Origin of the sequence: Streptomyces sp. NPDC001315, from assembly GCF_042896175.1 — a bacterium.
Classification (GTDB): domain Bacteria; phylum Actinomycetota; class Actinomycetes; order Streptomycetales; family Streptomycetaceae; genus Streptomyces.
Window position 1 is genome coordinate 783320 of record NZ_JBIAWZ010000001.1, and the last position, 42943, is coordinate 826262.

The following is a 42943-nucleotide window of genomic DNA, read 5'->3' on the forward strand; positions in this document are numbered from 1 at the left end:
GCGTGCGCCGCGAGCTGCCCTCGGGGCGCGAAGTGCCCTGGCAGGGGCGCCTGTACGCGGAGCGTGCCGTGATCGCGCGTCCCGCGCGGCGCCCGCTCCTGGTTCACGACACGCTCTGCGTCAACAAGCTCTACCGCACCGCCTTCCTGAACTCCCACGGCATCCGTTTCCCCGAAGGCCGCTTCCACTACGAGGACTTCGTCTTCACCGCGCGCGTGCTCGCCGCCGCCCCACGCATCGCGCTCGTCCCTGAACGGGTGTACGTATGGCAGGTGCGCCGGTCCGCCGAGCGGCTGTCGATCTCCCTGGACCGCGCGGGCATCGACAACTGGAAAGCGCGCACGGACGCGAGCCGGATGGCCTACGAGATCCTGCTGGGCGCCGGGCAGAAGGGGCTCGCACGGGCGGCACGCGCCAAGTTCCTCGACCACGAACTGCGCCTGTACGCGCGCGAGCTGGGGCTGCGCGACGAGAGTTACCAGCGCGCGTGGTGGACGCACACGCGGGCATACCTCGCGGAGTACGACGCCGCCGACTGGACGCCCGACCCGACCGCACCCGGCCGTCTCCTCGCGCGGGTCGTCCTCGCCTCCGCCGAGCCGCGTGACCTGCCCCGGCTCAGGGAGCTGGCGGCCCGCCCGGCGCGCCTGCTCCCGCCCTACGCGCGCGCCACGGACGGCACACCCGTCTGGTCCGCCGACCTCCCCCAGGTCACCCTGGAGTCCCTGCTGACCCGCCCCGTCCGCCTCCTCCCCTTCACGGTCGACGCACAACTGCGCCCCCGCGCGCGTGGCACCCTCCTGCGGCTTCGCCTGCACGAGCTGTACGGCCGGATGGAGGAGGCGGGCCCCCAGGCGGTGGAGGTGGAGTGGCGGATGCGCGACGGCGAGGGAAGGGGGTGCGTGCGCCCGGCCGGCGCCGGGGCCGTCGCACTCGCCCGCGCCTCGGACGGCACCTGGACGGCCGATACGACCGTGGACCTGGCAGCGCTCGGGGCGTGCGGCGCGAGCACCTGGGACCTGCGCCTGCTCGTGCTGTTCGCGGACAGCACGAGCCGCGAGGTGACGGCGCACGCCGTCACGGACCCCGGTCGGCTGCGCCGCCGCGCCGTGGTGAACGCCCGCCACGCCGTCGTGCTCGTGCAGCCGTACGCCACACACTCCGGGGCGCTGGCACTGCGCGTGGCGCCAGGAGCACGGGGAGTTGCGGCAGTCGTCCACGGGAGGCTCCGCCGCCTGATTGACTGAAAGCCGCACATACCGCGCACGAGTTCGCACCACCCAGGAGCCAACTGACGAGGGGACGGCCGCACATGACCTGGCTGATCACCGGCGGTGCCGGCTACATCGGGGCACATGTCGTCCGGGCGATGACCGAGGCGGGCGAGAGAGCCGTGGTGTACGACGACCTGTCCACCGGCATCGCCGAGCGCGTGCCGGACGGGGTGCCCCTCGTCGTGGGCTCGACGCTGGACGAGGTGCTGCTGGCGCGCACCCTCGCCGACCACGACGTCACCGGCGTGGTGCACCTGGCGGCGAAGAAGCAGGTGGGCGAGTCGGTGGACCTCCCCCTGCTGTACTACCGCGAGAACCTGGAGGGCCTGCGCATCCTGCTGCAGGCGGTGACGGCGGCCCGCGTCCCCTCGTTCGTCTTCTCGTCCTCCGCGGCGGTGTACGGCATGCCCGACTCCGCCGCGGGCCGCGGGGACCTGGTGACGGAGGAGACGCCGTGCGTGCCCATGTCGCCGTACGGCGAGACGAAGCTGGCCGGCGAGTGGCTGGTCCGGGCGACGGGCCGGGCGACCGGCCTGTCCACGGCCTCGCTGCGCTACTTCAACGTGGCGGGCGCGGCGAGCCCCGAACTCGCCGACGTGGGCGTCTTCAACCTCATCCCCATGGTCTTCGAGAAGCTCACGGAGAAGGCGCCCCCGCGCATCTTCGGCGACGACTACCCCACCCCCGACGGCACCTGCGTCCGCGACTACATCCACGTCGTCGACCTGGCCGAGGCCCACGTGTCCGCGGCCCGCGCCCTACGGGCCGCCCCCGGCCGCGACCTCACCCTCAACATCGGCCGCGGGGAGGGTGTCTCGGTACGCGAGATGATCGACCGCATCAACGCCGTCACCGGCTACGACCGTCCCCCCACGGTCACCCCGCGCCGCCCCGGCGACCCGGCCCGGGTCGTCGCCTCCGCCGACCGCATCGCCACCGAACTGGGCTGGAAGGCCAAGCACGACGTCCAGGACATGATCACGTCGGCGTGGGAGGGCTGGGTACGACTGCATCCGGAGGCGGCACGGGCGTAGGCGCGGGCGGTGGGCGAGGAGGGCCGGGAGGATCTCCGGGCCGCTGCCGGCGACGGCGACGACCTCGTGGCCGGCCGACGTCAGCAGCAGGACCATGCCCTCCCGGAGGAGGGCGTTGTCCTCGGCGATCACCACTCTCATGGGCTCTCCGCTCACAGCGCCTTGAGCGCCTCGCTGGTCGCTCGTGCCAAGGCCCCCAGGTATCCCTTCGGGAGCTTCGGGCTGCGGATCACCACCGAACGCCAGTACAGGGGGCCGGAGATCAGGTCGAGGGCGAGCTCCTCGTCGATGCCGAGGCGGACCTCGCCGCGCCGCTCCGCCGCCGCGACGATCCCGCTGGCGACGCCCTCCTGCCCCTCCCGCAGGGCCTTCTGCATGGCCTCGGCGATCTCGGGGTTGCGGGCCGCCTCGGCCTGGAGGTCCGGGATGATCTGCGAGGCCACGGGGTGGCGCAGCGCACGGGAGGTCATCTCGTACAGCAGTCGCAGATCACCCTCGAGGGAGCCCGTGTCCGGGGCGGGCAGGCCCTGCACGGCGATCGCCGAGACGACGTCGAGGACGAGGTGCAGCTTGGAGCGCCAGCGGCGGTACACCGCCGTCTTGCCGACGCCCGCCCGGCGGGCGATGCCCTCTATGGACATCCGCGCGTAGCCGACGGCCGCGAGCTCCTCGAAGACGGCCGCGCGGATGGCTTCCGTCACATCCTCGCGGAGTACGGCAGCTCCCGCGGGGGTGCGGCGGCGCGGACGCGTCTGGGGCCCGTCGGCGTTCGTCGTCATGCGGACCAGCATAGGGCGTTACGACGATACGGTCCCGTCCCCACGCACCACGTCGCGACGCAACGGGCCCGTCCCCACGACGCCACCGTCCCGTCCTTGCGACGCCAGGGCCTCGTCGCCACCACGCAACGGCCCCGTCCCCGCGACGCCAAGGTCTCGTCGCCGCGACGAAACGGTCTCGTCCTTGCGTCGATACGGTCTCGTCCTCGCGTAGCTCGTCACGACGAAACGGTTGCGTTCCGACGCCAACTCGGCCTACGCTCACGTTGCGACGATACGGTCCCGTCCCGACGTGAGAAAACATTAAGAAGAGCGTAAGGAACTCCGGGCCCACGGACCCGGCGCGAGCCGGACGCACGCACCCCCTCCCCCGAACGAAAGCAGCGGATGTGAGCCAGGTCCTCCACACACCGCCCCCCGCACCGGCCCCGGCCGACGACGACCTCCCGGCCCTCGCCGCCCGCCACGGCCTCGCGGTCAGCGGTGCCCGCCCCTCCCTGCCCGAGTACATCCGCCAGCTGTGGGCGCGGCGCCACTTCATCAACGCCTTCGCCACCGCCAAGCTCACCGCCCAGTACAGCCAGGCGAAGCTGGGCCAGCTCTGGCAGGTGATGAACCCGTTGCTGAACGCGGCGGTGTACTACTTCATCTTCGGCATGCTGCTGGGCACCTCTCACGGCGTGCCGGACTTCGTGCCGTTCCTGGTTACGGGCGTGTTCATCTGGGCGTTCACGCAGAGCTCGATCATGGCCGGCACGCGGGCGATCTCCGCCAACCTCGGCCTCGTACGGGCACTGCACTTCCCGCGGGCCGCACTCCCGATCTCCTTCTGCCTCCAGCAGCTCCAGCAGCTGCTGTTCTCCATGGCCGCGCTGATCGTCATCCTGCTCTGCTTCGGCGTGCCGGTCAGCATGTCCTGGCTCCTGGCGGTGCCCGCCCTGCTGCTGCAGTTCACCTTCAACGCCGGCGTCTCGTTGGTCATGGCCCGGATGGGTGCGAAGACTCCGGACATCGCCCAGCTGATGCCGTTCATCCTGCGCACCTGGATGTACGTCTCGGGCGTGATGTGGAGCATCGACAAGGTGCTCAGCCACGACGATCTGCCCCACTGGGCGATGACGGCACTCCAGTGCAACCCGGCCGCGGTCTACATCGACCTGATGCGCTTCGCCCTGATCGACAGCTTCCACGCCGGCCAGTTGCCGCCCCATGTGTGGCTGGTCGCGACGGGCTGGGCGCTGCTCGCCGGAGTCGGCGGCTTCATCTACTTCTGGAAGGCTGAGGAGACGTACGGCCGTGGCTGAGAACTCGACTTCCGCGAACGCGCGGATCCCCACCGTCGTCGCCGACCACGTCGACATCGTCTACCGGGTCAACGGCACCGGTGCCGGCCGCGGTTCCGCGACCGCCGCCCTCAACCGCATCATGCGCCGCGAGAAGACCGAGAGGGCGGCGGGCGTGCGCAAGGTGCACGCGGTGAAGGAGGTGTCGTTCGTCGCGTACAAGGGCGAGGCGATCGGCCTGATCGGCACCAACGGCTCCGGCAAGTCGACCCTGCTCAAGGCGGTCGCCGGCCTGCTTCCGGTGGAGAGCGGCAGGATCTACACCGACGGCCAGCCCTCCCTCCTCGGTGTCAACGCGGCTCTGATGGGCGACCTGACCGGCGAGCGCAACGTCTACCTCGGCGGCCTGGCGATGGGCATGTCCCGGGAGCAGGTCAAGGAGCGCTACCAGGAGATCGTCGACTTCTCCGGCATCAACGAGAAGGGCGACTTCATCAGCCTCCCCATGCGGACGTACTCCTCCGGCATGGGCGCCCGGCTGCGCTTCTCCATCGCCGCCGCCAAGGACCACGACGTCCTCCTCATCGACGAGGCGCTGGCCACCGGTGACCGCTCCTTCCAGCGGCGTTCCGAGGAGCGGATCCGCGAGCTGCGCAAGAAGGCGGGCACGGTGTTCCTGGTCAGCCACAGCAGCGGGTCGATCCGCGACACCTGCGACCGGGTCCTGTGGCTGGAGCGCGGCGAGCTGCTCATGGACGGTCCGACGGACGAGGTCATGAAGGAGTACGAGGCGTTCACGAACGGCACGGGCAAGGCGCCCCGGCCGCTCCGGGAGGCACGCCCGGAACCGGGGCGGGAGAAGACCGCCGCCCTTTCCTGATCCGGGCCCTCCTGATGCGCGCCCTGTCCGCGCCCTCCCGATGCGCCCGGCTCCGGCACCCTCCCGATGCAACACCCTCCCCATCCGGGCCCGTGAACCAGCCCTCCGATCCAGCCCCCTGATCCGACCCGGAGCGACCCCCGGCGGGCACCGGCGCACCTCACACGATCGGCCCAATCACACCCAGGCCATTCATCCGATTGATGCCACTATGAACCAGAAGGGGGCGCCCGGCCGACGACAAGGCGGACGACGACGAGACGTCACCATGCGAAGGAGTCCACCGCGATGCCCGAGCTCAGCGTCATCGTCCATGGCCCGAACACCCAGGGGCACTTGACCGCCCTCCTCGACGGCCTGGCCGCCCATCCCCTCCCGGACGTCGAGGTGATCGTCGCCGCGGTCGGCGACTGGGCCCGCGAGACCGCCCAGGGGTACGCACCCGAGCTGACGGTGCTGCCTCTGCCGGACGGCACGGGGGACGCCGAGGCAAGGGCCGCGGGGGCCGCACGGGCGTCCGGCCGCTGGCTGCACTTCGTACACGCCGGGGACGGGCTGCCCACAGGCGCGGCGCGCACGGTCGCCGAGCGCGCCGCTGAGCTGGCGGAGTTGCCGGACACGGTGGACGTCCTGCTCTTCGACCACGTCCGCTCCACCTGGCAGACGCCCCAAAGGCCCTCCGGGGACGGCCGCCTGCTGGCCCGCGCGGGCCGGACCGCCCTCGCCCTGAACGACGCCCCGCACCTTCTGCGCCTCGCCCCCCTCCTCGGCAACCGCGCGATCCGCGCCGTCTTCTGGCGGACGCACGAGGAGGACCTCACCACGGACGACGAGCCGTTCGCCGCGTATGCCTGCCTCCTGCACGCCGACCACGTCGCCTGCCTCCCCCAGATCGCTTACGAGCACCGCGAGTTGCGCCCCGAAAGTCTCCCGCCGGTCACCCCGGACGACCGTTACGCCCTGATCGACCGCTACGAGACGCTCCTCGCCCGCACCACGCGGGACCGCCCCGGCCCCCACGCCGTCCTCTACGACGTGATGGTCCAGGACTGCCTGCGCACGTTCGCCCGCTCGGCGATGCCGGACGCGGTGGCCCGGGAGTTCTTCCGCCGGGCGTCGCTCGCGGCGGTCCGCTGGCGCCCGGAGCACCACCACCGCCCGGCCGGCCTCGAAGGCGTACGCCATTCCCTCCTCGAAGAGGGCGCCTACGCCAAGTACCGCGCGTTCCAGGCCGCCAACCGCGCTCGCCGCGCGGCCAGATCTGCCGTCCGGACCCGCAGGCGCAAGCTCGGCGCGAAGCTCCGCGACCACCAGTACCGCAGGGCGCTCGGCCGCCCGGTCGACCCCGACCTGGCCGTCTTCTCCGCCTACTGGAACCGCGGGGTCACCTGCAACCCGGCCGCGATCGCCGCCAAGCTCGCCGAACTCGCCCCGCACATCCGCCCGGTGTGGGTGGTCTCGGCGAAGTACGCGGCGCTCCTCCCGCCCGGCACGGACCACGTCGTCCCCGGCACCCGCCGCTACTGGGAGGTCCTGGCGACCGCCAAGTACCTGGTCAACAACGTCAACTTCGCCAACGCGGTGGTCAAACGCCCGGACGCGGTCCACCTCCAGACCCACCACGGCACCCCCCTCAAGCGCATGGGCCTGGACCAGATGCGCTTCCCGGCCGCCGCCAAGGGCATGGACTTCGCCGCCCTGCTCGCCCGCATCGACAAGTGGGACTACAGCGTCTCCGCCAACAGCCACTCCACCCGCATGTGGGAACGCGCGTACCCGTCCCGCTTCGTCTCCCTGGACCACGGCTATCCGCGCAACGACGTCTACTACTCCGCCACGGCGGCGGACATTCTCGCCGTCCGCGAACGCCTGGGCATCGCCCCCGGCCGGCGGGCCGTCCTCTACGCCCCCACCCACCGTGACTACGAGGCCGGCTGGACCCCTCGCCTGGACCTCGCCGCCCTCGCCGACCACCTCGGCGAGGACACCGTCCTCCTCGTCCGCGGCCACTACTTCTACGACGGCTCGACGACCCCCCTGACGGGCCTGCGCCGCGCGGGCCGGATCATCGACGTCTCCTCCTACGACCCGGTCGAGGAACTCGCGCTGGCCGCCGACGCGCTGGTCACGGACTACTCCTCCATCATGTTCGACTACGCCAACCTCGACCGCCCGATCGTGATCTACGCCGACGACTGGGAGACGTACGCGACGACCCGGGGCGTCTACTTCGACCTGATGGCCGAGGCGCCGGGCCAGGTGGCCCGCACCCAGGAGGAACTGACCGAGATCTTCGCGTCGGGCGCCTGGCGCGACGAGGGCGCGGCGAAGGCGCGGGCCGCCTTCCGGCGCCGCTTCTGCGAGTACGACGACGGACGCGCCGCCGAACGGGTCGTACGCCGCGTCTTTCTCGGCGAGCACGAGAAGTCCCTGCCACCGGTGATCCCCGTCGACGAACGGACCCCGGCCCCGACCCCGGAGGAGGCGAGCGCCCGATGACCACGCTGCCCGAGGCGACCCCCGACGTCACCGTCACGGTGATCGTCTACAACGACGCCGAACGCCTCCCCCGCGCCGTCGCCTCACTGCGCCGGCAGACGCACGCCGACATCGAGATCATCATCAGCGACGACCACTCCACCGACGACACACCGGAAGTGGCCCGGCGGCTGGCGACCGAGGACCCGCGCATCCTGTATCTGCGGCTGCCGGAGAACAGCGGCGGTTGCAGCGCCCCGCGCAACCGCGCGCTGGAGATCGCTCGCGCGCCGTATCTGATGTTCCTGGACAGCGACGACGAACTCCCCGCCGACGCGGTGGAGTTGCTGCTCGCGGCGCACCGTGAGCGCGAGGTCGACTTCGTGATGGGCGCGGTGCAGCGGGTGCGCACGGACACCGGGCGCCGCTCGGCCTGGATGCCGCACCTGGTCGCCGAGCGGCGCACGGTGGAGGGCATCGAGGCCGACCCGCGCCTGCTGTTCGAGCACCTGTCGACGAGCAAGATGTACGCGCGCGCCTTCCTCGACCGCCACGGCCTGCGCTTCCCCGAGGGCATCCACTACGAGGACCAGCTGTTCACGGCCAAGGCGTACTGCCTCGCCAAGGAGTTCACCGTCATCCCGGAGCCGGTCTACCGCTGGTACATCGAGCCGTTCGCCGACTCGGAGTCGCGGTCGATCTCCAACCAGCGGCACAAGCTCAGCAACGTCGCCGACCGCGTCCATGTGCAGCGGCTGATCGACGCCTTCCTGGCCGAGAGCGGGCACGAGTCGCTGCGCGAGGACAAGGACTACAAGTTCCTCAAGCACGACTTCCGCATGTACGCCGGCGACCTGCCCTACCGGGACGAGGAGTGGCTGGCGTCGTTCGCGGAGATCGTGAACCCCTACCTGGCGACGCTGGCACCGGGTGCGTACGCCCGCCTCCCGCGCGCGGAGCGCGTGGTTCTCCAGCTGATCCGCGAGGGCCGCCCGGCGGAGGCCCGGCTGGCGGCCCGAGGCCTGGGCCACGGCGTGTCCCCGAGGACGGTGACGGCGGACGCGCAGGGCAGGACGTACTGGGGCGACACGGTCCCGCAGTCCCCGGATGCGCGCCGCGAACTGGACGTCTGCGACCTGGAACTGGACACGCGGCCGTTCCCGAGCGCGCAGTTCCGCCATGAGATCACGGAGCTGACCCCGGGCCCGGGCGCCTCGCTCGACCTGGCCATACGCACGTACGACCCGGGCCTGCGCCTGGCCGTCGGCCCCCACCGCGCCTGCCTCCTCCTCGCGCCGGGCCGACGTCTCACGGTTCCCTTCCGTCTGCTCCCGGTCCGCCCCGGCGTCTTCGAGGGCCACGTCCGTCTCGACCTCGCGACGGCCCCCCTGCCCGTCCGGGGCTTCGCCGGTGTCCGCCACCCGGTGCTCCGCATCGAACAGCAGGGCATGCCGCACACCGCCCTTCTCCTGGCCCCCCTCACCTTCCCCACCGTCACGGCCCGCATCGCCTACCGCTCCGGCACGTCCTTCCACCAGGTCACAGTGGAACCGGAGGGCCGCGGCCCGGGGCGCCTGCAGGTGCGGTGGCGCCCGGTGGGCGTGACGGCACGGGTCGTACGACCGCTGGCACGCAGGGTGGCACGGCCGAAGGTGAGGAGAGCGGCGCGGCTGGTGAGAAGCGCGCTGAGGTGACGGAACGGATCAGCGCCGAGCCGGCACGATTCAGCCCGAAGTCCCCTCACGGCACGACGACGTACAGCACCTGCCCGCCCGGCCCCCGAGCCACCTCGCGCAGCCCGCCGGCCCCTCGCACAGCCCCCCGGGCCACCACCCATCGCACCCCGTACGACCTCACGATGTCCCGCCGTACCCCCTCCGCCGTCCCTGCCGCGAAGTAGCTCCGCACCGCGGCCACCCGCCGCGCCTCGTCCGAGAGGAAGAAGTCGGGATACCCGGGAGCCACGGTGTACGGCCCGTACGCCGGGATCTGCCGCGCCGCGGAGGTCCGCGCCAGCACCACATCCCCGTACTTCACCCACGGCGTGATCCACCGGTACCCCACCCAAGGCGTCCGGTACTTCGCCGCGACCACCTCCGGCAGCCACCCCCGCCCCGCCACGTACCCCAGCGTCCCGGCCTGCGTCCACGCCCCCACCAGCAGCGCCGCGCCGAGCACACACGCCCACGCCGCCCGCACACCGCGCCGCCCGGCCTCGACCACCTCCAGGGCGGCGGCGACCTGCGCCGGAATCAGTACGGCGGGCAGCGCACGCCCCCACGAGTAGTGCCCGCTCAGCCAGCCCCCCGCGCACACCACGACCCCCAGCCCGAAGAAAAGCACCAGCGGATCCCATCGGTCCCGCCGCCGGCGCAGCCCCAGAGCCACCACCCCCACCAGCACCAGCCCGAACCGCCCGACCGGGTCCCGGTACAGCGCCCGGTGCACCGACTCCAGATCCGCACCGGCCCCGAACAGTGCGAAGAAGTCGTAGTACGGCCACAGCCACAGCACCACCACCCCCAGCACGAGCCCCGCCGCCAGCCGCGCCCAGACCACCCGCGCGGGGCGTGCGGCAAGCACCGTGGCGAGCGCGCCCAGCGAGGCGACGACGCCCGAGAACTGATGGACGAGCAGGATCACCGCCCACAGCACCCCGAGCCCGAGCCAGTCCCCCCACCCGCCCCCGGGGTTCCCGGACACGCCGACCGCCCGCGCCAGCCAGGCCCAGAAGTGAAAGGCGAGCCCCAGCGCGAACACACTCGGATACGACACCGTCAGCGCGAGGGAGTTGAGGCCCAGGAACCCGCTCCATTCGAACAACGCCGTGCCCCACAGAAACAGCAGGCACAGCAGCACGAGCGCCGGTGCCGCGGAATGCCCGCTCAGGGTCCGCACGTACCGCCGGACCCCGGTCACGAGCAGCGCGAGTCCGACGACCGCTCCGATGCGCAGGACGACGAAGACCGACAGTCCCGTCACCCGCGCGACGCACCCCAGCAGCAGCATCCACGGCGAGTAGTACGGGCTCGGCGTGTCCGCGTCGACCAGCGGGTTGCCCGGGTCGAGAAGGTTGTGGCGCAGGCGTTCGACGGTCGCCGCGTGCATGCCGAGATCACCCGCCCACGGGAGGCGGACGATCACCAGGACCATGAGGACGAGCACGAGCGCGGCGGCCGCCGGCGGAGCGGCCGCCGCCGCCCTAGAAGGCGCGCCGCGCATCCTGATTCACCGTCACGCGCGCCACTTTATCCGAATCATCCCCATTGGACGGATTAGCCGGATTGGCGGGATTGGCGGGATTGGCAGGAAACCGGATCAGTGGGAGAAAGGTGAATTCTCCGCACGGTGGCGAAGAAACGGTGGCGCCCCGAGCCAGGCCGGCCCGGGGCGCCACCGTCGACGTACTGCGCACGCCCGTCGGCGTGCGTACTCCTACTCCCTACGAATGCGTCCGCAGCAGCGTGCGCATCGTCCGCATCGCCACCGACAGGTTGGCGAGGTCGAACGTGTCGGAGCTCTGGATCTCCTCCAGCGTCGTGCGCGCCCGGCCGAGGATCGCCGCGTTCTTCTCCTCCCACGCCTTGAAGCGCTGCTCGGGGGTCGAGGTGCCGTTGCCGGCGGCGAGGACGTCCGCGGTCAGGGCCGCGTGGGCCGCGTACAGGTCCTCGCGGATCGAGGCGCGGGCCATGGACTGCCAGCGGTCGGCGCGGGGCAGCTCGATGATGCGGTCCATGAGCTGGGTGATGTGCAGACGGTCGGCGAGGTCGTAGTAGACCTCGGCGACGTCCAGCGGCTCCTTGCCCATGCGGTCGGCCACCGAGACCACGTCGAGCGTCGGGAACGCGGAGGAGAACCCGGCCACGCGTGTGGCCAGCTCGTCCGGGACGCCCGCGCCTGTCAGCTCGTCGTAGATGTGCTGGTACCACTCCACGTCCGCGCCGCGCAGCATCTTCGGCAGCTGCTGCCAGACCTGCTCGACCCGCTCGGCGAAGAAGTCGACGGCCTCGGCGAGCTGGAGCGGCTGCGGCCGGTTGTTGAGCAGCCAGCGCGTGCCGCGCTCGACCAGGCGGCGCGAGTGCAGCCGGATCCGGGTCTGGACGTCGGCCTCGACCTTGCTGTCCAGTGCCTCGACCGCGTCCCACACGGGCGCCGAGCGGAAGATCGCGCGGGCCACGGTCTGCGCGCGCACGATCTCCTCCAGCGAGGCGCCGGTCTCCTCGCGCAGACGGTGCAGGTAGGTCGTACCGCCCGTGTTGACCGTGTCGTTGACCAGCACGGTCGTGGTGATCTCACGGCGCAGCGGGTGGTTGTCGACGCGCTCGGGGAACTGCTCGCGCAGCGCCGTCGGGAAGTACGCGTGCAGCAGGCTGCGCAGGTACGGGTCGTCGGGCAGCGAGGTGTGCAGCAGCTCCTCGGCGACCGTGATCTTCGTGTACGCCAGCAGGACGGCCGTTTCGGGGCTGGTCAGGCCCTGGCCGGAGCCGAGACGCTCGCGGATCTGACGGTCCGTGGGCAGGAACTCCAGCGCCCGGTCGAGGTGGCCCTCGCGCACCAGGTGGCGGATGAAGCGCTGCTGCGCGTGGAGCATGTCCTTGGACTGGGCGAGGGCGTTGGCGATCGCCGTGTTCTGCGCGTAGTTGTTGCGCAGGACCAGGCTGCCGACCTCGTCGGTCATGTCGGCGAGCAGCTTGTTGCGCTGCTTGACGGTCATGTCGCCGTCCGCGACCAGGCCGTTGAGCAGGATCTTGATGTTCACCTCGTGGTCGGAGGTGTCGACGCCGGCGCTGTTGTCGATGGCGTCGGTGTTGATCCGGCCGCCCTGCCGCGCGAACTCGATCCGGCCCAGCTGGGTCAGGCCCAGGTTGCCGCCCTCGCCGACGACCTTGACGCGCAGGTCGCGGCCGTCGACGCGGATGGCGTCGTTGCCCTTGTCGCCGACGTCCGAGTGGGTCTCGGTGGACGCCTTGACGTACGTACCGATGCCGCCGTTCCACAGCAGGTCCACCGGGGCCTGGAGGATGGCCTTCATCAGGTCGGCGGGGGTCATCTTGACGACCTTGGCCTCGATGCCGAGGGCCTCGCGGATGTGGCTGTTGACCGGGATGGCCTTCGCCGTGCGCGGGAAGACACCGCCGCCCGCGGAGATGAGCTCGCTGTCGTAGTCGGCCCACGAGCTGCGCGGCAGCTCGAACAGGCGGCGGCGCTCGGCGTAGGAGGTGGCCGCGTCCGGGTTCGGGTCGATGAAGATGTGCCGGTGGTCGAAGGCGGCGACCAGCCGGATGTGCTCGCTCAGCAGCATGCCGTTGCCGAACACGTCACCGGACATGTCACCGATGCCGACGACCGTGAAGTCCTCGACCTGGGTGTTCACGCCCAGCTCCCGGAAGTGCCGCTTCACGGACTCCCAGGCGCCGCGGGCGGTGATGCCCATGGCCTTGTGGTCGTAGCCTGCCGAACCGCCGGAGGCGAAGGCGTCCCCGAGCCAGAAGTTGTACGACTGGGCGACCTCGTTGGCGATGTCCGAGAACGTCGCCGTGCCCTTGTCGGCCGCGACCACCAGGTAGGTGTCGTCCTCGTCGTGCCGCACGACGTCCGCCGGGGGAACGACCTCACCGGCCACCATGTTGTCGGTGATGTCCAGCAGCGCCGAGATGAAGGTCTGGTAGCTGGCGATGCCCTCGGCCAGCCACGCGTCCCGGTCGACGGCCGGGTCCGGCAGCTGCTTGGCGACGAAGCCGCCCTTGGCGCCGACGGGCACGATGACGGTGTTCTTGACCATCTGCGCCTTGACCAGGCCGAGGATCTCGGTCCGGAAGTCCTCACGCCGGTCGGACCAGCGCAGCCCACCACGCGCGACCTTGCCGAAGCGCAGGTGCACGCCTTCCACCCGCGGCGAGTACACCCAGATCTCGAACGCCGGGCGCGGCGCCGGCAGGTCGGGGATCGCCTGCGGGTCGAACTTCATGGAGACGTAGTCGTGCGGCTTGCCGGCCGCGGCCTCCTGGAAGAAGTTCGTACGCAGGGTCGCCTTGATGACGGTGAGGAAGGACCGCAGGATCCGGTCCTCGTCGAGGGACGCCACCTGGTCGAGGGCGGCTTCCAGCTCCTCGAGGAGGGCGTCGACGATCTCGAGGCCGGCGCGCTGACGCTCGGGCGACATCCGCGCCTCGAAGAGGGAGACGAGGAGTCGGGTCGTGTGGACGTTGTTGCGGAGGGTGTCCTCCATGTAGTCCTGGCTGAAGGTGGAGCCCGCCTGGCGCAGGTACTTGGCGTACGCCCGCAGCACCATCGCCTGCCGCCAGTCCAGCCCGGCGCTCAGCACGAGGGAATTGAAGCCGTCGTTCTCCGCCTTGCCGGTCCAGGTGGCCTCGAACGCCCCCTGGAAGCGCTCACGGCCGCCGTCACCGAGATAGTCGCCGTTGCCGCCGCCCATCGACTTCGGAATGCGCAGGCCGAAGTCGTAGATCCAGGCGCTCGAACGGTCCGAGCAGCGCAGTTCGTACGGCCGCTCGTCGATCACCTCGACGCCGAGCCGGTTGAGGACCGGCAGCACCGCGGAGAGGGAGATGGCCGCGCCCTTGCGGTAGATCTTGAAGCGGCGCTCGTCGGGGGCGGCGCCCACCGGCTCGTACAGGCTGAACGAGAAGTTGCCCGTCTCCTCGCTGAGGGATTCGAGGTGGCCGAGGTCGGAGACCGCGGCGCGCGCGGGGTGGTCGGCCTTGTAACCCTCGGGGAAGGCGTTGTTGTAGCGGCGCAGCAGCTCGGCGGCCCGCTCCTCGCCGCACTCGGCGTTCAGCGCCTCGGCGAAGCTGTCGGCCCAGGACCGCGCGGCCTCCACCAGCCGTGCCTCGATGCGCTCCTTGTCGGCGTCATTGAGCTGCGGCAGCTCGGTGCCCTGCGGGACGCGCACGACGAAGTGCAGCCGGGACAGGATCGACTCGGTGTTCCAGGCGGTGAAGTCGACGCTGATGCCGCCGAGCTCCTCCTTCAGGATGTCGATGATCCGCAGCCGGACACCGGTGGTGTAGCGGTCGCGGGGCAGGTAGACGAGGGCGGAGTAGTAGCGCCCGTACTCGTCCTGGCGCAGGTACAGCCGCAGCCGCCTGCGTTCCTGCAGGTACAGCACGGACGTGACGATGGCCTGGAGTTCACCGGCCGGGGTCTGGAAGAGCTCGTCGCGCGGGTACGTCTCCAGGATCTGGAGCAGGTCGCGGCCGTCGTGGCTGTCGGGCGAGAAGCCGGCGCGGCGGAGGACCTCCTCGACCTTGCGCCGGATGACCGGCACACGCCGCACGGACTCGGTGTAGGCGGCGGAGGAGAACAGCCCCAGGAAGCGTCGCTCGCCGACGACATTGCCGTCCGCGTCGAACTTCTTCACACCCACGTAGTCGAGGTACGACGGCCGGTGCACGGTGGACCGGCTGTTGGCCTTGGTCAGGACGAGGAGCTTGTGCTCGCGGGCCTTGGCTCGGGCGTCGGCGGGGAGCCGCTCGAAGGAGGGGCTCACGGGGTGGCTCTCGTCACCGGAGTGGTGCGGGTCGGAACGCAGGATGCCGAGGCCCGTCCCCGGGACGGCGGCGAGGGAGTCGTCCCCGCGCAGCTCGTACTCGCGGTAGCCGAGGAAGGTGAAGTGGTCGGCGGCCAGCCAGCGCAGCAGCTCGCGGGCCTCCTCGACCTCGGGCCGGGCCAGATCACCGGGCACCGGCTCGCTCTGCAGCCCGTCGGCGACACGGACGGCCGTGTCCCGCATCTTCTCCCAGTCCTCGACGGCCTCGCGGACATCGGAGAGCACCCGCAGCAGATCGGCGGTGATCTGCTTCAGGTCGGCGCGGTCGGTCTCGCGGTCGATCTCGACGTGGATCCAGGACTCGATGTGCGCGTCGTGCGGCAGCTCACCCGCGGGCGGGTCGGTGAGCATCTCGACGAGCTTGCCGGTGACATCACGCCGGACGACGACCTGGGGGTGAATGACGACGTGAATCCCACGCCCCTGCCGAGTCAGCTCGTTGGTCACCGAATCCACGAGGAAGGGCATGTCGTCGGTGACGACCTCGACGACGGAGTGGCTGCAGGTCCAGCCGTTCTCCTCGACGGTCGGGGTGTGCACCCGGACGTTGGCGGTGCCCTGCGGCCGGTTTTCCGCCAGCCGGTAGTGGGAGACGGCGGCTCCGAAGACATCGACCGGGTCACGGCCGCTGAGGTCCTCCGGGGCGGTGTGCAGGTAGTAGCGCTGGAGGAACGCGAGCACGGAGTCCCTGTCCGGGGCCCCCTCGCTCGTCGTCCCAGTCGGTAGGTGCCCCCCGACCGGGCTGTTCTCAGCGACCCGGGCGGCCCTCTCGAGCAGCTCGGCCTTGGCTTCGTCCAGCTTGGTCTGCATTGTCCTCTGACTCCTGTCGCGCGCCGTTGCGTGACGTAGAAGGAAGTACGGTCCCTTGCCTTACGGCGTAACGCCACGACGCGGGGTCTCCGGTCTGCTCCGACGCTATGCCGCAAGGTGAGATGAGCGGGGGTTTATCAGCCATGTTCCACACGCCCGCGGGGTGTGACGCTGCTCTCTGCCGCGCCTGGTTCCGTGGGGTGTACGGCGTCCTGGGAGCCCTCGAAGCCCCGTCCCGCCCGCGAAGACCAGCGTCCGCCGCCCGGCCACGGATGTAGTCCGTGCACCCCGGGCGCAGGGCAGGGGCAACAACGCCCCCGCGAGCTATCGCGCTGATCACGCCACCAAGGCTATCGCTCCCTACGGGGGGCCCGTCATGAGCCGTATGTGTACAAAACAGGGGGTGGAACTTTGACAGTCTGCACAGGGGCGGGAGGAGAGGGGTCGTGCGTGAGTGTCGTGCCGGGGGGCTCTGTTCAGCCCGTCCGGCGTTTGAGGACGAGGCCGTTCAGACCGAACGGGGGTGGCGAAGCCCCTGGGATGGGACGGGCAGGAGCGGCGGGGGTGAGAAAAGTCGACGCCGACCCCAGCTGCGCGCACCCTGAAAGCGACCGCGACTCTTGGCAATCCCGCCTCCAAGCGGCACGTTGCCCATGACGGCCCAAGCCCGCCCGAGGGGAGCCCTCCGACATGCCAGCGAAAATTCTCATCCTCACCGGCGACGCAGCCGAGTCCCTGGAGGTCCTCTACCCTTACCAGCGCCTCCTCGAAGAAGGCTACGAAGTTCACATCGCGGCCCCCACCCGCAAGAAGCTCCAGTTCGTCGTCCACGACTTCGAACCCGGCTTCGACACCTACACCGAGAAACCCGGCTACACCTGGCCTGCCGATCTCGCCTTCTCCGAGGTCGACCCCGGCCAGTACGCCGCAGTCGTCATCCCTGGCGGCCGCGCCCCCGAGTACCTCCGCAACGACCCCGAACTCCGCAAGATCCTCAAGTCGTTCTTCGATACGGACAAGCCGGTCGCCCAGATCTGCCACGGCCCCCTGCTCACCGCGGCGATCGACGGCCTCCGCGGCCGCCGCGTCACGGCGTACCCGGCGCTGGAACTCGACATGCAGGCCGCCGGCGCCACCTTCCAGGACACCGAGGCCGTGGTCGACGGCACCCTGGTCTCCTCCCGCGCCTGGCCGGACCACTCCGCCTGGATGCGTGAGTTCCTGAAGGTGCTGCGCGCAAAGGCACCGGCCACCTGACCCACGCGCCCACGCGCCCACGCGCTCCAGCCGCACCCCCAGCCCGACCCGGCGCGGCGCCCCCAAGGCACCGCGCCACCCTCACGCAGCGGCGGCCTCCTCACGCAGCCACCCGCTGCGCCTCCTCCACCGCCTCCTCCAACGTGTCCACCACGGGCACCCCCACCTCTTCCAGGCTGGCCCGACTGTGCGAACCCCCGGTGTACAGGACAGCCCGCGCCCCCGCCTGCCGCGCGGCCACCGCGTCGTCGGCCGCGTCCCCGATCACCACCGTACGAGCGGGATCCACCCCGGCAAGCCCGGCGAGCGCCCCGAGGTGACGCACCATGAGCTCGGCCTTGCTGCCCCCGGAGGGCCCGGTCCGCCCGTCGACTCGGATGAAGTGCGACTCGATCCCGAACCCCCGCACCAGCGGGACGAGCTCGTCGTGCACGTACATGCTCAGGATCGACTGGCTCCGCCCCGCCGACCGCCACCCGGCGAGCAGTTCGGCCGCCCCCACGGTGAGCCCGCAGGCCGACCGGTGCTCGGTGTAGTACCGGTGGAAGGTCTCGTCCATGACCTCCCACTCGGCATCGGTCGGCAGCCGCCCGATCAGCCGCTCGTAGAACTTCGGCACCGGCACGCAGTACAGCGCCCGGTACCGCTCCAGCGTGATCGGTTCAAGACCGAGCTCGGCGAACGCCGCGTTCGTCGCCCCGATGATCGCCTCATTGTCGTGGAACAGCGTCCCGTTCCAGTCCCAGACAATGTGCGCAGCTCCGTACTTCCCCATGCGACAAAAGCTACCCGGCGCCACTGACATCAGGAGAACAGCACGTCGAAGAGCAGCGGAGCGGCAGGCTGCCTCAGCTCCCCAGCCCCACCAGATTCGGGATCTCCTGCGTCGCGTACCACAGCAGCTCGTGATCCTCGGCCCCGTCCACGACGAACTGTGCGTCGTCGTCCCCGCCGTCCGCCGCCGAAAGCGCCTCCGCCGCGGCCGTCACGTCCGCTTCCGCGTCCCCCGAGTCGACGTGCACGGAAGCCACCTTGGCCAGCGCCACGGCCCCGGCGACCCGTACCTCGCCGAGCGCCGCCGGGTCGAGGCTCCGGTCGGGGTCGGCGACCGCCGCACCGTCGGGTACGTCGACGGCGACCACGACCCGCCGCCGCGCCGTCCCCGGGTCCGCCGCGAGCAGCCGCAGCGAGGCGAGCGCGGCCCGGCTCAACGCCGCGTACTCCAGTTCCTCGATGTCGTCGGAGAGGTACCACTCGCGCAGGCCGGGCGTGACGGCGTACGCGACGAGCGGTCCCGCCGCCAGCTCACCCGTCTTGTACGCCTCGGCGAGACCGGAGAGGGTCAGGGGGACGTAGACGCGCATGGCTGGCCGCTTTCGTGGTGGGGGTTCGGACGACCCCGGGAGGGCGGGTGCCGCACCTCCCGGAGGGCCTTCAGGATACGGGTGGGAGTCCCCTTTCGGGTCTCAGCCCGTGCCCCTGGACGCGTCCACCCCGCACCCCGGAACTCACCCTCTGCGCCCCCGCAGGCACGGGCCGCACGCCCCCTCGATCACCCGGATAGGTGAACCTTCCCGCCCTTCGCTCCGGGCGCCCGCTTCCTTGCCGCTGCCGCCCGCCGCCCCGTACAAGATCCTCACCGAAAGTTACTCGTCGGTATCACCCGGCTCGGACAGACCGACCGGGCCGTGGAAACCATGGACCCATGGAACGGGGACGCACATGAACAAGGTGATGACCAGGACCCGCCGGCACACCGGCAGCCGCCCGCCAGTCCGCCAGGACACCCGCCGCCCCGGCGGCACCCCCACCCGCACCGCCCCAGGAACAGACCCCTCCCGCACGCCCCCGACTTCCGCCACCGGCCCCCGTCCACGCACCGCTCCCGCCGTGGCCACCGCCCCCGTAGTGCCCACCCGGACGCCCCGTGGGCCGGTCCCTCAGCCTCGTCCCACGGACGTCTTCGCCGAACGCCTCCTCGCGGTGCTCAGCGGCCTGCGACCGGTGCACTGCATGCTGCGGCACACCGTCGGCCGCGCGTACGACGAACTGGCCTGGCTGGCCGAACGCGGCCCCCTGCGCACCACCCACGGCACCCGCCCCGTCGTCCGCGACATCGGCTACTACGAACCCCGCCCCGGCGCCATCGAGGCCTTCGCCCGCATCGGCGCCGGCGACCGCCTGCGCGCCATGGCCTTCCGCCTGGAACTCGGCTCCGACCGGCGCTGGCGCTGCACGGCGGTGGACCTGGGCGGTCCACGCAGGCCCGACGCGGACGACGACTGACCACCGGCTCGGTCCACCCGAGCCGAAGGGCCGGACACCCTGGAGGATGCCCGGCCCTTCACGACCCAGTGCTCAGTGCTCGCTGTGCTCAGTGCTCGCTCCTCGCGGAGCGCCCGTCACTTCTTGCGACGACGCCCGGCACGCCCCTGCTTGCGGCGCTCCGCGCGCGTGAGGCCGTCGGCCTCCGAGCGCACCGGCTCCTCGTCTTCGGCGAAATCGCCCTCGACGATGCCACCCTCGCCGTCCACGGTGGGCGCGGAGAAGTGCAGCCGGTCCCGGCGCTGCGGGGCCTCCAGGCCCTTGGCGCGGATCTCGGGACGTGCGCCCGCCTGCGCCGGCACCACGTCCTGGGGCTCCTTCTCCAGCGACGGCTGGGCGTCCGCGACCGGGACCTCCTCGACCTGCTGCTCGACCTGGACCTCCAGGTTGAACAGGTAGCCGACGGACTCCTCCTTGATGCCCTCCATCATCGCGGTGAACATGTCGAAGCCCTCGCGCTGGTACTCGACCAGCGGGTCCTTCTGCGCCATCGCGCGCAGGCCGATGCCCTCCTGGAGATAGTCCATCTCGTAGAGGTGCTCGCGCCACTTGCGGTCGAGGACCGACAGCACGACCCGGCGCTCCAGCTCACGCATGATCTCGGAGCCGAGCTGCGTCTCACGCGCCTCGTACTGCTCGCGGATGTCGTCCTTGATGGACTCGGAGATGAACTCGGCGGTCAGGCCGGCACGGTCGCCGGCCGCCTCCTCCAGCTCCTCGATGGTGACCTTCACCGGGTAGAGCTGCTTGAACGCGCCCCACAGCCGGTCGAGGTCCCAGTCCTCCGGGAAGCCTTCCGCGGTCTCCGCCTCGATGTAGGCATCGATGGTGTCGTTCATGAAGTGCTGCACCTGCTCCTGCAGGTCCTCGCCCTCCAGGACGCGGCGCCGCTCGCCGTAGATGACCTCACGCTGCCGGTTGAGGACCTCGTCGTACTTCAGGACGTTCTTACGGGTCTCGAAGTTCTGCTGCTCGACCTGCGACTGGGCGGACGCGATCGCCCGCGTGACCATCTTGTTCTCGATCGGCACGTCGTCGGGCACGTTGGCCATCGACATCACGCGCTCGACCATCTGGGCCTTGAACAGCCGCATCAGGTCGTCGCCGAGGGAGAGGTAGAAGCGGGACTCGCCGGGGTCACCCTGACGGCCGGAACGACCGCGCAGCTGGTTGTCGATACGACGCGACTCATGCCGCTCGGTGCCCAGCACGTACAGTCCGCCGAGCTCCTCGACCTCGTTCTTCTCGGCCTTGACCGCCTGCTCGGCCCGCTCCAGGGCGGCGGGCAGGGCCGCGGCCCACTCCTCGATGTGCTCCTCGGGGTCGAGGCCGCGCTGGCGCAGCTCCGCCTCGGCGAGGTCCTCGGGGTTGCCGCCGAGCTTGATGTCGGTGCCACGGCCGGCCATGTTCGTGGCGACCGTGACGGCGCCCTTGCGGCCGGCCTGGGCGACGATCGTCGCCTCGCGGTCGTGCTGCTTGGCGTTCAGCACCTCGTGCTGGATGCCGCGCTTGCTGAGCTGCTGCGAGAGGTACTCGGACTTCTCGACCGAGGTGGTGCCCACCAGGATCGGCTGGCCCTTCTCGTGCTTCTCGGCGATGTCGTCGACGACCGCCTCGAACTTCGCGACCTCGGTGCGGTAGATCAGGTCGGACTGGTCCTTGCGGACCATCGGCCGGTTGGTCGGGATCGGGACGACGCCGAGCTTGTAGATCTGGTGGAACTCGGCGGCCTCGGTCATCGCCGTACCGGTCATGCCGGAGAGACCGGGCAGTTCCTTGCCGTCCTGGCTGTGGCGCTTGTAGAGGCGGAAGAAGTTCTGCAGGGTGATCGTGGCGAGCGTCTGGTTCTCGTCCTTGATCGGCACCCCTTCCTTCGCCTCGATCGCCTGGTGCATGCCCTCGTTGTAGCGGCGGCCGGCGAGGATACGGCCGGTGTGCTCGTCGACGATCATGACTTCGCCGTCGATGACGACGTAGTCCTTGTCCTTCTTGAAGAGTTCCTTGGCCTTGATGGCGTTGTTCAGGTAGCCCACGAGCGGGGTGTTCACCGACTCGTAGAGGTTGTCGATGCCCAGCCAGTCCTCGACCTTGGCGACGCCGGACTCGTGGATGGCGACGGTGCGCTTCTTCTCGTCGACGTCGTAGTCCCCGGTCTCCTCGACGCCCTTCAGCGGGTTGCCCACCTCGCCCTTCTTCAGGCGCGTGACCAGCTTGGCGAAGTCGCCGTACCACTTGGTGGCCTGGTCGGCCGGACCGGAGATGATCAGCGGCGTACGGGCCTCGTCGACGAGGATGGAGTCGACCTCGTCGACGATCGCGAAGTTGTGACCGCGCTGGACGAGTTCGTCCTGCGACCACGCCATGTTGTCGCGGAGATAGTCGAAGCCGAACTCGTTGTTCGTGCCGTACGTGATGTCGCACGCGTACTGCTCGCGGCGCTGGGCCGGCGTCATGTTGGCGAGGATGCAGCCGACTTCCAGGCCGAGGAACTTGTGGACGCGGCCCATCATCTCGGAGTCGCGCTCGGCCAGGTAGTCGTTGACCGTGATGAGGTGGACGCCGTTTCCGGAGAGGGCGTTCAGATAGGCCGGCAGCGTGCCGACCAGGGTCTTGCCCTCGCCGGTCTTCATCTCGGCGACATAGCCGAGGTGGAGGGCGGCACCGCCCATCATCTGGACGTCGTAGTGCCGCTGGCCGAGGACGCGCTTGGCGGCCTCCCGCACGGTGGCGAAGGCCTCGGGCAGCAGGTCGTCCAGGCTCTCACCGTCGGCGTAGCGCTGCTTGTACTCATCGGTGAGGGCCCGCAGCTCGGCGTCGGAGAGGTCGACAAAATCCTCTTCGATGGAGTTGACCTGGTCCGCGATGCGGTGCAGCTTGCGCAGGATCTTGCCTTCGCCTGCACGCATGATCTTCGAGAGGACGGACACGGGGGTTGGTCTCCTTGCCGGTCGGGCCTGGGACGGTCGGTTTCCATTTGACTTACTGAGCAACGGCCATCGTATGCGAGGACCCCACCACGCCGGGAGGTCTGCCGCTACGACGACCGCCGTCTTCAATAAGGACAACGGCCGGGGTCCTCGGATGGTGCCGCGTCCCGCCGCCCAATCGCGCGAAATGTGATCACCTGCTCACACGCCGTAAGGAGATGGCGCCCGCCACGCGAAGGCGAGCAGAATCGCCCGATGGAACCCGTCACGCTCACCACCGGCCGCCTGGTCCTGCGCACCGTCGGCCCGGACGACACCGACGCCGTGTACGCCGCCGCGCAGGACCCCGACATCCAGCGCTGGACCACGATCCCCTCGCCCTATCTCCCCGAGCATGCCCAGGGCTTCACGGAGCAGCTGGTCCCGGACGGCTGGGCCGACGCCTCGATGTTCACGTTCGGTGTCTTCCTCCCCGAAGGGGAGCTGGTGGGCATGCTCGCCCTCACGATGCGCTCCCTGGGCATGGCGGAGATCGGTTTCTGGGCCACGAAGCAGCACCGCGGCAACGGCTACACCACCGAGGCCGCTCTGGCCGCCGCCCGCTGGGCCTTCACCCGCCTCGGCGTCGACCGCGTCGAATGGCGCGCCGAGGTCGGCAACCACGCCTCCCGCGCGGTAGCGGAGAACACCGGCTTCACCATCGAGGGCACACTCCGTTCCGCGATCAACAACAAGGGCGTACGACGGGACTGCTGGGTGGGCTCCCTGCTGCCGTCGGACGTGGGGTTGCCGTCGACGGCCCCGTATCTGCCCGCGCCCGTACATCCGGCATAGCCGCGGGCGGTCGCGCGCCCTGCGTTCCCACCGAACCCGCGGCTCACCCCCCGTTGTCAGTCCCACCCCCTATCGTGCGGAACCATGACGACCCCGCGCCCCACCCACCTCTCGGCGGACGACGCCCGCCGCATCGCGCTCCGCGCTCAGGGCTTCCTCGGCGCCCCCGACCGCCGCGCCGGTGTCCGCGGTGTCCTCCGCCACCTCGGCGCCGTCCAGCTCGACACCATCTCGGTCCTCGCCCGCTCCCACGAACTCGTTCCGTACGCCCGCCTCGGCGCCGTGGGCCGCAAGACGGTGGATGACGCCTATTGGACGGACACGCACGCGTTCGAGTACTGGTCGCACGCCGCCTGCATCCTCCCCATCGAGGAGTGGCCCCACTTCGCCTTCCGCCGCCGCGCCTACCGCAACCGCCCCCACTGGAACCACGAGCTGCCCGACGGCGTCTACGACCAGGTCATCAAGCAGCTCCGCGCCGAAGGCCCCCTCACGGCGACGGAGTTGGGCGGCGCGAAGAAGACCAGCGAGTGGTGGGACTGGTCCGGCACAAAGGTCGCCGTCGAACGCGCGCTGATGTACGGCGAGGTGGTCTGCGTCGAGCGCCGCGGATGGAAGCGTGTGTACGACCTGGCCGAGCGCGCGATCCCGGACGCGCTGCTGCACGACGAACTGGACGACACCGAGTGCATACGCCGCCTCGTCCGCCTGGCCGCCCGGTCCCTCGGCGTCGGCACGCGCGCGGACATCGCCGACTACCACCGTCTCAAGGGCGAGCAGTTCGACGCGGTGATCGCGGACTCGGGTCTGGTCCCGGTCACCGTGGAGGGCTGGGGCAAGCCCGCGTGGGCCGACCCGGCGGCGCTGGAGAGCGCCCCGCGTGGCCGCCACCGCACCACGCTCCTGTCCCCGTTCGACTCGCTGATCTGGGAGCGGGCGCGCACGGAGCGGATCTTCGGCTTCACCCACCGCCTGGAGGCCTACGTTCCCAAGCCCAAGCGGGTGTACGGCTACTTCGCGATGCCGGTCCTCGCCGGCGGCCGGCTCGTCGGCCGCGTGGATCCGGCCCGCGAGGGCCGTACGCTCGTCGCCAAGCAGGTCTCCCTGGAGGACGCGAAGGCGGTCCCGTCAGTGGCCCAGGCCCTGCTGGAGGCGGCTGGCTGGGTGGGCTGCACGGACGTACGCGTGGAACGCGTGGACGCGGCTCACCTGCGCGAACCCCTCGCCAAGGAGCTCGCCCGCGCCCTCGCCTAGAACCTGTCCCCCTGTCCGGCGGTTACCGGATCTCGAGGATCTTCTCCCGCATCGCGTACACGACCGCCTCCATCCTGGAGTGCAGCTGCAGCTTCTCCAGGATGTTGCGCACGTGGTTCTTCACGGTGTTCTCGGAGATGAACAATTCCTTGGCGATGTCACGGTTGTTCATCCCGGTGGCGACGAGCTTGAGCACTTCCAGCTCGCGGTCCGTCAACCGCGGCGCGGGCACCAGTCGGCGCTCGTCGGTCCGCTGGATCATCGACTTGAACTCGGTGAGCAGCTTCGACGCCATGGAGGGGCTGATCTGCGACTGCCCGTCGGCCACCGCGCGAATGGCGGTGGCCACCTCGTCCGTGGAGATCTCCTTCAGGAGGTACCCGGTCGCGCCGGCCTTGATCGCCTCGTAGAGATCGGCTTCCTCGTCACTGATCGTCAACATGATGATCTTGGCGCTGGGCGCCACCTCCTTGATGGAGGTGCACGCCTCGATACCGCCGCGCTTCGGCATCCGTACGTCCATCAGGATGATGTCCGGCAGCAGGTCGGCGGCCTTGTCGACGGCCTCGGCCCCGTCGCCCGCCTCCCCTACGACCTGGATGTCCTCCTCGGCCGCGAGCACGATCTCCAGGCCACGGCGGAACAGGGCATGGTCGTCCACGACAAGGACCCTGATCGGTTCCTTGCGTGGAGCGCCTGCGTCCGGGCCCATGCCGACGACGCCGCCGTCGGCATCCCCGTCACGCATCGGTCCGAAGCTGTCCGCCATCGTTCCTCCCCCTGAAGGCTCTGGCCTGTGGTCCTGTGCCGTCACCAACCCAAGGCAACGGCCCACCGGTTGAGCCGTTGCGCCCATGATTTCATGCCCGGACCACAACGCGGTGACAGAGCGGTGCGCTAAGCGGGCGCACACCGGTGCCCCTGGGGGCGCACGCGCGCTCCAGGGGCACCGCCTCAGCTGTCATCCGTGAAGGTGTCAGCCACCGAGTGCGCCACCCGCGTCGGGGGAGTGCGCCTGGGTGACCATCGTGTCCGTGCTGAGGTGGATCACACCGTAGTCATAGGCGTGCCGCCGGTAGACGACACTCGGTTCCTTGGTCTCGGAGTCGACGAACAGATAGAAGTCGTGTCCGACCAGTTCCATCTCGTAGAGAGCCTGGTCGAGCGTCATGGGGGCAGCGACGTGGGTCTTCTCGCGGACCACCAGGGGGCCTTCGCCCTGCACTTCCAGCGAGCCGACCTTCTTCGTGGGCACGCCCTCCGACTCGTCCGCCGAGACGGGGAGGCCATTGCCGTTGAGTGTCGCCACTCCCGGAACGTGGTCGGGGACCTCTGCTGCCGTGAGCCTGCGGGCACCACGGCGCGTGTATCGCTTGTCGTGCTGCTTGCGCAGCCGGGCGTCCAGCTTCTCCGCTGCCAGGTCGAGCGCCGCGTACGGATCGCTGGCCGCTGCCTCCGCCCGGATCACCGGCCCGCGGGAGCGGAGCGTGATCTCCACTCGGTCGCAGCGGTCCGCCTGTCGGGGGTTGGGCTCCTTGGACACCTCGACGTCGAGGCTGATCACCTTGCCATCGAGCTTCTGGATCTTCTCCAGGTTCAGCTTCTCGGCCACGTGCTTGCGGAACCGCTCGGGCACCTCGGTCTTGCGGCCCTTGACGACGATGTCCACGCAGAACTCCGTTCCCGGATCGCCCCGCATCAGCGGCGGAGCATCTCCCTTTTGCACCAGGCTCCGGTGAACTCCGGAACCTCGGACTCCGTGACTTCCACCTCCTCCTCCCCCATGGGCAAGGTCTACACCCCCGACGCTGCGGTTGATTGCACAAAACACCAGCGCGGCATTCGGATATGCGAGGGGTGGCCTGCGGCTTTCCCTCACAACCGAACATATCTCGCCCGGACGGATGTCGTCACCCTCTACCGCGGCGTACCTCCGTTCAGGTGAATTGACCCTCTCAATACCTGCAACGATGCAAGTTCGCAGTCAGTTCCGGTTTAATTCGAAAGAATCCGGCGGCGCCGCGACCACGGCCGCGCAGATCAGCCCGTGGACCCCGTTCGCATGCGCCGTTCCCTGCTCGGTCCTGCCCAGGTCCGGCCTCCCTTCGGCTGCCCTGCCTGTCCGCTCCTCTCTGCCTTCCCGACTTGCCCGCGAATACACGGGCGTTGCCCCCCTGACCCCGCGTACGACCGCTGCCGGTGGCCTCCCGCGGGCTGCGGCCTGCGCGGTGGCCGCCCGAACGGCCCGCGCCGCCTCGGCGAGTGAGGCGCCCGTCGTCATCAGGTCGTCGACGAGAACGACCGGTCCGCCGCCGAGCAGCCGCCCGGCACCGGACACCACGGCCAGCGCGCCCGCGAGATTGTCGAGCCGCTGCCGGGAGTTGAGTCCCGCCTGGTCGGCCACGGCCCGCCGCTGCCGCAGCACGGCGAGCACACGGGCCGGTGTCCCGGTCCGCCGCAGCTCACCGGCCGCCGCGAGCGCGATCCGCCGTGCCGGATCGTGTCCCCGCGCCCGCACCGCACGCCGCCCGGACGGCACAGGGACAAGGAGCACCTCTCGATCGGCCCCATTCGCTTCCCATCCGCCTCCCATGTCCGCAACGGCCCCGTGAAGCCGCGTCCCGGCCTCTCTCAGCCCGGACCGCACGGCTCCCGCCAGAGCGGTGCCGATCGGCCCCGTGAGCGCCAGCGCACCTCTCTCCTTATGGGCCAGCAGCACCGCCCGCGCCTCGTCCGCATACCGGGCCGCCGCGTGCACGAGCGGCAGCCCGGGCGGTTCCGGAACCGGTCGCACCCGGCTCGGTGCGGCCCCGCTCAGGGCGGCACGGCACTCCGCGCAGAGCACCGTGCGAGGCCTTCCGCAGCCTCCGCACTCGGCCGGCAGCACCAGATCGGTGAGGTCCTGCCACCACCCCCGCATACCCACCACTGTGCCAAAACCCGCCCGACTCGACCAGGCCTGTGGAAAACCCCCACCCTGTGGAAAACGGCCTGTGGAAAACTCCGGGCAATAGCCCACACTCCGCGGTCACCGCACGAGCGCCGACAGCCCGCAATAGCGGATGGCCGCCTCCGCCCGGGCAATACCCCGAACCGAAACGGCCGTCCGCCTCGATCTTTCGCCCCGAAAGAATCCGGAGCCGCGTCCGCTCACCCTCGGAAACCAGAGCTGAACGACGCCCTCACCGCGAAAAGCTGAGCCGAACGACGCCCTCACCCCGAAAACCGGAGCAGACCCGCCTGCTCACCCTGGATAAACCGGCGCCGACCCGTCCTTGACGACCTTCTGCCACTGCGCCCCGGCGGGCAGCCGGACGATCCCGTCCTCCGAGTACGCCACCAGCGGCAGCCGTTCGTCCTCGGACGCGGCGATCTCCGACACGCCGGTCAGGGCGGCAGGTGGCGCCGGCGCCTCCGGCACGGAGCCGTCGACCTGGGCGTACCGCATCTGCTGCACGCCCCCCTTCTCCTGCCCGACCACCACGAGCCGACTGTCACCGGCCCACGCCATGGTCGTGACCTCTTCCAACTCGGGGGTCGCGGAACGCAGTTCGAGGACCGAGATCACCGGCCGCTCGCCGCCCTTCTCGTCCCGCTCGATCCGCCCGATGAACAATGACCCCTTGCCGTCCTTCTCCACCACGAGCGCGATGCGCACCCCGTCGGCGGCCACCCGCACGTCCCTGATACGCCCGTCCAGGCCCGGAGTGCGCACCTCCAGCGGCTGGCCCGCGCCCTGCTCCAGCAGGAGCAGCCGTGGGTCGGCCGGGTTGCGGTCGGCCACCCACAGGTCACCCCGCGCGTCCCAGCTGGGCGTCGTCAGCCGGTCGGCCTCCTTCGCGCCCTGGCTGCGCAGCACGGGCTCCCCGAGCGAACTGCCCGAGACCAGTGACCCGACGTACAGCGTCTTACCGTCATAGCTCACGCCGGCCGCCATGTGCTCGTCCCGTGACACGGCCGCCGCCCGCAGCTCCTTGGTGCCCTCTCCGAGCGCCCCCGGCACCGGATCGGCCTTCGTGTCGCTGCTGGCACCCGAGATCCGCACCAGCTGGTGCTTGCCGTCGACGAAGTAGAGGTACTCGGGGTGCTTCACCGAGCCCCGAGAGGCGACGGTTCTGGCCGCTCCCTCGCGGAGGGAGCACAGTCGGGTGCTCCCCGCCCGCAGTTCGACCTCGTCCACGGCCGGGGTGAGGTTCTGCAGTGTGAACAGGAGCTGGGCCGCCATCTCGTTGCACTGAGCCTGCCCGACCTGGGCGGCCTTGTCGTTCAACGGCACAGTCAGCTTGTTCTGGTCGTCGGGCGTCAGCGAGGTGACGCCCTTCGTCAGCGCCGTACCGGTGGGGAAGCTCGATCTGACGACCGGCCGCAGCCAGCTGGTGGGCCCGTTGAGGAGTGAGCGCACCATCTCCGTCGTCGGATCCACACGCTCACGCACGTAGACGGGATCGGCGACGGCCACCGCCTGTCTGTTCGCCGAGACGGCACTGTTCGAGGCGAAGTAGTACTTGTTGACGGACATGTAGTTGCGCTGGAAGTCCGACTTGCCCATGACGACGCCCTGCGGCAGCCCGTCGATGCGCCACTGCCCGGTCTTCTGGTTCCGGGTGAGGTGCACCGGCTGGCGGTAGCTCCCGGAGTCGGGCGTGTAGGCCTGCTGTGCGTCCACGCTGGCGACCCGGGTGCCGGTCAGTGTGAACGAGAAGTCGACGCCGTCCACCCGACTCCCCGAAGGGTTGGGCTCGGTCCCCGGCCCGTCCGTGAGCACCGTGGTCGACACGTCCGGCTTCCACGTCTGCCTGGCCTCACCCGTCAGGTACTGGCGCGCTGTCGCATAACTTGGATCGTCGCTGGTCAGCGCCTCCAGAAAGCCCTGAACGATCTCCGAGGGCTGCGCGTCCTCCCGCGGCGGCATCGCGAACACCCGCACCTGCGTGTCCTGGCGCGGCGTGGAATCGACACCACGCAGGTCCCCGCTGTCCGGCATCGACGCACACCCCGCCAGCAGTACGACCCCGCCGGCGGCGTAGGCCACCGCGCGCCCTGGCCTGCGCCGGGCGCCCCCCTCGCGGTCAGCGCCCACGAAATGCCTCCCCTTGCTTGTCCGCGTCCTCAGGCCGGGTGTCCCGGCGGGAGGCGACCCCCGCCTCCACGGCGGGCGTGTCGCCCTGTCGTCGCCCGTCCGGACCGGGCGGACCCGGCCGTGGCACCACGCGCGCGCCGTTGCCGGGCAGCGCCGTCGGGTCGGCCGTGGGGGTCACGGTGGCCGACCGCGGTACCAGAGCGGCCCGCGACGAAGACACCTGGTCACCGGTCTGCTGCACCGGCACGGTGGCGGCCTTCTCGCCGCCCCCACGCGGCAGACCGGCCTCATCAAGTCCACGATTACGCCGCGAGTCCTTGGGCTCCAGCGGTATCGGCGAGCCCCGTAGCGGCTCGTCCGCGGTGCGCGGCAGCGTCAGCCGGAACTGCGAGCCGCCGCCCGGCTCACCCCACGCCTGCAGCCAGCCGCCGTGCAGCCGCGCGTCCTCCAGAGCGATGGACAGCCCCAGACCCGTACCCCCGGTGGTACGCGCGCGTGCCGGATCCGCCCGCCAGAAGCGGCTGAAGACGCGGGTCGCCTCGCCAGGCTTGAGCCCGACGCCGTAGTCACGCACCGCGACCGCGACCGCTCCGCCCGCCGCGGCGAGCTTGACGACGACGTCGTTGCCCTCGCCGTGCTCCACGGCGTTGACGACGAGGTTGCGCAGCACCCGCTCCACCCGCCGGGCATCCGCCTCGGCGACGACCGGCTGCTGGTCGCCGACGACCCGTATCGTCGTTCCCTTGCGCTCGGCCAGTGGTTCGGCACCGCTGACCACCCGCCGCACGACCTCCCTGAGGTCTATCGCCTCGGCCTCCAGCGCCGCCGCGCCCGCGTCGAAGCGGCTGATCTCCAGCAGGTCCGCGAGCAGCGTCTCGAACCGGTCCAGCTGATCGGCGAGCAGCTCGGCCGACCGCGCGGTCACCGGGTCGAAGTCCACGCGCGCGTCGTGGATGACGTCGGCGGCCATCCGCACGGTCGTCAGCGGCGTACGCAGCTCGTGCGACACGTCGGACACGAACCGCCGCTGCATCCGCGACAGGTCCTCCAACTGCTGGATCTTCAACTGCAGGTTCTGCGCCATCTTGTTGAAGGCCTCGCCGAGCCGCGCGATGTCGTCCTCGCCGGTGACCTTCATACGTTCCTGCAGGCGCCCCGCGGACAGCCGTTCGGCAATCCCGGCGGCCATCCGCACGGGCGTGACGACCTGCCGCACCACGAGCCATGCGATGGCCCCGAGGAGTACGACAACGAAGAGGCCCGCGGTCGCGAGGGTGCCCTTGACCAGGCTCAGGGACTTCTCCTCCTGCGTGAGCGGGAAGAGGTAGTACAGCTGGTACGGGGCGCCGTTCGGGTCGTTGACCTGCTTGCCGATGACCAGGGCCGGCTGCGACTCCTTGCCGTCGTCCTTGTAAATGATGCGGGTATAGCTCTGGGCGGCCGCCGTACTGCTGTCAATACGTGCGCGCAGGTTCTCGGGCACGCTCGTCGTCGGGTCGACGCCGCCGGACGCACGCGGCCCGCGCCCGCCGGCGCTGTCCTCGCCCGCGGGCAGGGTCACCACGTCGAAGGCGCCCTGACCACCGCTGGAGAGCGACGACACAAGGTTGCTCATCCATTCGATGAGGTTCTGGGACGGTCGGCCGTCCACCGTCGAGGCTTCGCCGTCGGTGCCGGCCGCGGCTTCGTCCGCCTTCTGCTTGGCCACCGCGAACCCGCCCGTGGCCTGGCCCTGCGACGCCTTCACCTTGGCGTCCAGCAGGCCGTTGCGCACCTGCCCGATGACGACGAAGCCCAGCAGCAGGACGACACCCAGCGACATCAGCAGCGTCGTGACGACGACCTTGAGCTGGATGTTGCGCCGCCACAGCCGCATGACGGGCAGCAGCGGCCGGCGCACCCAGCGCATGAAAAGGCGGAGGACCGGGCTGCCCTGGACCCCGCCCTGAAACAGCCCGGCCTCCCACAGGCGTCCCCAGCGGGAGCCCGCCGTCTTCCGGCCGACAGGCCGCCCGGCTCGGGCCCCGTTCCGCCCGGGCGCCGACGCGGCGCTGTCACCCGGCATGTCAGCTCGGCCCTGCCTTGTAACCCACACCACGGACGGTCACCACGATCTCCGGCCGCTCCGGATCCTTCTCGACCTTGGAGCGCAGCCTCTGTACGTGCACGTTGACCAGACGGGTGTCCGCCGCGTGCCGATAGCCCCACACCTGCTCGAGCAGGACCTCACGCGTGAACACCTGCCACGGCTTGCGGGCCAGCGCGACCAGCAGGTCGAACTCCAGCGGCGTCAGCGCGATCGACTGCCCGTCCCTCTTCACGGAGTGACCGGCCACGTCGATGACCAGATCGCCGATGGCGAGCTGCTCCGGCGTCGGCTCCTCCGACCTCCGCAGCCGCGCCCGGATCCGGGCGACCAGCTCCTTCGGCTTGAACGGCTTCACGATGTAGTCGTCGGCACCCGACTCCAGGCCCACGACGACGTCGACGGTGTCGCTCTTCGCCGTGAGCATCACGATCGGCACCCCTGACTCCGCCCTGATCAGGCGGCACACCTCGATACCGTCCCGTCCGGGCAGCATCAGGTCCAGGAGCACCAGGTCCGGCTTGCTCTCACGGAAAGCGGCCAGCGCCTTGTCGCCGTCGGCTACGAAAGACGGCTCAAAACCTTCACCACGCAACACAATGCCGAGCATCTCGGCCAGTGCGGTGTCGTCATCGACGACAAGGACTCGTCCCTTCATAAACGACATCATCCCATTAGCTAATCGTTACCTGGCGTGACCTGGCACACAGCTCGGCAAGAGCCTCAGCGGTCACGGGCGAAACGGCACCTTCTTCGGTGACGATCGCCGTCACCAGCTCCGGCGGCGTCACGTCGAACGCCGGGTTGTACGCCTGGGTTCCCAGGGGTGCCACCGGAACCCCGCCTCCCGCTCCCGTCACCGGCACCTGCGGTGCTGTGACCTCGGTCACCTCGAATCCGGGACGCTGCTCGACCTCTATCGCCGCCCCGTCCGGCGTCTCCGGATCCACCGTCGTCACCGGTGCCACCACGATGAACGGCACATGGTGGTACCGCGCGAGCACCGCGAGCGGATAGCTCCCCACCTTGTTCGCCACCGAACCGTCGGCCGCGATGCGGTCGGCCCCGATCAACACCGCGTCCACCTCCCCCGCCGCGAACAGCGAACCTGCCGCGTTGTCCGTGAGCAAGGTGTACGCCATGCCGGTACGGGCCGCCTCGTACGCCGTCAGGCGAGCACCTTGCAGCAACGGACGCGTTTCGTCCACCCACAGGCGCCGCAGCCGCCCCACCCGGTGCGCCGCGAGGGCCACCGCGAACGCCGTTCCCTCCCCGCCGGACACCAGCGATCCGGTGTTGCAGTGCGTGAGCACACGGTGCCCGCCAGCGGGCAGCAGCTCGTCGAGCAGCGCCAGCCCGTGCCGGGCCATACGGGCGCTGGCCTCCGCGTCCTCCCGGTGCAGCTGCCGCGCCGCGGCCAGCGCCGCCTCGGCCGCCTGCCGCTCGTCACCACTGCGGACGAGCGCGGCCGTGTACGCCGCCCGGGCCCTGCGCACCCCGACGGCCAGGTTCACCGCCGTGGGCCGGGCACCCGCCAGCCCGTTCGCTGCCTCGTCCACGTCGAACCCGCGAGCGGCGGCAAGCGCGACGCCGTACGCCCCGGCGATGCCGAGCAGCGGCGCCCCGCGCACGGCGAGCGAACGGATCGCCTCCACCAGCGCGGACGCGTCCGTACAGACCAGTTCGACCTCCTCGCTCGGCAGCCTCGTCTGGTCGAGGAGCACCAGTACCGGGCCTTCGGGTGGCTCTTCCCAACGGATCACGGGTATCTCGGTCGGCCGCTTGTCCTCGCCGGATTGCGCGTACTGATCAGCCATGCGGTCAGTCTGCCCCGTATCCGACGGACAATTGAAGGTGTACAGCACCTACCGCGGCCGGTCCCTCGGTGACCACCCCATGGCACGATGTCTGCCAACCTTCCGCCGCGACCGCGGACGGGCACCGTGAAGGAGCGACGATGAAAGACACTCCGGGCTGGGCCTCGCCCGGATCCGCCCCGTCCGACGGGCAGGAGCCCGGTGCGTCCGGCCCTGCCGAGCCCGCCGACCGACCCGGCTCCGCACAGCCCGCGGGCCAGTCGGGCACGGACCCGCAGAACCCCGCCGCGAAGTGGTCCCAGGTGCAGCCGCCACCGGCCCAGTGGTCCGCGCCGACCGGCCCGCAGAGCCCCGGCCAGGCGCCACCGCCCCCACCACCCGGCCCGGGCTGGGGCAACCGGCCCCCCAACGCCCCCGGCGGGGGCTACGGCGGCCCCGGTGGCCCGGCCCGCTACCCCGGCTGGGGAGCAGGCTGGGGCGGCCCCCCGCCCGCGGCCAAGCCCGGCGTGATCCCGCTGCGCCCGCTCGGCGTCGGCGAGATCCTCGACGGCGCGGTGTCCACGATGCGCACCCACTGGCGCACCGTGCTGGGCTTCTCGCTCGCTGTCGCGGTCGTCATGGAGATCGTCGTCGTCCTGCTGCGCGGCCTCGTCCTGGACGAGAGCGCCGGCACCGAAGCCCTCGACGACCCGAGCGCGACATTGGGCGAACTGACCCGAGCCATGGGCAACTCCCTGCTCAGCTCCGGTGTCCTCCTCCTGGTCTCCATGATCGGCACCATCGTGGCGACGGCCCTGCTCACCGCGGTCACCAGCCGCGCCGTCCTCGGCAAGTCGGTGACCACGGGCGAATCCTGGCGTGACGCCCGCCCGCAGGTGGCGAAACTGTTCGGCCTGATCTTCCTGCTCCTGCTCCTCACGTTCGGTGTCGCCGTCGCGGGCGCGGTGCCCGGCATCCTCATCGCCGTCGCGGGAGCCGGTGACGCGGGCACCGCCCTCGCCGTCCTGGGCAGCATGGGCTCCGCCGTCGTGGCCCTGTGGCTGATGGTCCGCTACTCCCTGGCCTCGCCCGCGCTGATGCTGGAGAAGCAGGGCATCGCGAAGTCGATGAGCCGCTCCGCGAAGCTCGTGCGCGGCGCCTGGTGGCGGGTGTTCGGCATCCAGCTGCTCGGGGCGTTCATCGCGAACATCGTCGCCGCGATCGTCGTCGTCCCCTTCACCTTCCTCGCCGCCGCTCTGAGCGGCGGCGGCGTCTCCGGCTTCCTCACCAGCAGCAGCGACTACGGCTGGACGTTCCTCATCATCAGCGGAATCGGCGCGGTGATCGGCTCCATGATCACCTTCCCGATCAGTGCCGGCGTCACCGTGCTCCTCTACATCGACCAGCGCATCCGCCGCGAGGCCCTCGACCTCGAACTGGCCCGCGCCGCGGGCGTCCAGGGCTACGGCACCTCCGGCGCCACACCGGGGAGCTGATGCGGTGAGTCTGACGGGGGGAATTCTCACAACGGTGCCGGCACTGCCACGCACCACCGACACGGCCGTACGGTCCTTGCTGCGCGCCGCCGACACATCCGTACTGTCGCTGGCACGCTCCGGCGACGAGCCGCCGGTGACGATCGGCCGGGACCCCGCGCGCGAGGCCGCCCGGCGCGAACTGTCCAAGGGGGTGTACCACCAGAACGACCCCGGCCTGATCGAACGCGCCATGAACGCCTTCTGGGACTGGGTCGGCAGACTGCTCGACACCGCCTCGACCGCGACTCCCGGAGGGGCACTCGGACTGGTCGTGATCGTCCTGGCCGTCATCGCCGTCCTGGCCGCCCTGTGGTGGCGCCTGGGCACCCCGCACCGCCGACCCACCTCCTCCCCCGCCCTGTTCGACGACCGCCCCCGTACCGCCGCCGAACACCGCGCGGCCGCCGAGGCCCACGCCGCCCAGGGCCACTGGAACCAAGCCGTCCAGGAACACATGCGGGCCATCGTCCGCTCCCTGGAGGAACGCGCCCTCCTCGACGTCCGCCCCGGCCGCACCGCCGACGAGGCCGCCGCGGAGGCGGGCCGCGCACTGCCCGACCACACGGACCGGCTGCGCACCGCCGCACGGGACTTCGACGACGTCACGTACGGCGGCCGCAGGGCGAGCGAGCAGTCGTACCACCGCATCGCCGAACTCGACCGCGACCTGGAGCGCACCAAACCCCAGCTCGCGAGCAGCACCCCCAGCACGGCCCACGACGCCCGCCAGGGAGCCTCCGGATGACCATCGGGGCCACGCTGCCATCCACTTCGACCTCGCCCACCACCCGCCAGGTATGGACCCGCGCGCGAGGCATCGCTCTCGCTCTCGTCGTGCTCCTGGCAGGGGCCGTAGCGATCGCCATCCTCCGCTCCGACGCCCGGCACGGCGAGCTCGACCCGCGCTCCGCCGACCCGTACGGCAGTCGTGCGGTGGCCGAACTCCTCGCCGAACGCGGCGTCGACACACGCGTGGTGACGACCCTGGAGGAGGCCCGTGCCGCGGCCGGCCCGGACACCACCGTCCTGGTCGCCGTCCCCGACCTGTTGACAGAACGCCAACAAACCCGGTTGCACTCCACGACCGCCGCCTCCGGCGGCCGTACCGTCCTTGTCGCCGCCGGCAGCTGGTCCGTCGGGAAACTCGCCCCCGGTGTCACCGCGGACCCCGCCACCAGCCTCGACTCGGCACTCTCTCCCGCATGCGACCTGCCTGCCGCCCGGCGCGCGGGCACCGCCGACACCGGCGGCATCCGCTACACCACCACCCACCTCGACGCCGACGAGTGCTACCCGAGCGAACGCCTGGCCACCCTGCTGCGCATCCCGGACACCTCCGGGGACGGCGACACCGTCGTACTCGGCGCGCCCGACATCCTCTACAACGACACCCTCGACGAGCAGGGCAACGCCTCGCTCGCCCTCCAACTCCTCGGCTCTCGCCCTCATCTGGTCTGGTACCTCCCCTCGCTCTCCGACGACTCGGCCACCGGCACGGCCGATGAAAAGGGCTTCTTCGACCTGCTCCCGTCCGGCTGGCTCTGGGGCACCCTGCAGCTCTTCGTCGCGGCAGCCCTGGCCGCCCTGTGGCGGGCACGCCGACTCGGCCCCCTAGTGCCCGAAAGACTCCCCGTGGCGATCCGCGCCTCCGAAACCGTCGAAGGCCGCGCCCGCCTCTACCGCAAGGCGAACGCCCGCGACCGCGCGGCCGCCGCTCTTCGCTCCACCACCCGCACCCGCCTCGCCCCCCTCGTAGGCGTCCCCGTCCCCCAGGCACACACGCCCGAGGCCCTGCTCCCCGCGCTGTCCGCCCAGCTCCACAGCGACGGACAGTCCCTGCGCTCCCTGCTGTTCGGCCCGCCGCCCAGCGACGACGCGGCCCTGATCGCACTCGCCGACCAACTCGACGCCCTCGAAAGAGAGGTACGCCGTTCATGATGGACCCGACCACTGACAACGCCGGGTACACCAGGGATCAGGGCAACGCCCGGACCTCCCTGGAAGCCCTGCGCGCCGAGATCGCCAAAGCCGTGGTCGGCCAGGACCCCGCCGTGACCGGCCTCGTCGTCGCCCTCCTGTGCCGCGGACACGTTCTCCTTGAAGGAGTCCCCGGAGTCGCCAAAACGTTGCTCGTCCGCGCCCTCGCCTCCGCGCTCGAACTCGACACCAAGCGCGTCCAGTTCACTCCGGACCTGATGCCGAGCGACGTGACGGGCTCCCTGGTCTACGACGCCCGTACCGCCGAGTTCTCCTTCCAGCCCGGCCCGGTCTTCACCAACCTCCTCCTCGCCGACGAGATCAACCGCACGCCCCCGAAAACCCAGTCGTCCCTCCTCGAGGCCATGGAGGAACGCCAGGTCACGGTCGACGGCACCCCCCGTCCCCTCCCCGACCCCTTCCTGGTCGCCGCGACCCAGAACCCGGTCGAGTACGAGGGCACGTACCCCCTGCCCGAGGCCCAACTGGACCGCTTCCTCCTCAAACTGACGATCCCTCTTCCCTCCCGCCAGGACGAGATCGACGTCCTGACCCGCCACGCCGAGGGCTTCAACCCGCGCGACCTGCGCGCCGCCGGCGTACGCCCCGTGGCAGGCCCGGCCGACCTGGAAGCCGCCCGCGCCGCGGTCGCCAAGACAGCCGTCTCTCCCGAGATCACCGCCTACGTGGTGGACATCTGCCGCGCCACGCGGGAGTCCCCCTCACTCACCCTGGGCGTCTCCCCGCGCGGCGCCACGGCCCTCCTGGCGACCTCGCGCGCGTGGGCGTGGCTCACGGGCCGCGACTACGTCATCCCCGATGACGTGAAGGCCCTGGCCCTGCCCACGCTCCGCCACCGTGTGCAGCTTCGCCCGGAGGCCGAGATGGAGGGCGTGACGGCCGACTCGGTCATCAACGCGATCCTCGCCCACGTCCCCGTCCCCCGCTGATGGCGCTCACCGGACGCGCCGCCCTGCTGGCGGCACTCGGCTCCCTGCCCGTCGGCATCTGGGCGCCCAGCTGGACGGGCATCCTCGCTGTGAACGCCCCCCTGGCCGTGGCCTGTGCCTGCGATTTCGTCCTCGCGGCACCGGTACGACGCCTGGGCCTGACGCGCTCCGGCGACAGTTCCGTACGTCTGGGCGAGGCCGCCGACGTCACCCTCACCGTCACCAACCCCACTCGCCGCCCGCTTCGCGCACAACTCCGCGACGCCTGGCCCCCCAGCAGCTGGCAGCCCGGCACTGAGGGGCCCGCCTCCCGCCACCTCCTGGCGGTCCCCGCGGGCGAGCGCAGGCGAATCACCACTCGCCTACGTCCCACCCGCCGAGGCGACCGCCAGGCGGACCGAGTGACGATCCGTTCCTACGGCCCCCTGCGCCTCTTCTCCCGTCAAGGCGCCCACACCGTCCCGTGGACGGTACGGGTCCTTCCCCCCTTCACCAGCCGCAAGCACCTCCCGTCCAAGCTCGCCCGTCTGCGCGAGCTCGACGGCCGCACCAGCGTGCTCACGCGGGGCGAGGGCACGGAATTCGACAGCCTGCGCGAGTACGTCCCCGGCGACGACACCCGCTCCATCGACTGGCGCGCCACGGCCCGCCAGACCACGGTCGCCGTACGCACCTGGCGCCCTGAACGCGACCGCCACATCCTGCTGGTCCTCGACACCGGCCGCACTTCGGCGGGCCGCGTGGGTGACGCGCCACGCCTCGACGCCTCCATGGACGCGGCACTGCTGCTGGCCGCTTTGGCATCCCGCGCCGGCGACCGAGTCGATCTCCTCGCATACGACCGCCGGGTACGCGCCCTCGTCCAGGGCCGAACCGCCGGCGACGTCCTGCCGTCCCTGGTCAACGCCATGGCCACACTCGAACCCGAACTGGTCGAGACGAACGCCCGAGGCCTCACGGCCACCGCCCTTCGTACGGCCCCTCGCCGCTCCTTGATCGTGCTGCTCACGACCCTCGACGCGGCCCCCGTGGAGGAAGGTCTCCTCCCCGTCCTGGCCCAGCTCACCCAGCGGCATACAGTGCTGGTGGCGTCGGTCGCCGACCCGCACATCGCCCGCATGGCTACGGCACGCGGCAACGCCGATGCGGTGTACGAGGCTGCGGCCGCCGCCCAGGCCCAGGCCGAACGCCATCGCACAGCCGAACAGCTCCGCCGGCATGGAGTCACGGTCGTCGACGCGACTCCGGACGAACTGGCTCCCGCGCTGGCGGACGCGTATTTGGCGCTGAAGGCGGCGGGTCGCCTGTGACAGGAGTGGTGAGCGCGCTCTGAGGGGAGGGCTCGCTCACTCAGCGATGTCGGGCAAAGGGCGGAACCTGAAACGCAGAAAACCCCCGTGCCGGTAATCCCGGCCGGGGGTTTTCTCAAAATTTGTTCGGCGGCGTCCTACTCTCCCACAGGGTCCCCCCTGCAGTACCATCGGCGCTGTAAGGCTTAGCTTCCGGGTTCGGAATGTAACCGGGCGTTTCCCTCACGCTATAACCACCGAAACACTATGAAACTCTCAACCGCACCGCCGTCGTGGCCCGACAACGGGGTTGTTCGTGGTTTCAGAACCAACACAGTGGACGCGAGCAACTGAGGACAAGCCCTCGGCCTATTAGTACCGGTCAACTCCACCCATTACTGGGCTTCCATATCCGGCCTATCAACCCAGTCGTCTACTGGGAGCCTTACCCCATCAAGTGGGTGGGAGTCCTCATCTCGAAGCAGGCTTCCCGCTTAGATGCTTTCAGCGGTTATCCCTCCCGAACGTAGCCAACCAGCCATGCCCTTGGCAGGACAACTGGCACACCAGAGGTTCGTCCGTCCCGGTCCTCTCGTACTAGGGACAGCCCTTCTCAAGACTCCTACGCGCGCAGCGGATAGGGACCGAACTGTCTCACGACGTTCTAAACCCAGCTCGCGTACCGCTTTAATGGGCGAACAGCCCAACCCTTGGGACCGACTCCAGCCCCAGGATGCGACGAGCCGACATCGAGGTGCCAAACCATCCCGTCGATATGGACTCTTGGGGAAGATCAGCCTGTTATCCCCGGGGTACCTTTTATCCGTTGAGCGACGGCGCTTCCACAAGCCACCGCCGGATCACTAGTCCCGACTTTCGTCCCTGCTCGACCCGTCGGTCTCACAGTCAAGCTCCCTTGTGCACTTACACTCAACACCTGATTGCCAACCAGGCTGAGGGAACCTTTGGGCGCCTCCGTTACTCTTTAGGAGGCAACCGCCCCAGTTAAACTACCCATCAGACACTGTCCCTGATCCGGATCACGGACCCAGGTTAGACATCCAGCACGACCAGAGTGGTATTTCAACGACGACTCCACCTGAACTGGCGTCCAAGCTTCACAGTCTCCCACCTATCCTACACAAGCCGAACCGAACACCAATATCAAACTGTAGTAAAGGTCCCGGGGTCTTTCCGTCCTGCTGCGCGAAACGAGCATCTTTACTCGTAGTGCAATTTCACCGGGCCTATGGTTGAGACAGTCGAGAAGTCGTTACGCCATTCGTGCAGGTCGGAACTTACCCGACAAGGAATTTCGCTACCTTAGGATGGTTATAGTTACCACCGCCGTTTACTGGCGCTTAAGTTCTCAGCTTCGCCACCCCGAAGAGTGACTAACCGGTCCCCTTAACGTTCCAGCACCGGGCAGGCGTCAGTCCGTATACATCGCCTTACGGCTTCGCACGGACCTGTGTTTTTAGTAAACAGTCGCTTCTCGCTGGTCTCTGCGGCCACCCCCAGCTCAGGATGTAAAACCCATCACCAGGAATGGCCCCCCTTCTCCCGAAGTTACGGGGGCATTTTGCCGAGTTCCTTAACCATAGTTCACCCGAACGCCTCGGTATTCTCTACCTGACCACCTGAGTCGGTTTAGGGTACGGGCCGCCATGAAACTCGCTAGAGGCTTTTCTCGACAGCATAGGATCATCCACTTCACCACAATCGGCTCGGCATCAGGTCTCACCCTGCATGAGCGGCGGATTTACCTACCACTCGGGCTACACCCTTACCCCGGGACAACCACCGCCCGGGATGGACTACCTTCCTGCGTCACCCCATCACTCACCTACTAACCGCTTGGTCCGGCGGCTCCACCACTTTCCATTCCCCGAAGGGTCCGGAACGGCTTCACGGCCTTAGCATCACGATGCTCGATGTTTGACGCTTCACAGCGGGTACCGGAATATCAACCGGTTATCCATCGACTACGCCTGTCGGCCTCGCCTTAGGTCCCGACTTACCCTGGGCAGATCAGCTTGACCCAGGAACCCTTAGTCAATCGGCGCACACGTTTCTCACGTGTGTATCGCTACTCATGCCTGCATTCTCACTCGTGAACCGTCCACCACTGCCTTCCGGCGCAGCTTCACCCGGCACACGACGCTCCCCTACCCATCACAGCGGGCGTTGGCCCTATTGCTGCAATGACACGACTTCGGCGGTACGCTTGAGCCCCGCTACATTGTCGGCGCGGAATCACTAGACCAGTGAGCTATTACGCACTCTTTCAAGGGTGGCTGCTTCTAAGCCAACCTCCTGGTTGTCTGTGCGACTCCACATCCTTTCCCACTTAGCGTACGCTTAGGGGCCTTAGTCGATGCTCTGGGCTGTTTCCCTCTCGACCATGGAGCTTATCCCCCACAGTCTCACTGCCGCGCTCTCACTTACCGGCATTCGGAGTTTGGCTAAGGTCAGTAACCCGGTAGGGCCCATCGCCTATCCAGTGCTCTACCTCCGGCAAGAAACACACGACGCTGCACCTAAATGCATTTCGGGGAGAACCAGCTATCACGGAGTTTGATTGGCCTTTCACCCCTAACCACAGGTCATCCCCCAGGTTTTCAACCCTGGTGGGTTCGGTCCTCCACGAAGTCTTACCTCCGCTTCAACCTGCCCATGGCTAGATCACTCCGCTTCGGGTCTTGAGCGTGCTACTAAAACGCCCTATTCGGACTCGCTTTCGCTACGGCTTCCCCACCCGGGTTAACCTCGCAACACACCGCAAACTCGCAGGCTCATTCTTCAAAAGGCACGCAGTCACGAGAATGTGCAAGCACATTCCGACGCTCCCACGGCTTGTAGGCACACGGTTTCAGGTACTATTTCACTCCGCTCCCGCGGTACTTTTCACCATTCCCTCACGGTACTATCCGCTATCGGTCACCAGGGAATATTTAGGCTTAGCGGGTGGTCCCGCCAGATTCACACGGGATTTCTCGGGCCCCGTGCTACTTGGGTGTCTCTCAAACGAGCCGCTGACGTTTCGACTACGGGGGTCTTACCCTCTACGCCGGACCTTTCGCATGTCCTTCGCCTACATCAACGGTTTCTGACTCGTCCTGTCGCCGGCAGACGACAGAAGAGAGATCCCACAACCCCGTATACGCAACCCCTGCCGGGTCTCACACGCATACGGTTTGGCCTCATCCGGTTTCGCTCGCCACTACTCCCGGAATCACGGTTGTTTTCTCTTCCTGCGGGTACTGAGATGTTTCACTTCCCCGCGTTCCCTCCACACTGCCTATGTGTTCAGCAGCGGGTGACAGCCCATGACGACTGCCGGGTTTCCCCATTCGGAAACCCCCGGATCAAAGCCTGGTTGACGACTCCCCGGGGACTATCGTGGCCTCCCACGTCCTTCATCGGTTCCTGGTGCCAAGGCATCCACCGTGCGCCCTTAAAAACTTGGCCACAGATGCTCGCGTCCACTGTGCAGTTCTCAAACAACGACCAACCACCCAT

At 69.7% G+C, this 42943-nt stretch carries 28 protein-coding genes, 2 rRNA genes and 1 pseudogene (1 of these 31 only partly in view); 15 read left to right on the forward strand and 16 right to left on the reverse strand.

What is annotated here, in order from left to right; genetic code table 11:
* Window positions 1–1247 carry the 3' portion of a glycosyltransferase family 2 protein gene (locus ACFY16_RS03405; protein ID WP_390645375.1) on the forward strand. Its footprint begins 373 nt before the window's first position, so the window shows 1247 of its 1620 coding nt (coding positions 374–1620); its start codon lies off the left edge, out of view; its stop codon occupies window positions 1245–1247.
* 65 nt (window positions 1248–1312) lie between these two features.
* On the forward strand, window positions 1313–2308 hold the full coding sequence (gene galE, locus ACFY16_RS03410) for a UDP-glucose 4-epimerase GalE (RefSeq protein ID WP_390645376.1): 996 nt from the start codon (window positions 1313–1315) through the stop codon (window positions 2306–2308).
* Here the strand turns inward: galE and ACFY16_RS03415 are convergent.
* Both ACFY16_RS03415 and ACFY16_RS03420 read right to left on the reverse strand, forming a co-directional pair.
* Window positions 2308–2449: pseudogene (locus tag ACFY16_RS03415) on the reverse strand (DNA-binding response regulator); the annotation flags it as partial. The gene galE and the pseudogene ACFY16_RS03415 sit on opposite strands and share 1 nt — an antisense overlap.
* A gap of 11 nt (window positions 2450–2460) precedes the next feature.
* Window positions 2461–3099, reverse strand: a complete 639-nt coding sequence (locus ACFY16_RS03420; protein ID WP_390645377.1) for a TetR/AcrR family transcriptional regulator — start codon at window positions 3097–3099, stop codon at window positions 2461–2463.
* A gap of 377 nt (window positions 3100–3476) precedes the next feature.
* Between ACFY16_RS03420 and ACFY16_RS03425 the strand changes: the two genes are divergently transcribed.
* The 4 genes from ACFY16_RS03425 to ACFY16_RS03440 all read left to right on the forward strand — a co-directional run bounded on the left by ACFY16_RS03425 (window position 3477) and on the right by ACFY16_RS03440 (window position 9422).
* Window positions 3477–4391 carry an ABC transporter permease gene (locus ACFY16_RS03425; protein ID WP_390645378.1) on the forward strand — a complete coding sequence of 305 codons (915 nt, stop codon included), beginning with the start codon at window positions 3477–3479 and terminating at the stop codon, window positions 4389–4391.
* On the forward strand, window positions 4366–5250 hold the full coding sequence (locus tag ACFY16_RS03430) for an ABC transporter ATP-binding protein (RefSeq protein ID WP_390646086.1): 885 nt from the start codon (window positions 4366–4368) through the stop codon (window positions 5248–5250). Before ACFY16_RS03425 ends, ACFY16_RS03430 begins: the two co-directional genes overlap by 26 nt.
* Before the next feature lie 288 nt (window positions 5251–5538).
* A complete protein-coding gene (locus ACFY16_RS03435) occupies window positions 5539–7749 on the forward strand; it encodes a CDP-glycerol glycerophosphotransferase family protein (protein ID WP_390645379.1) in 2211 nt (736 codons plus the stop codon).
* Window positions 7746–9422 (forward strand): glycosyltransferase family 2 protein, encoded by a 1677-nt coding sequence (locus ACFY16_RS03440; RefSeq protein ID WP_390645380.1) that lies wholly within the window; start codon window positions 7746–7748, stop codon window positions 9420–9422. Before ACFY16_RS03435 ends, ACFY16_RS03440 begins: the two co-directional genes overlap by 4 nt.
* 46 nt (window positions 9423–9468) lie before the next feature.
* Here the strand turns inward: ACFY16_RS03440 and ACFY16_RS03445 are convergent, their stop codons facing one another.
* The gene (locus ACFY16_RS03445; protein WP_390645381.1) at window positions 9469–10950 is read right to left on the reverse strand and encodes a hypothetical protein; all 1482 of its coding nucleotides are present in this window, start codon (window positions 10948–10950) and stop codon (window positions 9469–9471) included.
* A 220-nt stretch (window positions 10951–11170) separates the two neighbouring features.
* A complete protein-coding gene (locus ACFY16_RS03450) occupies window positions 11171–16108 on the reverse strand; it encodes an NAD-glutamate dehydrogenase (protein WP_390645382.1) in 4938 nt (1645 codons plus the stop codon).
* 690 nt (window positions 16109–16798) lie between these two features.
* On the opposite strand from ACFY16_RS03450, the gene ACFY16_RS03455 reads away from it, so the two are divergent.
* Window positions 16799–17365 (forward strand): DJ-1/PfpI family protein, encoded by a 567-nt coding sequence (locus tag ACFY16_RS03455; RefSeq protein WP_390645383.1) that lies wholly within the window; start codon window positions 16799–16801, stop codon window positions 17363–17365.
* A gap of 100 nt (window positions 17366–17465) precedes the next feature.
* On the opposite strand, the gene ACFY16_RS03460 is transcribed toward ACFY16_RS03455, so the two are convergent.
* Both ACFY16_RS03460 and ACFY16_RS03465 read right to left on the reverse strand, forming a co-directional pair.
* The gene (locus tag ACFY16_RS03460) at window positions 17466–18140 is read right to left on the reverse strand and encodes an HAD family hydrolase (RefSeq protein ID WP_390645384.1); all 675 of its coding nucleotides are present in this window, start codon (window positions 18138–18140) and stop codon (window positions 17466–17468) included.
* Between the two features lie 73 nt (window positions 18141–18213).
* A complete protein-coding gene (locus ACFY16_RS03465) occupies window positions 18214–18729 on the reverse strand; it encodes a DUF6912 family protein (protein WP_390645385.1) in 516 nt (171 codons plus the stop codon).
* Between the two features lie 358 nt (window positions 18730–19087).
* Here ACFY16_RS03465 and ACFY16_RS03470 point away from each other — a divergent pair, with 358 nt between their 5' ends.
* On the forward strand, window positions 19088–19651 hold the full coding sequence (locus tag ACFY16_RS03470; RefSeq protein WP_390645386.1) for an Rv3235 family protein: 564 nt from the start codon (window positions 19088–19090) through the stop codon (window positions 19649–19651).
* 116 nt (window positions 19652–19767) lie between these two features.
* Here the strand turns inward: ACFY16_RS03470 and secA are convergent, their stop codons facing one another.
* Entirely contained in the window at window positions 19768–22617 is a 2850-nt protein-coding gene (secA, locus tag ACFY16_RS03475) for a preprotein translocase subunit SecA (RefSeq protein WP_390645387.1), read from the reverse strand.
* Between the two features lie 255 nt (window positions 22618–22872).
* On the opposite strand from secA, the gene ACFY16_RS03480 reads away from it, so the two are divergent.
* A complete protein-coding gene (locus ACFY16_RS03480) occupies window positions 22873–23451 on the forward strand; it encodes a GNAT family N-acetyltransferase (protein ID WP_390645388.1) in 579 nt (192 codons plus the stop codon).
* An 84-nt stretch (window positions 23452–23535) separates the two neighbouring features.
* On the forward strand, window positions 23536–24705 hold the full coding sequence (locus ACFY16_RS03485; protein WP_390645389.1) for a winged helix-turn-helix domain-containing protein: 1170 nt from the start codon (window positions 23536–23538) through the stop codon (window positions 24703–24705).
* 22 nt (window positions 24706–24727) lie between these two features.
* Here the strand turns inward: ACFY16_RS03485 and ACFY16_RS03490 are convergent, their stop codons facing one another.
* From ACFY16_RS03490 to mtnA, 7 genes are all read right to left on the reverse strand, one after another.
* Complete coding sequence (locus tag ACFY16_RS03490) at window positions 24728–25474, reverse strand: response regulator (RefSeq protein ID WP_390645390.1); 747 nt, start codon at window positions 25472–25474, stop codon at window positions 24728–24730.
* A 207-nt stretch (window positions 25475–25681) separates the two neighbouring features.
* Window positions 25682–26374, reverse strand: a complete 693-nt coding sequence (gene hpf / locus ACFY16_RS03495; protein WP_390645391.1) for a ribosome hibernation-promoting factor, HPF/YfiA family — start codon at window positions 26372–26374, stop codon at window positions 25682–25684.
* Between the two features lie 315 nt (window positions 26375–26689).
* Window positions 26690–27625: a ComF family protein gene (locus ACFY16_RS03500; RefSeq protein ID WP_390645392.1), complete on the reverse strand. Its 936-nt coding sequence runs from the start codon at window positions 27623–27625 to the stop codon at window positions 26690–26692.
* A gap of 324 nt (window positions 27626–27949) precedes the next feature.
* Window positions 27950–29785, reverse strand: a complete 1836-nt coding sequence (locus ACFY16_RS03505) for an LpqB family beta-propeller domain-containing protein (protein ID WP_390645393.1) — start codon at window positions 29783–29785, stop codon at window positions 27950–27952.
* Complete coding sequence (gene mtrB / locus ACFY16_RS03510) at window positions 29775–31850, reverse strand: MtrAB system histidine kinase MtrB (RefSeq protein WP_390645394.1); 2076 nt, start codon at window positions 31848–31850, stop codon at window positions 29775–29777. The genes ACFY16_RS03505 and mtrB overlap by 11 nt, the downstream gene beginning before the upstream one ends.
* Before the next feature lies 1 nt (window position 31851).
* The gene (gene mtrA / locus ACFY16_RS03515; RefSeq protein ID WP_351150236.1) at window positions 31852–32541 is read right to left on the reverse strand and encodes a two-component system response regulator MtrA; all 690 of its coding nucleotides are present in this window, start codon (window positions 32539–32541) and stop codon (window positions 31852–31854) included.
* A 4-nt stretch (window positions 32542–32545) separates the two neighbouring features.
* Window positions 32546–33688 carry an S-methyl-5-thioribose-1-phosphate isomerase gene (mtnA, locus tag ACFY16_RS03520; protein WP_390645395.1) on the reverse strand — a complete coding sequence of 381 codons (1143 nt, stop codon included), beginning with the start codon at window positions 33686–33688 and terminating at the stop codon, window positions 32546–32548.
* Between the two features lie 140 nt (window positions 33689–33828).
* On the opposite strand from mtnA, the gene ACFY16_RS03525 reads away from it, so the two are divergent.
* The 5 genes from ACFY16_RS03525 to ACFY16_RS03545 are packed head-to-tail and all read left to right on the forward strand — an operon-like array spanning window position 33829 to window position 39442.
* Complete coding sequence (locus ACFY16_RS03525) at window positions 33829–35163, forward strand: hypothetical protein (protein ID WP_390645396.1); 1335 nt, start codon at window positions 33829–33831, stop codon at window positions 35161–35163.
* Window positions 35164–35206: 43 nt separating this feature from the next.
* Window positions 35207–35950 (forward strand): DUF4129 domain-containing protein, encoded by a 744-nt coding sequence (locus ACFY16_RS03530; RefSeq protein ID WP_390646087.1) that lies wholly within the window; start codon window positions 35207–35209, stop codon window positions 35948–35950.
* Entirely contained in the window at window positions 35947–37143 is a 1197-nt protein-coding gene (locus ACFY16_RS03535; protein WP_390645397.1) for a DUF4350 domain-containing protein, read from the forward strand. The genes ACFY16_RS03530 and ACFY16_RS03535 overlap by 4 nt, the downstream gene beginning before the upstream one ends.
* The gene (locus tag ACFY16_RS03540) at window positions 37143–38132 is read left to right on the forward strand and encodes an AAA family ATPase (protein WP_390646088.1); all 990 of its coding nucleotides are present in this window, start codon (window positions 37143–37145) and stop codon (window positions 38130–38132) included. Before ACFY16_RS03535 ends, ACFY16_RS03540 begins: the two co-directional genes overlap by 1 nt.
* The gene (locus ACFY16_RS03545; protein ID WP_390645398.1) at window positions 38132–39442 is read left to right on the forward strand and encodes a DUF58 domain-containing protein; all 1311 of its coding nucleotides are present in this window, start codon (window positions 38132–38134) and stop codon (window positions 39440–39442) included. Before ACFY16_RS03540 ends, ACFY16_RS03545 begins: the two co-directional genes overlap by 1 nt.
* Window positions 39443–39566: 124 nt before the next feature.
* Here ACFY16_RS03545 and rrf read toward each other — a convergent pair.
* Both rrf and ACFY16_RS03555 read right to left on the reverse strand, forming a co-directional pair.
* Window positions 39567–39683: ribosomal RNA gene (gene rrf, locus ACFY16_RS03550) — 5S ribosomal RNA — on the reverse strand.
* Between the two features lie 90 nt (window positions 39684–39773).
* Window positions 39774–42892, reverse strand: a 23S ribosomal RNA gene (locus tag ACFY16_RS03555).
* Between the last annotated feature and the right edge of the window lie 51 nt (window positions 42893–42943).

What these genes read in the sequence shown, in the direction of transcription:
- ACFY16_RS03420 (WP_390645377.1), bottom strand. Translation starts at nt 3,099, where the DNA reads ATGCTGGTCCGCATGACGACGAACGCCGACGGGCCCCAGACGCGTCCG.
- ACFY16_RS03465 (WP_390645385.1), bottom strand. Translation starts at nt 18,729, where the DNA reads ATGCGCGTCTACGTCCCCCTGACCCTCTCCGGTCTCGCCGAGGCGTAC.
- ACFY16_RS03525 (WP_390645396.1), top strand. Translation starts at nt 33,829, where the DNA reads ATGAAAGACACTCCGGGCTGGGCCTCGCCCGGATCCGCCCCGTCCGAC.
- ACFY16_RS03490 (WP_390645390.1), bottom strand. Translation starts at nt 25,474, where the DNA reads ATGGCGGACAGCTTCGGACCGATGCGTGACGGGGATGCCGACGGCGGC.
- ACFY16_RS03435 (WP_390645379.1), top strand. Translation starts at nt 5,539, where the DNA reads ATGCCCGAGCTCAGCGTCATCGTCCATGGCCCGAACACCCAGGGGCAC.
- ACFY16_RS03545 (WP_390645398.1), top strand. Translation starts at nt 38,132, where the DNA reads ATGGCGCTCACCGGACGCGCCGCCCTGCTGGCGGCACTCGGCTCCCTG.
- ACFY16_RS03455 (WP_390645383.1), top strand. Translation starts at nt 16,799, where the DNA reads ATGCCAGCGAAAATTCTCATCCTCACCGGCGACGCAGCCGAGTCCCTG.
- mtrA (WP_351150236.1), bottom strand. Translation starts at nt 32,541, where the DNA reads ATGATGTCGTTTATGAAGGGACGAGTCCTTGTCGTCGATGACGACACC.
- ACFY16_RS03480 (WP_390645388.1), top strand. Translation starts at nt 22,873, where the DNA reads ATGGAACCCGTCACGCTCACCACCGGCCGCCTGGTCCTGCGCACCGTC.
- ACFY16_RS03450 (WP_390645382.1), bottom strand. Translation starts at nt 16,108, where the DNA reads ATGCAGACCAAGCTGGACGAAGCCAAGGCCGAGCTGCTCGAGAGGGCC.
- galE (WP_390645376.1), top strand. Translation starts at nt 1,313, where the DNA reads ATGACCTGGCTGATCACCGGCGGTGCCGGCTACATCGGGGCACATGTC.
- ACFY16_RS03445 (WP_390645381.1), bottom strand. Translation starts at nt 10,950, where the DNA reads ATGCGCGGCGCGCCTTCTAGGGCGGCGGCGGCCGCTCCGCCGGCGGCC.
- ACFY16_RS03535 (WP_390645397.1), top strand. Translation starts at nt 35,947, where the DNA reads ATGACCATCGGGGCCACGCTGCCATCCACTTCGACCTCGCCCACCACC.
- mtnA (WP_390645395.1), bottom strand. Translation starts at nt 33,688, where the DNA reads ATGGCTGATCAGTACGCGCAATCCGGCGAGGACAAGCGGCCGACCGAG.
- ACFY16_RS03540 (WP_390646088.1), top strand. Translation starts at nt 37,143, where the DNA reads ATGGACCCGACCACTGACAACGCCGGGTACACCAGGGATCAGGGCAAC.
- ACFY16_RS03485 (WP_390645389.1), top strand. Translation starts at nt 23,536, where the DNA reads ATGACGACCCCGCGCCCCACCCACCTCTCGGCGGACGACGCCCGCCGC.
- ACFY16_RS03500 (WP_390645392.1), bottom strand. Translation starts at nt 27,625, where the DNA reads ATGCGGGGGTGGTGGCAGGACCTCACCGATCTGGTGCTGCCGGCCGAG.
- ACFY16_RS03440 (WP_390645380.1), top strand. Translation starts at nt 7,746, where the DNA reads ATGACCACGCTGCCCGAGGCGACCCCCGACGTCACCGTCACGGTGATC.
- mtrB (WP_390645394.1), bottom strand. Translation starts at nt 31,850, where the DNA reads ATGCCGGGTGACAGCGCCGCGTCGGCGCCCGGGCGGAACGGGGCCCGA.
- ACFY16_RS03460 (WP_390645384.1), bottom strand. Translation starts at nt 18,140, where the DNA reads ATGGGGAAGTACGGAGCTGCGCACATTGTCTGGGACTGGAACGGGACG.
- ACFY16_RS03470 (WP_390645386.1), top strand. Translation starts at nt 19,088, where the DNA reads ATGAACAAGGTGATGACCAGGACCCGCCGGCACACCGGCAGCCGCCCG.